The organism is Amycolatopsis echigonensis (assembly GCF_002846615.1).
Lineage (GTDB): Bacteria > Actinomycetota > Actinomycetes > Mycobacteriales > Pseudonocardiaceae > Amycolatopsis > Amycolatopsis echigonensis.
In genome coordinates, this window is sequence record NZ_PJMY01000003.1 from 4,680,432 (window position 1) to 4,735,505 (window position 55,074).

Below are 55,074 nucleotides of genomic sequence, written 5' to 3' on the forward strand. Positions count from 1 at the left end.
AGCCCATCGCCAGCAACCAGAGGCCGAGCAGGAGCAGGCCGCCGTAGAGCAGTCCGTGCCACGGCGTGAAGAACGAATCCGGCAGGCCCAGCCAGTGCGCCCGCCCGTCGAGGAACACCGCGACGACGAGCCACAGGCCCAGCAGCGCGGCTCCGATGTCCTCCCAGCGGGCGCTGAACGCGCGACCGGCAGGGGCGAGGCCGGACCGGCTCGCGGTCGTTGCTGCTTCCCGATGCGTGACCATCACGTCCTCCTATACCGGGCAGGGGTATCGAATAACCTGAAGATATACCCCGTGGGGGTATTAGGCAAGCGTGAGGTGCGCTGCCGCGGCGAGCGGGGGACATCGGTACGGCGCGGACGATCTGTCCGGGTGGCGGTCATCCTGTGTGCCAAAGAGGCTGGGCTCGGCCTGCTGTGGCAGCGCGCGGAAATTCGGCGCCGGATGGTCGGTTCGCGGGCGTCACTGGACCTGATCGAGTGCGCTTTGGGCTGCGATCACGAGGATTTCATGCGGCGCGCCCGTTTTCGTGCGGTCGCGGCAGGCGGTCCTGGGATCGAGGCGGGCACGGACGCGGGCCTCGGAGGAACGAGGCCCGCGTCCGCGTTACGCGCCGGCCGAGGGGGAGGGTCCGGCGCGGCCGCGAGACAGCATGCGGGAAGCTCGCGACATAACCGACATACTAGGAAACTTAGTAATTGATGGCAAGGCGGGATTCCGGAAGGCTCCTCGCGTACTACGATCTCGCTTAGTAGAGGTGGCTGGTGCGAGGAGTTGTGACATGCCGAAGGTGTCGACGAGAGGGCGCGACCGCCGCGCGAGGCAGCGCGCGCTCGAGGCCGGGGTCCGCCGCGCGGCGGTCAAGCCCGAGAAGGCCGGCTACACCGGCGCGTACCGGAAATGGCTCGTCGTGCGGGTCGCGGGTTTCGTGCTGATGGGGGTCGGGGTCGTGATGGCGATCGTCCACATCGGAGCGCACCTGGGGAAGTTCTCCTTGCTGCCGACGGTGGGCTTGCAGGACCTGCTGATCGGCTGGCCGATGGCGGGCGTGCTGTTCCTCATCGGCGGGGTGTTCGCGGGCCGGCGGTTTCGCGCCTGACCGTCCTGCGCCGCAGGAGCACCGCGCCGAGCAGGGCTCCGGCGAGCGCGCCCGCGACATTGGCGAGCACGTCGGCGAGGCTGCACCACCGGCCGGGGATCTGCGATTGGGCCAGTTCGATCGCGGGCGGCAGCGTGAGGGCGAGCACGACTGCGGGTACGGTGCGGCCGACGGTGAGCACTGCCGAGGCGGTCAGCGGCAGGAGAAGGAGCAGGTTGAGCACGTTGCCGGCGATCCCGCCGCCAGAGTTCAGCACCGTGCCCACGAGGTCGGGGAAGTCCTCGGGCAGGCAGGCGTGCAGGCCGTTGGTGTGCCGCTCGCTGCCGGGTGGCAGAGTGAGCGCGAGAACCGCGGACAACAGCACGACGGTGATCAGGATGCCGCGCGCGGGCCACTCGGTCCGCTTGGCCAGCGGCCGGGCCGCGGAGAGGCCGACGAGTGCGCCGAGGGCCAGTACGGCAATGGTCCAGGCGGACACGGGCACGACGGCGCCGAATACCAGCACGGCTGCTCCTCGCTGCAGTCCGGCGGGGAAGCCGGGCGGGACACGGGAGCCGACATAATACTAAGTGAAATAGTATCAACGGGGTGAGTTCATTGCGTCTACCATGCTGCGGAACGGATCCGGTGCGGTCCTGGGAACCGGCGTGACCGAGACAGCGGAGGAAGCCGCTCCGGTCCGGACGAGGTCGCGGGTGCGGCTGCACCCGGTGCTGGTGGCCGTCCCGATCGGATGCTGGTTCGCGAGCACGGTGCTGGACCTGGCGGCGCGCTCGCACGATCCACGGGAATTCACCACCGCGGCAACGTGGCTGGTCGGGATCGGGCTGCTCGGCGCAGCGGTCGCCGGGTTCGCGGGATTTGTCGACGGGTTGCCGATCCGCTCGGGCACTGCCGCCTACCGGCGCCTGCTGGTGCACCTGAGCCTGGCGATGGCGCTCATCCTGGCGTACCTGGTCGAGTACGTGCTCCGGCTGGGCGCTCCGCCCGACCGGGCGATCCCGGCGGGCGTGCTGGTTTACGCGCTCGCCAACGCGGCGGCGCTCGTGGCGACCGTGGTGTGGGGCGCGCTGGTCGCGCACCGGCTCGGGACTGCGCTGCCGGATGGTGGCGGCGAAGGCTGACACGGATCGGACCGCCAGACGGCATCGGTAGTTCGTGGGTGAGCACCCGGACGTGAAGCGCGAGGCGGCGAGGTGCGGGCGGTTGCCGAGGCGGCGATCCGTGCAGCAGCAGAGGCAGGACAACCCGGCCGACCTGATCAACGTCGCGTGGAGGAGCTGGTGCGGCCTGCTGAGGGTCGCCGGGGCACGTGACGCCGGACGCGATGGCAGCCGTGCTCCGCACGGATGTCAACCCGCGGTTCACTACGATGGTCGCGGCCCGGGCTGACGGGCCGAGTGTGCCTGCCTGGATCGCGGCCCGGTGGCGGACCCGGCCGCGCGGCGTAGCGAGTTCGATCGGACGAAGACCTGGGCGCAGGCGACCACGCTGGGCAAGTTCCAAGGCACGACTGGCGGATTTGCAGGCACCGCACGCGATCGGCCCGGCCGGGCTGTGGTTGGAGGGGCGTGCTGCCGGGGAATGTCGTGCGCTTCGCCGGTGAGGCACGGATGGCTGCGTCGACATGTGCGAGACCGGCGACTCGAAGTGGGTGACGTTGCTGATCAGCCCGCTGCACAGTAGCGGATCGAGGAGAGTCGCGGTGATTGCCATGTTCTGAAGCACATGGCTGGGACTGTGCGAGCGAGCAGCGGAACGGCTGGCGGCGCTTCAGGACGAGCGGCGGAAGCTGAGTGGCTGGGCGGCGCAGCTGTCTGCGGCGTTCGAGCGGTGTCGGCCTACCACGGCAACAACTAACTGCCCTCGCTGGAGGGGATCTGCCGCTCGCGCCGCCGGTCGCTGTTCACCCTGGTCGACGTTCGATCTTGAGGGTCGAGGTCGAGTTCACGAATTTGGTGGGCTGTGATCCGATCTTGATCTCGCGGGATCACGGTGCCGAGTCCCTCGTGGTGCCATCGGTGGCGCGGAGACTGGCCAGAACCAGCACAGCGCCGCCGACGGTGATGAAGACATCGGCGAGGTTGAATGTGGGGAACCAGCCGGTGTGCAGGTAGTCGGTCACGACCCCGTCGGCGGCCCGGTCGGCGAGGTTGGCGATCGCCCCGGCCAGCACCGCGGCCAGCCCCAGCCGTACAGCCAGGTTCGCCGTGCGTGCTTTGCGCCAGGCGAACACCGCGAGCCCGGCGACGATCAACCCGGTGACACCGAGCACCACCCAACCGGGCAGGGTGTCGCCGAGGCTGAACGCCACCCCGGAGTTGAACGTCAGCCGCAGCTGAATCACCCCGAGATCGGCCGACGTCCCGTCAGCCAAGGCCCCGCTCGCCCAGGCTTTCAGGCCGAGGTCGAGCGCGGCCAGCAGCGCGGCGGTGGCCGCCAGCGCGACCCGTGCTCGGGTCACTCTGGCCGTGCGAGTGGGTTGACCGGTCGTCACGAGGACACCCCGACCGCGGCGGACATCGACGCCGTCTGCCTGCGACCTCCTGTGATCTGCAGGGACTTGGTGCGGCCGGCGCGGACGCCGTTGGCGATGACGACGACCTCGGCCAACTCATGCACCAGTACCACCGCGGCCAAGCCGACCACGCCGAACAACGCCAGCGGGATCAACACGGTGATCAACCCGAGGGACAGGCCGACGTTCTGCAGCATGATCCGCCGGGCGCGGCGGGCGTGGGTGAACGCCTGCGGCAGGTGCCGCAGGTCCTCGCCCATGAGCGCGACGTCAGCGGTCTCGATCGCCACGTCGGTGCCCATCGCGCCCATCGCGATGCCCAGATCGGCGGTGGCCAGGGCCGGCGCGTCGTTGACGCCGTCGCCCACCATCGCGGTGGAGCGCTGGCTGCGCAGCTGTTCGATCAGGCGAGCCTTGTCCTCCGGGCGGAGTTCGGCGTGCACGTTTTCGATCCCGACGTCCTTCGCCAGTGCGGTGGCGGTGGCGTGGTTGTCGCCGGTGAGCATCGCGACGTGGTAGCCGTCCCGGCGAAGCTGCGCCACCACCTCGACGGCTTCCGGGCGAAGCTCGTCGCGGACCGCGATCGCGCCGACGACCTGGCCGTCCTGCTCGACCAGCACCGCGGTCGCGCCGGCCTGCTGCATCCGCGCCACGTCCGTCGCCAGTGAGCTGGGTTCGAGCCAGCCGGGACGCCCCAGCCGAACGGTGCGCCCGTCCAGACGGCCGGTGAGACCCGCCCCGGTGACCGCCTCCACGGCCGAGGCCGGGGTGACCTCGTCGACCGCGGCAAGGATCGCCCTCGCGAGAGGATGTTCGCTGCGGGCCTCCAATGCTGCTGCCAGGTGCAGGACCTGCTCGCGGCTCGCGCCATGGGTGGTGGCGACGTCGATGACGGCGGGCCGGTTCGCGGTGAGGGTGCCGGTCTTGTCCAACGCGACTCCGCGGACCGCACCGAGCGCTTCGAGGGCGGCACCGCCCTTGACCAGCACGCCGAGCTTGCTGGCCGCGCCGACCGCGGCCACGACCGCGACGGGCACGGAGATCGCCAGCGCGCACGGGGAGGCGGCGACGAGCACGACCAGGGCACGCTCGATCCAGGTGACCGGGTCGCCGAGCAGGCTGCCGACCGCAGCGATCAGCGCGGCGGCGATCATGATGCCCGGCACCAACGGTTTCGCGATGCGGTCCGCGAGGCGTTGGGAGGCGCCCTTACGGGCCTGTTCGGCTTCCACGATCCGCACGATCCGCGCCAGGGAGTTGTCCTCCGCGGTGGTGGTGACCTCGACTTCGAGCACGCCGGTGCCGTTGATCGATCCAGCGAACACCTCGCTGCCGGGACCTGCCTCGACCGGCACCGATTCGCCGGTGATCGCCGAGACGTCCAAGGCAGTACGGCCGTCGCGGATGATGCCGTCGGTGGCGATTCGCTCACCGGGCTTGACCAGCATGCTGTCGCCGACCCGCAGCTCGGCCGGCGACACCATGACCTCCGTGCCGTCGCGCAAGACGGTGGCCTGCTCGGGAACCAGGGACAGCAGGGCACGCAGGCCGCGACGGGTGCGGGCCAGCGAGTACTCCTCCAGGCCCTCACTGATGGAGAACAGGAAAGCCAGCATCGAGGCCTCGCCGACCTCGCCGAGAATGACCGCGCCGACCGCGGCGATCGTCATCAGCGTGCCGACCCCGATCTTGCCCTTCACCAGCCGCTTCAGCGTGGACGGGACGAAGGTGTAGGCACCGGCCAGCAACGCCGCCACCTCCAGCACCAGCTCCACCGGCCGCGCCGCGCCGGCCCAGCCGGCGATCAGCGCGGCGAGCAGGAACGCTCCAGAGCTCGCCGCGAACTGCAGTTCCTTGACTTGCCACAGCCGCTCCGGCTCGTGCTCCTCGGCCTCCACGCTCACAGGTTCTTCGTGGCCGCAGCCGCACGCGTCACTCATCGAGCACTCTCCTTGCTATCCCGAATCACGCTGTCCGGGGTTGCGTCGGCCGCGGCGTCGGTGCCGTAGTTCGGGCACAGCGCCACCGCGTTGCCGGTCGCGGCCAGCAGCGTCTCCGCCGACGCCAGCAGGTCCATCAACTCCGGCCGGGCGAGGCTGTAGAACACCTGCCGGCCCTGCGGGCGGCCCACCACCAGCGCGCAATCACGCAGGCAGGCCACGTGCGCCGAGACCGTGGACTGCGCCATCCCCAGCGCGGCCACCAGGTCTGCGACCCGCGCCTCCCCATGAGCGAGGCGTTGCACGATCGCCAGCCGGGTGGCGTCGGAGAGACTGTGGAACAGCGCCACCGCCGGGTCCAAGCCCGCGCCCACGCTCGACGCGAGGCATCCATCCCTGCTTATCATCGCCACAAGACGATGATAGCAGCAATTGGCGATTCAAACGACAACGACTGCGTCAGAGGACGTGCCCGGACTCGCTCGGACCCCAGTAATCCATTTATGCGCATATCACTATACTTGAGGCAGGATAGGCAGCGGACGTGAGCGATGACGACGCGAGAGGTGCAGCGATGAGTAGCGCGACAGGCGAGCAGCCGACAGGCGGCGGGGCGGGGTTGTTGTGCCCGAAATGTGTGTCCCAGATGCTGCCGGTGAACCGGTTCGGGGTGGAGATCGACCAGTGCACCGGTTGCGGCGGGGTATTCCTCGACCGCGGCGAGATGGAACAGCTGGCCACGGCGGAGGCCAGGTTCTACGCCGCCGCCCAGCCCACCCCGCCGTCGCAGCCTGCGCCGCCGCAGTACGCGGCACCGGCTCAGCCGTACTACCCGCCACCCGCCTACGGCGAGCGCCGCCATGGCGGCGGGTTCCTGGGTGAGCTGTTCGGGCAGCACGAGTACCGTCCGCAGCACGGAGGGCACCACGGTGGCCACCACTGAACACCAGGCCCAACGTGCCGGGCAGGCGGAGGGGACCGGCGAGACCGGACACGGACACGGGCACGGGGTGTCGGCGAACGCGGACCGGAAGTGGCTCGGTCTCGCGCTCGGGCTGATCGTGGCGTTCATGACGGCCGAGGTGGTGGTCGGGCTGATCGCCGGATCGCTGGCGCTGATCTCCGACGCCGGGCACATGCTCACCGACGCCGCGTCGATCGTGCTCGCGCTCATCGCGATCCGGCTGGCGGCCCGGCCCGCGCGCGGCAACTACACCTACGGCCTCAAACGCGCCGAGATCCTCTCCGCCCAGGCCAACGGCATCACCCTGCTGTTGCTGACCGCGTGGTTCGTCTACGAGGGCGTACGCCGGCTCATCGACCCCCCACCGGTGGAGGGGCTGCTGGTGTTCATCACCGCACTGGTGGGCATCGCGGTCAACGTGGCCGCGTCCTGGTGCATCAGCCGCGCCAACCGGTCCAGCCTGAACGTCGAGGGTGCGTTCCAGCACATCCTCAACGACCTCTACGCGTTCATCGCGACCGCGGTCGCCGGTGGCGTGATCCTCTGGACCGGCTTCGCCCGCGCGGACGCCATCGCCGCGTTGATCGTCGCGGCGCTGATGGCCAAGGCGGGCTGGGGCCTGGTCAAGGAATCCGGGCGGATCTTCCTCGAAGCCGCCCCCGCGCACCTGGACCCCGAGGCGATCGGCGGCGAGTTGGCCGCCGTGCCCGACGTAGTGCAGATTCACGACCTGCACATCTGGCAGATCACCTCCGGCGACACCGCGCTGTCCGCGCACATCCTCGTCAAACCGGGCGCCGACTGCCACGCCATCCGCCAGGGCGTCGAGGAGATCATGCGCGCACGCCACCACCTGGAACACACCACCCTGCAGGTCGACCACACCACACCCGAGGCCGACGACGAGCACTGCGACCACCCGCACGGCCGGACCTACCGACCCCAGCCATGAACCCCGGCCCAGGTCAGCTCAACGTTTCCACGCGGGCCTGGGCCGGCCGCGCCCGCACGGAGGAACCCACCATGACGACCACGCTACTGGCCGCCGGCTCAGGCACGGCCGGAGTCTGGACCCTGATCGCCATCGTCGTCGCCCTCGCCGCCGCGCTCACCGGAATCGGCATCGCCCAAGCCCGCGACCCCGAACGCCGCCGCATCGCCGCCCAGGCGGGCGAAGCCGGCGCCACCACGACCGGCATGCCCTCCGGAGTCGAGGATCCTGACGGTGCCGCGGCAGGCGACGACGCGGCCGACGACCGCCCGGATGACGGCCTTCCCGAGAGCAGAACGAGAGGCTCCGAGGACGGGGCCGCGCCGAATTCCCCGTAACCGCCCGACGGTGACAGCGGCCTGAGCGAGCATCCGCGTGGCCGTGACCCGAGACCGACAGGACCCGTGACGCAGCCATCATGCCGACCGTTTCCTTGCCACCCTTGACCTGGACCACCGCGCTCACCGCATGGTCCTGGCATCCCGCACCGATCGCGGCGATGCTGGCCTTCGGTCTCTGGTACGCCCTGCGCGTGCGGAAGCTCCGCCGAGCCGGTGGCACCTGGCCCGCAAGCCGCATCGTGTGGTGCTACAGCGGGCTCGGCAGTTACGCCCTCGTCACCGTGACCTCGATCGGGGCCTATCAGAACGTTCTCTTCAGCGTCCGCGCCATCCAAGTCGTCACGCTGCTGATGATCACACCGCAATTCCTCGCCCACGCCCTGCCCGCCCGACTCGCCCGCGACACCGCAACCCCGGCAACCAGGGCACGGTGCAGCCGCATCCTGCACTCGGCCGCCATGCGGGCCGTCACCCATCCGCTGATCGGCGTGCTAGTGCTGCTCGGCGTACCCATCGCGCTCTACGGCAGCGGCTGGTACGAAGCCGGGCTGCGCAGCCACTGGACCAGCGAACTCACCCAAGCCGCGCTACTGATCGCCGGGGCACACTACTTCTGGACCCGCCTGCAACGCGATCCCGTGCCCAAGCTGTACCCGCACGTCGTCTCGGTCGGACTGACCTTCGCCGAAGTCGCCCTCGACGTCATCGTCCCCATCGCCCTGCTCATGTCCGGCAGCCTCGTCGCCGCCGACTACTATCTCGCACTCAACGGCGCAGGAGGGCTTCCCCCCGACACCGACCAGACAACCGGTGCGGCCGTCCTGTGGGGCCTCGGCGACCTCGCCCTCGTACCCTTCCTCATCCTGTCCATGCAGCAACTGCGACGCCGCGACAAGGAACACGCCGCCGAGATCGACGCACAACTCGACCAATACCAACGAGCCGAACAACGCAGACAAAACCCCACAGCAACAGCCGCTGAAACGGCCGGCACTGCTGCGGAACTACCTGCCACGATGCGCCCCTGGTGGGAAGACGACCCGAACGTCGCGGCACACTTCCGATGGACACAGCAAAAACCGCCCCAGGACGGCTAATTCCGGTGCCTCTGCCCGCCATCGCAAGCGGCTTCGCTCACCGGCGGTGCTGGACATCAGCGACCAACCGGTTGTGCCGTCGACAAGAAGACCACGGTGCCGCCTACCGGTGCGCCGGGCTCCATCTGCCCGCAAGGGGGCCAGCCGTCCGGCACGGCGGCCCGGGTCTGGACAAGCGGTACCAGCAGAACACCCACCGCCGATGCGGCGAGCCCAGATGAATCGTGGCCGTGCACTCGATGCGCAGCCGGACGGCGCATCGTCGACGCGAGCGCTGTGACTTCTTCGGCTCGATCGCCGCTGACAGCGAGGGCGAGCTGGAGCAGTTAGGACCCACCGGATGCCGACCGGTGCGCGACGCTCCTGATCAGCGCCGGAGCCTCACCACGGCCTCATTCTGGCATGGCTGACGGAGGTCAGCGGCCCTGGCCGGGAGCGGGCTGGACGGAGCCGCCGGTGCGGGACTGCGGTTTCCGCCCGGCGACGATGTCGTCGAGGGCGGACTTCAGCAGCGGCGGGTCCACCGGGCCGGTGATCTTGGCGACGATGGTTCCGGAGCGGTCGAGGAAGAACGTTTCCGGGATGCCGTAGATCCCGAATTCCATGGCCGCGCGGGAGCCGGGGTCGGTGACGTACTGGTAGCTCTTGCCGCGGCCGAGTTCGTTGAGGAATCCGACCGCGGACTTGGGCTGGTCCTGGTAGCTGATGCCGACGAAGGTCACGCCCGCCGTGCGGTAGGCGTCCGCGGCGGCGGTCAGGGTGGGCTGTTCCTCGCGGCACGGCACGCACCATGAGGCCCAGAAGTTGACCACGACGACCTGGCCGCGCAGCGAACGCAGCGCGAGGCCGCCGTCTCGTTCGAGGTAGGGCAGGGTGAGCTCGGGTGCGGGCTTGCCGATCAGCGGGGTGTCGACCAGGTTCGGGTCGTCGCCGATCCGGGTGCTGATGAGCACGCCGACGGCGACCGCGGCGACGGCGACGGCGAGCGCGGTCCAGCGGAGCCATCGCATGGTGCCGCGGCGGGCGTCGGCGCCGGCTGTCATCGTCCCTCCTTGGCCAGTTCGCGCCGCGCGGTGGCGATCATGGCGTCGACGTCCTGGCGGGTCTGGGCGGGCAGCCCGGGTCGTTGCCGGAGCTGGTCGAGGGTGCGCAGCGCGGCGGCCGGGTTGTTTTGAGCGAAGAGCTGCAGGTTCGCCTGCATCCACAGCGCGGTGTCGGCGGCGCCGGTTCCCGAAGGAAGCGGCGCAGCGGGGGCGCTGGACTGCATGACCTCGTTCCCGGTCACGAAACCGTTCTGGGGACGCTGTTGCACGGCGGCGGGGAGGACGACGACCGCAGCGATCCCGGCCGCGACGAGCGTGCCGAGGTAGGCGATGGTCCTCGTCCGTGCCTCGCGGGTGCGGCGTCGCCGGGAGACGGGCTTGGCGGGTTCGTCGAGGCGGTTGATCGCGTCGGCGGCGGCCTGCTCGTACTCGGCGCGCAGGCGTCGTGCGGCGTCCGGCGGGATTTCCCCGGCGTCGACTTGCGCTTCGAGCGCGAGGATGTCGCGCAGGGCCTGGTCGCGTTCTTCGGCGGCGGTCACAGAGTCTCTCCGGTGCCTTGTTCGCGGGCGTGGCGCAGCGCCAGTTCGACACGCGCGCGTTCGTCGCCGGCCAGTTCCGGGACGTCGGGTCGTTTCCGCAAGAGCCCGGCCAGCAAGAGCGCTCCGGCGGCGATGCCGGCCAGCGGCAGCAGCCACACCCACAGCGTGCGGCCGCTCACTGGCGGATCAAGCAGCACCCAGTCGCCGTAGCGGGCCCGGAAGAAGCCGAGGACCTGCTGATCGCTGCGGCCGGCGGCGACCTGATCCTGCACCGCCTGCCGCATGGCAGTGGCCGTCTCGGACGGCGATTCGGCGATCGACACGCTCTTGCACACCGGGCAGCGCAGTCGCTGGTCGAGGTCGTGCGCCCGGTCCGCGGTCCCGTTCCCGCCGCTGAGGAGCAGCCCGGCGGTGAGGCCGAGCAGGACGAGGATTCCGGCGAGCGCGAGCAGGCTTTTACGCATGGCTCACCGTCTCCTCGGCGGGTTCGGCAGTCGGGGAACCGCGTCGGCGCCGTTCGCTGAGGGCCCACGCGCCGCCCGCGGCCATGAGGAACCCTCCTGTCCACAGCCAGGACATGAGCGGGTAGCGGTAGAGGTTCACCGTCACGGTGCCGGGGGCGATCTGCGCCAGCGCGACGTAGACGTCGCGGCCCGCGGTGCTCCACACGTCCGGGGTGCCGACGGCCTGGGGCTGGTTGGCGAAGGTCTCCAGTTTGGGCTGGGCCGTCCAGGCGAGCTGTCCGTTGTCGCGGAATTCCAGATGCGCGTCGCGCTGGGTGCGGTCGGGTTCGGTGTGTTGCTCGCTCTTGGTGAACATGACGGTGTAGCCGGCGAATTCGGCCGGGTGCTCGGGGGTGAGGGTGACCGTCGCACGGGTCGCGGTGGCTCCGGCCACGGAGATGGCGAGGGCGACGACCGCGACGCCGATGTGCGCGAGCTGCCCGCCCCAATAGGCGCGCTGCCCGGACACCAGCCGCCACAAGCCGGACGGGCGCCGGTTCGGCGCGGTGGCGAACAGATGCCGGATGCTCGCGGAGACGATGGTCGCCGCGAGGAAGGCGACCGCGACGACGCCGACGGAGCGGATTCCCGCCACCGCGAACGCGGCGGCGGCGATGCTGCCGATCAGCATCGGGAAGGCCAGCCGGGTCCAGAGCACGCGCGCGGTCGCCCAGCGGTAGGGGGTGAACGGCCCGGCGCCCATCGCCAGCAGCAGCGCGAACGACAGGGGCACGGCCATCCGGTCGAAGAACGGGCGGCCGACCGAGACCTGGCCTCCGGTGAACGCCTCGACGAAGATCGGGTACACGGTCCCGAGCAGCACGACGAAGGCGAAAAGGCACAGCACCAGGTTGTTGACCAGGAAGAGCCCCTCGCGGCTGGCGAGCCGCAGCGACCCGGTGCGGGAGGCGACGTGTTCGCCGCGCAGCGCGAACAGCGTGAACCCGCCGGCCAGGACGACCACGAAGAAGCCGAGCAAAGCGGGTCCGACCCCGGACTGGGTGAAGGAGTGCACCGACGCCACCACCGAGGACCGGGTGAGGAAGGTGCCCAGGATCGTCAGCGCGAAGGTCGCCAGCGCGAGCACGAAGTTCCACGCCTGCAGGGTTCCGCGCTTCACCTGCACGACGGCGGAGTGGACGAACGCGGTCGCCGCCAGCCAGGGGATCAGCGCCGCGTTCTCGACCGGGTCCCACGCCCAGTAGCCGCCCCAGCCGAGCACCTGGTAGGACCACCACGCGCCGACGATCAGGCCCGCGGTGAGGAACGTCCAGGCGACGAGGTTCGCCCGCCGGGTGCGGACCAGCCAGTCGGTGCCGCCGCGGCGGATGAGCAGCGCCGACATGGCGTAGGCGAACGACACCGTGAACCCGACGAAGCCGAGGTACAGCAGCGGGGGATGGATCGCCACCATGATGTCGTTGCGCAGCAACGGGTTCGGGCCCGGGCCGTCGGCGGGCGGGTTCGCCACGATCCGGAACGGGTTGGCGACGGTGGTCACCAGCCCGAAGAAAAAGGCCGCCACGAGGCCCATGACGCCGAGCGCGCCGGTGCCCAGCCGGTCGCCGGGGTCGGTCACCTTGCGGCGGGCGACGAAGACGTACCCGGCCAGCAGCAGCGTCCACAGGACGATGCTGCCGCCGAGAGCCGACCACGCGCTGGTGATGGTGAACAGCAGCGGCGTGGCACGCGAGTGCGTCTCGGCGACGTAGGACATGGCGAAGTCGTCGGTCAGCAACGCCGTTTCGAGCGCGGCCATCGACAGCACCGCTCCGCCGAGCATCACGAACGAGGCCAGCCGCAACTGTCCGATTCGGACGGAGCCGGGCCGGCGCTGCGCGCGGAATCCGTACCAGGCCAGCACGAGCGACGCGGCGAGGCCGAGGAATGCGCCGCCCCAGCCCGCGGCGGGAAGCACGGCGGTCACCGGGAATCACCTCCAGACGGGGCCGGGGCCGGTGTCGCGGGCGGCCGGTAGTTCTCGTCGTGTTTGACGATCATCGTGTCGGAGTCGAATTGGCCGTCCCGCCAGGAACCTTCGACGATCACCCCGATGCCGGGCTGGAACAGTTGCGCGAGCGGGCCGTTGTGCAGGACGGGGACTGCCGGGCTGCCGGGCTTCACGTCGGAGGACACGACGAACCGCAGCCCTTCCGGGGTGTGGGCGACGCTGCCCGGCCGCACGAACCCGCCGAGCTGGAACCGGCGGCCGTCGGGGTAGTCGGCGTGTTTCGCGATCGCCTCGGCCGGCGTGAGGTAGTAGACGAGGTTGCCGTTGAGGTTCCCGAACATCAGCACCCCGACCAGGACGGCGACGATCCCGATGCCGGCGACGGCGAGCAGGCGGTACCGCTTCACCGCTCCTCCCGTTCCCGCCGGATCGCCTCTGCCCGAAGGCGCAGCCGCAGCGTGTACCCGGCGAGCGTGCCGAAAGCGATGGCGAAGCCGATCGTCACCCAGGCCCATTCAGGCATCCCGCATCCGTCCTTCCAGGTGCGGCGCGGTGACGGCGCCGCCCGCGACTTCGGTGTCCTCGGCCGCTTGTGCGGCAGCGAGTTCGTCCTCCAGCGCGGTGAGCCGGAGCCGGGCGCGCAGCAGCATTCCCGCGAACACGGTGAACGCGACCACGTTGAGCAGCAGCACGGCGAGCATCCGGTGGTCGATCGTCGGATCGCCCGGCTTCAGCACTGTCGGCGGCTGGTGCAGCGCCCGCCACCACACCACCGACATGTGCACGACCGGCACCTGCACGACGGCGACCACGCCGAGCACCGCCGAGCGGCGCGCGCGGGCGACCGGATCGAGCGTCGCCCGGCGCAGGGCCAGATAGCCGAGGTAAACGAAGAACATCAGCGCGGTGGTGACCAGGCGGGGGTCCCAGGTCCACCACACGCCCCACACCGGTTTGCCCCACCAGGAGCCGAGCACGATCGTCAGGCCGGTGAACAGCACCCCGAGTTCCGCGCTCGCCGCGGCGAGCCGGTCGAAGCGGGCGCCGCGGCGCCACAGCCACAGCGCGCTGGCGAGCCCGGTGAGGCCGAAACAGAGGTAGGCGACCCACGCGGTGGGCACGTGCACGTACATCAGCCGCTGGTAGTCGCCTTGGAACCGGTCCGGCGGCGCGAGGACCGCGCCGGCGAGACCGGCCGCGAGCAGGACGAGCGCGGCGGCGGGAAGCCGCCTGCCGAACAGGTTCATGACGATTCCTCCAACGCGTTCGCGCCGAGCAGCAGAGCGAGCCAGCCGATTCCGGTGACGGTGACCAGCAGCAGCAACCACAGCCACGGGACCTGCCCGTAGCCGCCTTCCTCGACCAGTTCGGTCGCACCCAGCAGAAGCGGCAGCGCCAGCGGGCAGACCAGCAGCGGCCCGAGCGTGCTGCGGCCTGCCATGCCGTGCACCAACGCGCCGGCGAGAGTGCCGAGAGCCGCGAGCCCGGCAGCAGTCAGCGGAAGCGCTGCCGCCAGCCACGCCCACCCGGCGAGATCAGGCTGGTACAGCGCGATCATCACCGGCAGCAGCAGCGTCTCGAACGCGAGCAGGACGACCGCCGTCGCGGCGGCGCGCCCGCCGAGCCGGGCCGCGGCCGGCATTCCGGTCATCCGGAGCATGGCCAGGTGGCCGGGCGAGTCGGTCGCGGTCTGGCGCAGCGCGACCAGCACGCCGAAGAGCAGCACCACGACCCAGTACATGCCCGTGCCCAGCTGGCTGAGCAGCGGGCGGTCCGCACCGACCGCCATCGGCGTCAGCAGCAGCGCGACGGCGCCGAACGGCGTGATGATCCAGAGCGCTTCGCCCGCGCGCGCCTCGATCCGCAACTCGGCGCCGGCGATGGTCCGTGCCTGGCGGAGCGGAGCGGGGGACAGGACGGTCATCGCCACTCGCTTTCCGGGGCGGGTTCGCGGTGCAGCGCGACGAGACCGCCGTCGAGGAGTTCCCCGACCCGGTCGGCCAGCGCCCAGACCCGCGGCGCGTCGTGCGCGACCACGACCGCGGCCCCGCCGCGCGCCCGGACCCGCTGGACGACCAGGTCGACCAGTCCGAACGACGACCGGTCGAGCCCGGCGTGCGGTTCGTCGAGCAACAGCAGCGCCGGTTCGGTCAGCACCACCCTGGCGAGATCGGCACGGCGGAGCATGCCCTGCGAGCAGTGCTCGGCGCGCCGTCCGGCAGCCCGGCGCAGCCCGACGACGTCGAGCGCGTCCGGCACCGCAGCGGCGTCCCGCCCGGTCAGCGCGGCCACATGGCGGAGATTCTCCTCGAGCGTCAGCCGGGGATGCAACGAGGAATCGTGTCCTGCCAAGGCGATCGACGGCCGTGCAGCACGGACTTCGTCGGTGCCGAGCCGGGCGCCGAGCACTTTTCCGGTGCCGGCCGTGGGACGCAGCAGGGTGGCCAGCACGCGCAGGAGAGTGCTTTTCCCCGCGCCGTTCGGGCCGAGCACGCCGTAGACCTCACCCGCACCGACCGCGAGGTCGAGCGCGCGCAGCACCGGCGTGCGGCCCAACCGCACACCGAGCCCGGTCACCGCGATCACTGGCTCGCCCTGCTCTACTATCATCGATCGTAGAGTACAAGCCCTGGCCTGAGACCAGGTCCCGGCCCCCGACGGCAGGTTTTTCGCTCGTGGATCTGTATGCCTCGCTGTCCCTGGCGATCGCCGCCGGGGTCATTTCGTTCACTTCGCCGTGCGCGCTGCCGCTGCTGCCGGGCTACGTGTCCTACGTCTCCGGGCTCGGCCGCGCCCCGGAGGGGAACCCGACGGCGATGCGCGCCAAGCCGCGGGTGGGCCTGGCGTCCGCGTTGTTCATCGCAGGGTTCACGATCGTGTTCGTCGCGCTCGGCGTCACGGCGTCGGCGTTCGGGCTGCTTTTGGCGCAGCATCGGCAAATTCTGACGATTGCGGGCGGTGTGCTCGTCATCGGCATGGGGCTGGCGTCGCTCGGAGTCGTCCGGATTCCGTTGCTGCAGCGGGAAGCCCGGTTCGACCTGCACCGCGTGCGCAGCGGCCCCGCGGGCGCGGTGGTGCTCGGCGCGGCGTTCGGGCTCGGCTGGACGCCGTGTGTCGGGCCGGTGCTGGCCTCGATCCTCGCGACCGCCGCCAGCAGTGCCACCCTGGGCACCGGCGCGCTGCTGCTGGCGGCCTACTCGCTCGGGCTGGGCGTGCCGTTCGTGTTGGTCGCGATCGGCGTCGCGCGGGGGCAGCGCAGCCTGGCGTGGCTGCGCGCGCACACGCGGAAAGTCGAGATCGCCGGCGGGGTCCTGCTGATCGCGATGGGCGTCGTGATGCTCACCGGAGGCTGGACGCAGCTGATGGGCCGGATGCTGGCGGCGTTCGCCCGGCTGGGCTGGCCTCCGTTGTGATCTCCGGCGGGCACGTATCCGCGGTGCACGCCCGTCGCCGCCACCGCAGCACGACCGCGGCGGCCAATGCGGCCAGCGAGAACGCCGCGAGCAGGGGCTGAACGGGCGCCCAGATGCCGAGCGCGCCGGAGATGCCGAGCAATCCGACCACGATCTTGTTGCACACGGGGCAGCCGACGGCGAACACCGCCGCGGTGACCGAACCGGCCACGCCGGCGCGTCCGCGCGCATCCGCGCTGGGCCGGGGAATCGCGACCCACAATCCGGTGAGGACCGCGGTCAGGACGAGCACCGGGTACTCCCACCACCGCACCGGCGTCATCCGGGTGAACAGCGGGGTGTCGATCACGTCGGTCGGCACCCCGACGGCGAGTGCGCTCACCGCCGCGGCCGCGGCCGCGAGCGTCCAGCGGCGTCCGTTGTCATTCCACATAGGACACCACGGTCATCATTCCGGCCTCGCCGTGGTAGACGTTGTGGCAGTGGGTCAGCCACTGGCCCGGGTTGTCCGCGTCGAAGTCCACCTCGACGGTGCGCCGGGGCAGGACCAGGACGGTGTCCTTGCGCGGGCCGGCCGCTTTCGGCGTGCGTACCTGGAAAGTGTGGCCGTGCAGGTGCATCGGGTGGTACATGTCCGTTTCGTTCACGAACCGCAGGCGTACCCGCTGTCCCTTGCGGACCGGGAGCCCGTCGTTCGGGTTGTACGGTTTCCCGTTGATCGTCCAGTCGTACTTCGCGCCCGGCCCGGCCAGTTTGAGATCGTGGGTGACGTCGGGGGTCTTGTCCTTCAACGAGACCTGGGGTGCTGCGGAGAAATCGGCCACGGTCAGGACTTTCGCGGTCTTCAGCTGCTCGGCGGCCGCGTCGTTCACCGCGGACGCGGTGCTGCCGCCGGCGTGCACCAGCACCTGGGCGTACCCACCCTTGCCCTCGGCGAGAGCAAGGATCGGGACGCCGCTGGAGGGAACGGTGATCACCGCGTCGACCCGTTCGCCCATGCCCAGCAGCACCGTCGCCGCGTTGCCGGGCGCGCTGGCCGGGAAGCCGTCGGTGTGGGTGATCCGCATCGGAACGCCGGGCACGCCGACGCGGAACGCGGTGTCGCCGGCCGCGTTGATCAGCCGGAGCCGGATCCGCTGCCCGGGTTTGGCCTTGACACTGGTCGGCGCGACCGAGCGGGTGCCGTTGGCCAGGAAGTAGGGGTAGGTCACGTCGCCGGCGTCCCCGCCGAGGGTGGCCGACTGCGGCATGCCGCCCATGCCGGACATCGGCGGCATGCCGGAGCCGCTGCCCATTCCTGGCATGTCCGGCATCGAGGACGACTGCCCGCCGCCCATGACCATGCCGTTCTTCTTGAGGTTGGCGAGCACGGCGTCCGGGTCGGTGCCGGTGCCGTCGATCCAGTCGTCGAGGACGACGACCAGCTCCGTGTCGTAGTCGCGGCCGTCCGCCGGGTCCTCGATGACGAGCGGTCCGTACAGGCCCCGGTCGAGCTGGGTGCCGACGTGCGGGTGGAACCAGAACGTGCCGGCCTCCGGCGCGGCGAACTCGTAGGTGAAGTCCTTCCCGGCCGCGATCGCCGGCTGGGTGAGGTCGGGCACGCCGTCCATGTCGTTGCGCAGCGCCAGTCCGTGCCAGTGGATGGTGGTCGGCTGGGGTAGCCGGTTGTTCACCTTCGCGCGCAGCACCTCGCCTCGTTTGAGGCGGATTTCCTGGCCGGGCAGCTGCCCGAAGCTCCAGGTTGCGACCTTGGCCTGCCCGAGGTCGAGTTCGCCTGCCTGTGCGGTCAGCTCGACCTGGCGCACCGGCGCGTTCGCGGCGCGCCGGGCCGCCTCGGCGCGCCCGACCAGCGGCGAGGACGGGCCGATCTTGGCCGGTGCCGCGGCAGATCCGCCGGACGAGCAGGCGGCCAGCCCGAAGGCGGCGGTCGCGCCCGCGCCGAGCACGAGGAAGCCGCGCCGGTTCAGCTGGCGGTTCGGGGCGGTCGGCGAAGGGTCGGCAGGCGTCATGGGGTCCCGATTCCGTTGTCGTTGCGTGGCGAGCGCGTCCGTGAGGGGAACCCTCACGGACTCTGAGTCCCGCGGGGTTCCCTTCACGCCCGCGCCGCGTCCTCCCGGAGCGGGTCCGGGCCTACTAGATTCGATAGTACATATCGGGCGGGTCAGCCGCTTCCGGCGCAGACGACGGTGGGCTCGGGGTTGTAGCGCACGTTGCGGGTGTGCCGGCTGAGCTCCTTGCCGCCGAGGTCGCGGATGACGCGGGTGTCGGAGGCGGTGAAGCCGGGCTTGCCCTGGACCGGTTTGCACGAGGCGTCGGATTTCGTGACGGTGGGCGGGTTCACGAAGTCGTGTTTCGGGCCGGGGACCGATTCGACGTTCACGTGTTTGGTGCCCCACAGCTTGACGGTGATCGAGGAGTTCGTCCAGATCGTCTGGATCGCCACGCCGGTGGCGGAGTCGTTGGCGAACTTCAGGTCGATCACGCTGCTGCCGTCCGGGTTCTGGAACACCGTCGCCTCGCGCGCCGCGGGGTAGCGGCTGATGTAGAAGCTGTGTTCCTTGTGCCCGGCGTCGGTCATGCCGGCGAAGTACGCCGCGTTGTAGGTCGTGGTGGCGAATTGCGAGATGCCGCCGCCGACTTCGCGGGCGGGCACGCCTTCTTCGATCACGCCGGCTTCGACGTAGCCCTGCGGTGTGCCGCGCGGGCCGGTGTAGCCGTTGAGACTGAAGGTTTCGCCGGGCTTGACGATCGCGCCGTTCACCTTCTGGGCGACGACGCGGATGTTCACGCCGGAATCTTGCGCGAACCCGGTGGTCGTGAACTCTCCGATGACTTCCTTGATGCCGAGGCTCTTGACCGCGCCGCTGGTGACCTTCGCCGGTACGTCGGTGTATTTCGCTTGCACCGCCCGGTCTCCCGGGCCGGTGATCGCCTTCAGGAGGCCGGCCAGGGTCTGGTCCCAGTCGATCTGCCGCCCGTCGGTCGACGGCGTGACGACGGGAGAGCCGCTGGAGAAGTCCATCCGGGCGTCCTGGCCCTGCTTCTCGGTGGCTGCCAGTTTGTCGGCGACCGCGCCGAGTTTGTCCTTGTCGAGGCTGGGCACCAGATTTCCGTTGTCGCCGGCCCGGAACCGCAGGGCCGCCGCGATGCGCGCCGGGGTCACGGCGGCGTCGCGGCCGTCGCCTCGCACGGTCGCGGGAGCCGACACCGCGGGTTTGGCGATCTCGTCGACCGCTCGCCGGACTTCGTCGGCCGGGACCTTGGGCTGGAGCGTCCGGATCGGCAGCTTGACGTCCGCGGCGTTCGCCCACTCCGTCACGAGCGCCTGGCGGGCCGCCGTTTCGTCCAGTTCCTGCCCGGCTTCGGGCTGTACGGGCACCGGGGCGACGCCGTCGAAACGCACGTCGCCTTCCGTCATCGGGCGGTCGACGGCCGGGCGGAGGCCGGCGATGACGGCGTTGAGCGCCTGGTCGTCGCCGCTGGACATCACGCGGAATTCGCGGCCCCCGAACAGTGAGCCGAGAAGACCCCACGGGGTCGGGGACTGGGTTCCCGCCTGCGCCACCGTCGCGGCGTAGTCGACCTGGATCTTCGCGGACGCCGGCACGAACCGGGCCGTGCGGTCGCCCGCGCTGACCTGGACGGGCTGGGCAAGGCGCGGTGTCAGCGCCGCGGTCAGCTTGGCCTGGGCCTCTGCCGGGGACAGCCCGCCGACCGCCACGCCGGCGACGGTGGTGCCGCCGGGCACCTCGCCGATCGTCGCGATCGCGCCGATCACGTACGCCACGGCCAGTGCTCCCGCCGCGGCGGCGAGCGCGATGGTCAGCGGGCGCCGCCACCACGGGCGCGCGGCGCCGCTCCCGCCGCCGGGGTCCTGGTCGTCCGGATCCGTCGACGGCCAGCTCGCGTTGTCGGTCGCTGGATGCAAGAAAACCCCCGGGTAGCCGTGGTTTTGCCGCGTGCGGCGGTGCAGGGAGCCCAGGCTACTATCGTCCATAGTTGCCCGGTCGGGCGGGCCAGCGGCGGGGGATCCGGTCCTCACATCGACGCCAGGTCCCCGCGCAGGGCGGCGAGCGCGAGCCCGGCGAGGGGGCCGAGCACGAGGGATCCGGCCGCGGTGACGTACGCGGTCGCGGCCGCCCAGCCGCCGGGAACGGCCGGGTCCGGCTCGTCGCTCCGGCGGACGGCGGGGGTGATCCAGCGCAGGTAGTAGAACAGGCTCGCCACGGTGTTGACGGCTGCGACGACGACCAGCCAGGCGTAGCCGCCGTCGAGCGCCGCGGCGAAGATCGTCAGCTTGCCGGTGAAGACCGCGGTGGGCGGAGTGCCGACCAGCCCGAGCAGGCACACCACCAGGCTGACGGCGAGCCAGGGCTGGTGCCGCAGGAGCCCGCGATACTCGTCGATCGTCCGCCGCCCCGGCAGCGCGCAAACGACCGCGAAGGCGCCGAGGTTGGTGACCGCGTAAGCGCCGAGGTAGAGCAGCATGCTCGGCAGGGCCAGCTCGTTGCGTCCGGCCACGGCGACGGCCATCAGGAGGTAGCCGACCTGGCTGATGGTGGAGTAGCCGAGCAGGCGGCGGACGTCGCGCTGGAAGAACGCGGCGAGGTTGCCAAGCGTCATGGTGGCGGCGGCGACGATGGCGATCAGCAGGGCCCAGTCGAGGTGCGAGCCGGTCATCGCGGCGGCCAGGCGGTACGCCGCGACGACGCCGCCGATTTTGGGGACGGTGGTGAGGAACGCGGCGGCGGGCGGGCGGGTGCCTTCGGTGACATCGGGGATCCAGAAGTGCGCCGGGACCGCGCCCATCTTGAACAGCAGCCCGGCGAGCACGCCGACGAAGCCGACGGCGACGGCGGCCGCCGGGGCAGTGCCGAGCGCCTTCTGCAAGTCGGCGTAGGCGCTAGAGCCGCCGACTCCGAACAAGACGGTGGCTCCGGCCAGCATGATGATCCCGAGCAGCGCGCCGAGCAGGTAGAACTTGAGCGCTCCCTCGGTGCCGGCGTCGTCTTTGGCGAACCCGGCGACCGCGTACAGCGGGATGCTCGCGAGCAGGTACGCGGCGACCAGGAGCAACAGATCGTTCGCGCCGGTGAGGACGATCGTGCCCAGCGCCGCGAGCAGGATCAGGACGTACCACTCGCTCTCGCGCGGCGCGGACCGGAACTCTCGCGCGCTCACGCCGAGGGTGAGCAGCACGGCGACCAGGACGATGACGCGTCCGGCGTTGGTGCCGACGTCGATCGCGTAGCTGCCGCCGAAGACCGTGCGGACCGGATCGCCCCAAACCGCCACGGTCGCGGCCAGCCCGGCCGCGCAGGCGAGCGCGGCGAGGAGGCGGACCGGCCATTGCCGCCGGCGCGGCAGGTAGGAGCCCAGCAACAGCCCCGCGACCGAGGCGACCGCGAGGATGATCTCCGGCAGCAGCGCGAGCGGGTCTTCGTTCATCGTCTCCACGGCGCGGTCACCGGGCCAGGAGGTTCAGGACCGACCGCGACGCGGGTTCGATCAGGTCGAGCAGGAACCGCGGGAAGACCCCGATCACGACGGCGAGCACCAGCAGCGGCGCGATCGAGACGCCCTCGGCGACGGTGAGGTCCGCGGCCGGCGTGCCGGGCTTGCCGAGGAACACTTTCTGGAACGCGCGCAGGAACAGCGCGGCGGTCACCAGGATGCCGAGGAACGCCAGCACGGTCGCGACCGGGGCGGCGCCGAGGGAACCGGTGAAGATCTGGAACTCCGCGATGAAGCCGGAGAAACCCGGCAGTCCCAGGGAAGCGAAGGCGGCCGCGGCAGTCAGGCCCGCGAACCGGGGTGCGCTCGCGGCCAGCCCGCCGAACCGGTCGAGGTCGTAGGTGCCGCCGCGTTCGTAGAGGACTCCGGCGAGGAGGAACAGCGCGCCGGTGATCAGGCCGTGGCTCACCATCTGCGTGACCGCGCCGGTCACGGCCAGCTCGCGGGCTTCGCTCGCCGAGCCCGCGGCCATCCCGGCCGCGCCGATCGCCAGGATGATGTATCCCATGTGGTTGACCGAGGTGTAGGCGATCATCCGCTTGAAGTCCCGCTGGCCCAGCGCGACCAACGCTCCATAAAGGACACTCACCACCCCGGCCACGACGAACACGACCGCGTAGCGGCGCCACGTGCCGGGCAGGATCGGCATGGCGATCCGGATGAAGCCGTAGGTCCCCATCTTCAGCAGCACCCCGGCCAGGATCGCCGAACCGGCGGCAGGCGCTTCGGTGTGCGCGGGCGGAAGCCAGGTGTGGAACGGCACGGTCGGGGTCTTGATCGCGAACCCGACGCCGAGCGCCAGCAGCACCAGGCCCGCGGCCCAGCCGCCGCCGGCCAGCGGGTTCTGGCGGGTCAGTTCGACGATGTCGAAGGTGTGCGGCGCGGCCGTGACATAGAGCGCGATGAAACCGACGAGCAGCGCGAGCGACCCGAGGAAGGTGTAGAGGAAGAACTTGAGCGCGGCCCGCGCGGCGTCGCGATGGCCCCAGCCGGCGATCACGAAGTACATGCCCACAATGGACAGATCGAAGAAAACGAAGAACAGGATCAGGTCGAGCGCCACGAACAGCCCGAGGCTCACCGTCTCCAGGAACAGGAACAACGCGGCGAACGACCGTACTTGCTTCTCTTGCCGCAGCGAATAAATCGCGCAGGCGAGGAAAAGCCCGGCGGTCAAGACCACGAGCGGCAGGCTGAGGCCGTCCACCCCGAGGTGGTAGCCCGAGCTGATGCTGGGAATCCACCGCAGGTTCACTTCGTAGGCATAGCCGTCGCCGGCGGGACGAGCCGCCCACAGGACAATCGTCAGCAGGAAATCGGCCGCCGCGACGGCGAGCCACCACCAGCGCACGAACCGGTCGCCGGCGCGCGGGATCGCGAACGGGACCACCGCGGCCGCCAAGGGCAGGAACACCACGACGCTGAGCACGCGTCACCTCACGTTCGTCACAGGAAGATCACCAGAATGGCCAGGACGCCCAGAGCGATCGCGGCTTGGGCGTAGTAGTGGTGCAGCTGCCCGGTCTGCGGCCGGCGCGCGAGCCGCCCGAGCGCTTGCGCGCCGCCGGACACGCCGCGGACGACGGCCTCGATCGACACCTCGACGCGCAGATCGGCCAGCCGGGCCAGCGCCGCGCCGGTCGCCGCGGCCGCGCGCACGCCGCCGTCCACGACCCGGTCGTCGAAGCGGGCGAGACTACGCGCCAGCCAGTCGGCCGGCACGACGAAAGCCCGGTGCGCCAAGCGTTCCAGCCGCAACCAGTCGGCCAGCGCTCCGTTCTCGGGCAGCGTTCGGGCACGGGTCCAGGCCGCGGCCCCCGCGACACCGGCGACGGCGATGACGCCGGACGCGGCCAGCTGCGCCCAGCCCGGTTCGACGGGCTCCGCGGCGCCGAGGAGTTCGGCGAACCGCCGCGACAGGCCGGGCACACCGCCGATCCCGAGCAGCGCGGCGGCGGCCGCGAGGACGGGCAACGGCGCGAGCAGCAGCGCGGGCAGGCGATCGCCCGGCGCGGTGCCGGCGGGAGCCCAGAGGATGGTCAGGATCCGTCCGACGTAGGCGCCGCTGACCAGTGCGGCGGCAAGGCCGGCGACGTACAGCGCCGGGGAGTGCGCGAGCGCGGACGCGAGCACCGCGTCCTTGGTCACCCAGATCGACAGCGGCGGCACCCCGGCCAGCGTCAGCGCGCCGATGCTGAAAACCGCGCCCAGCAACGGATACCGCCGTGCCGCGCCGCGCAGCCGATGCAGATCCTTCGTCCCCAGCCCGAAGAGCCAGGCCCCGGCGCCGAGGAACAGCAGGCTCTTCGTCGCCGCGTGCGCGACCAGCTGGCCGGTCCCGGCTGCCTGGCCCCCGGCTCCGGCGGCGAGCACCATGAACCCGATCTGCGAACACGTCGAGGCCGCCAGCACCTGCTTGAGGTCCCGTTGCACCACCGCCACCACGCCGAGGACGAGCGCCGTCACCACCCCGGCCCAGGCCGCCGTGTCCGCGGCCCAGCCCGTCGCCCCCAGCAACGGCTCGACCCGGATCAGCAGGTACGCCCCGGCGGCGACCATCGTGGCCGAGTGCAGCAGTGCCGAGACCGGGCTCGGGCCGTCCATCGCGCGGGAAAGCCAGAAGCTGAACGGCAGCTGCGCGGACTTCCCCAGCGCGGCCAGCACCAGTCCGGCCGCGACGGCGTCGCGCCAGCCGCCCGCCGCGCCGGGAAGCCCGGCGAGGGCGAGCCCCGGGACCCCGCCCGCCAGCGCCGCCCCTGCCGCGAGATACAGGCCGAGATCGCCCGACCTCGTGGCGAGGAACGCGATCGCCCCGGATTCCACCCGGCGGTTCTCCTGCCACCAGAAGCCGATCAGGGCGTACGAACAGGCCCCCATGACCTCCCAGGCCATCAACAGGACGACGAGGTCGCGCGCGGTGACGGTGACCAGCATGGCCCCGGCGAACACCAGCATCAGCCCGTGAAAACGCGCCCGTGATTCCTCGGCGCCGAACTCGCCGGCCGCGAACACCAGCACCGCCGCCAGAACCGCGGCGACAGTGATCACCATGACCGCGGACAGCCCGTCCACCGCCAGCCCGATCGGCAGGTTCGCGAGCAGCGGAACGGTCACGGCGGGCCGGGCGACCGCGGCGGCGACCGCCAGCGCGAGCGTCGCCACGGCGATGCCCATGCCGACCGCGGGCGCGATCCGGTCGCCGCTGCGGCGCGAAAGCAGCAGCACCGCACCGGCGACGAGGGGAAGACCGATCAACAGCCACAGCGTCATCGGATCAGCCCTTGAGGTCGGCGGCGGAGTCGGTCAGGTCGACGTCACGACGCCGGAAGATCGCCGTGACGACGGCGAAGCCGACCGCCATGTCCACCGCCATCAGCGTCACCGCGACGAGCACGACGACCTGGCCGTCGGGCCGATCGGGGGAGACGAAGTACCAGAAGGCGGCTCCGGCGACGATCACCGCGTTCGCCATCAGCTCCAGGCCCATCATGATCATCACGATGGACTGCTGCGACAACGCGCCGTACAGGCCGACGCTGAACAACGCCGCGGCCAGCAAGAGAAAAGCCTGCAGGGTCACCGGTTCAGCCCTCCCCGCACCGGATCGTCCGGACGTTTCGCGTCCAGACGGTCGCCGTAGCGGTCGTACCGGCCGCGGTGGGTCGCCAGGACGACGGTGGCGACCATCGTGGCGAACAGGCACAGCCCGAGCACCATCATGACGAGCATCTTCGACCCCATCAGCGCCTCGCCCAGCGCCCGTGTCGGGTCGGCCGGGCGCGGCCGGGCGGATGCCGGCCACGGAACCAGGAAAATCCCGGCGGCCAGCGCGGCGAACACCGCGCCGGAGATCGCGAGCGAGCCCTTCTGGTTGTGCACCATCGTCATCGGCATCAACCCGGCCGGGTTCATCATGTACATGATCATGAAGACGACCATCACGACCATCTCCATGATCATCATCAGCACGACCAGGATCCCGAGGTAGGCCAGGTTCAGCAGCAGGAGCGTGCCCGCCGCGAAGACGAACGACGCCAGCAGAGCGAAGGTCGCCCGCGCCATCGAGTCGACCCGGAACACCGCGACTCCCGTCGCGACCGCCGCGACGGCGCAGGCCCAGAACGCGACTTGTGTCCACATGCGACTGCTCCCTTCCTCAGCGAACGAGCACAACGACAGCGACGACCAGCGCCTGCACCAGCGTCACCGGGATCAGCACGACCCAGGCGATCTCCTGGTAGCGCTCCATCCGCACGGTCGGCAGCCGGCGTTTCAGCCACACCAGCACGGCCAGCACCGCGAGGGTCTTGACCACCGACCACAACCACGGCGGCAGCAGCGGCCCGGCGCCGCCGCCGAGGAACAGCGGCACCGCGAACGCCGCCCCGGACACCAGCAGCAGCCAGCGTCCGCCGAGGAACACCAGACGGTCCACTCCGGACAGTTCGGCCGCCGCTCCGCCGGACGCGTCGGAGCCGACCGGGTGATCGAACGGGCCCCAGAACGCCATCGCCGGAACCGACAGCAGGTACCCGGCGAATGCGGCGGGCATCCACACCGCGAACCACAGTGAACTCTGCGCGGCCACCACATCCGGCACCCGCAGCGAACCCGCGCCCAGCGCCGCGGTGATCAACGCGAACATGTGCGGCAGCTCGTAGGCCAGCCCCTGCGCGATGAACCGGTAGCTCCCGACCAGGCCGTACGCCGAGTTGGCGCCCCAGCCGACCAGCCAGACGGCCGCCCAGGCCACCACCTCCATGGCGTTGAACCAGACGATGCCGATCGAGAAGTCCGCGACCGGCCGCTGGCCGAATGGGGTGACCAGCGACGCGAGCACGGCGGCGGCCAGGAGCGCGACCGCTCCGCTCTGTCCTAAGAGGACATCTGCGGCCAGTGTGCGCCGCCGCTGCTGCACCAGGAATCCGGCGAGGTCGCGCAGCGGGAGGGTCAGCGCCTGTCGTGCCGGTGCTCCCGCGGTCCGGGCGGTGAGCACGGCGTCCGTCGACGCGGTCGCCGCGGCGAGGGCCGCCAGCACGAGCGGCAGGAGCAATCCTGCCCACCAGGGCAGTTCGTCACGCATGGGTCACCCGCGTCCGCTCGAGATCGGGATCGAGCCCGGCGACGATCAACCGCGCCGCCGCGAGTTCGGCACCGGCGAGCAGATCGGGCAGCAGAGCGAGAATTTCGTCCGGGTCCTCGACGGTGGCCGGTGCGGTGCCGGTCGCCTCGTCGAGCCAGCGGTACAGGCGATCGGCGGTGTCGCCGGCCAGCGCTCCGCGGTCGAGCCGCCCCAGCCCGGACAACGACCAGCGCAGCGTCCTCGACCGCCGGACGCGGCGGGCCCACCGGGCCAGCTGGCCGCCGACGTCGCGTCCGGCGAGCAGATCGTCGCGCAACCGGCAGGCGGCGACGGCGGCGTCCTCCCAGCCCGCGACGGACAGCAGCCGCGCGCAGCTGTCGAGCCGTCGCGCGGCGATCCGGGTGCTTTCGAGCGGGAGCGTGTCCCAGAACGGCTCCATGCCGTGCGGGTGGCCGCGCACCGCTTCGACTTCGGCCTCTTGGATCACGTCGCCTTGCAGCGTTGTCCGCACCAGCAGCCCGGCCGGCCACGCGGGCAGCACCGGGCCGAGCGGCACGGTGAGCCGGTCGAGTTTCAGGCCGTCGCGGTCGTCGGCGCGGTCCGCCATCGGGATGCCGCCGGGCATGGACATCCCGCCCATGTCGTGTCCGTGGTGCCCGCTGTGCCCCATGTCGTGGGACTGGTGCTCGCTGTGGCCCATGTCGTGGCCTTGGTGCCCGCCATCGTCCGAGTCGTGGGCTTGGTGGCCGTGCTTGCTCATGTCGTGCCCGCCGTGCCCCATGCCGGGCTCAGCGTCGCCGCCGTGGTGCATCTCGTGGCCGTGCATTCCGTGGTTGTCGGCCGGAGGATGCTGACTGCGGGCTGCTTCGTGGCGGTCCAGGTCGGCATCCGGCGGCAGCACCCCGGAGCGGAGCTGCTGTTCCGCCTCGGTCAGCTTGGCGTCCGCCTCGGCGGGATCGGCGATGTCGGCTCGGGACCGGGGTTCCGGGACGACGCGCCACACGGCTTCGAGGAACGGCTCCATCGCCGGATCCTGCGGTCCGGCGACGATCAGCAGGTTCGCTTCGGCCGGGTTCAGCGCGGGACGCCAGCCGCGCCGGCGGACCCGCTGTTCCGCGGCGAGCCGGGCGGCAGTTCCCCCGACCGTGCTGACGAGCAGCGGCCGCACCGAAATCCGTTGGAGCAGCCAGGCGGTCAGGTCCATCGGAACACGCCTTCCCGCCGCGCGTACCAGACTCCGGCGAAGAGCACGGCGAGGAACGCGAACATCTCCACGACCGCCGTGGTCCCGACTTCCTTGACGACCAGCGTCCACGGGTACATGAAGACCATCTCCATGTCGAAGGCGAGGAACACCATGGTGATCGGGTACCAGCGGACGTGGAAACGGGACACCGCGTGCTCGGCCGGGGAACCGCCGGAGAGGAACGGCAGGACGTCCCGTGCGGTCGGCGCGAGCCGGACCAGCCGCGCGAAGGCGTAGCCGCCGGCGGCCAGCAGGACAACCGCGGCAAGGGCCGCGAGCGCACCCAGCACTCCGCCTCCTCGGTCTGCATCGGTCTACTACGGAGCTTAGAGGGCCGGACCGGGACCGGCAGTTCGACGCTCCTATACGGGTACGGGGTAATGCTATAGGGGCGCTCGCGGGCTGTCGATCTGGGATCGGCTTCGGTGCAGAGGGCGGGTTGGAGCGGTGTTTCGTACGGGTGGGCCGTGGCATGGAAACGCCAGGCGGCCGGTGAGCGGGCGACCTCGGCAGGTTTCCTGTGTTCCGGTTCCGGGGCGCGTGATCTGGCGGGGTGGCTCGGACAGACGAGCAGGTGGGGCCGCTCGACTGTCCTCTTCGGACGCTGCGGCCGGCGGGATGTCGTTGGCCTGGAACTGTGGCGATTCGTCGACCTCGCGCGGCGGGCCCGGACGGCTGGTGCCCCGGCCATCTCCGGGAGAACACACCGCGGCGGCCGAAATCCGCTGCTGGCAAGAAAGTCGCGACGATCGGCAGCGTCAGGTTCCGGACGTCGCGGCTTCCCGATCTCCGCCGGCGGCCGGTGCGGACTCGCGGACGGCGCGGCGCCAGGCCGCCGCGCGCAGGAGGCGGAGGCCGTTGAGGCCGACGATGACCGTGGAGCCTTCGTGTCCGGCGACGCCGAGCGGGAGCGGGAGGGTGCCGATCAGGTCCCAGAGGACCAGGGCGGTGATGAAGGTCGCGGCGATGACGAGGTTGGCGGTGACGACGCGGCGGGCTCGGCGCGACAGCGCGATGACGGCGGGGACCGTGGCGAGGTCGTCGCGGATGATCACGGCGTCGGCGGTCTGCAGGGTCAGGTCGGATCCCGCTCCGCCCATCGCGATTCCGGTGTGGGCGGCGGCGAGCGCGGGGGCGTCGTTGATGCCGTCGCCGATCACGGTGACGCGCTGGCCGTCGGCTGCCAGTTCGCGCACGGCGATGACCTTGTCGTCGGGCAGCAGCCCGGCGCGCACGTCGGCGATCCCGACCTGGCCGGCCAGTTTCCGGGCTGTGGCATGGTTGTCTCCGGTCAACAGGACCGGGGCGGCGCCGGTGAGCCGGGTGACTGCCGCGACGGTGCCGGCGGCTTCGGGGCGCAGCTGGTCGGTGATCGCCAGTACCGCGATCGGCTGGTGCTCGCACCGCACGACCACGGCGGTGCTGCCGCGCTGCTGCAGGGCGTCGACCGCGGAGGCGGCGGTGGCGAGGCCGGCCGTGCCGTCTCCCTCCGGCAGGAGGGCGCCAGGCGAGCCGACTTGGATGAACCGGTCCTCTACCCGCGCGGAGACGCCGCGCCCGGGCTGGGCGCTGAATTCGTCGACGGCGGGCAGTTCGAGGCCGCGGGCTCGGGCTGCCCGCACGACAGCGGCGGCGAGCGGGTGCTCGCTGGGGTGCTCGGCCGCTGCGGCCAGCCGCAGGACGTCGTCTTCGGTGAAGCGCGTACCGGGCAGGACGCGGATCTCGGCCAGCTCCGGGACGCCGCGGGTGAGAGTGCCGGTCTTGTCGAAGGCGACGCGGGTGGTCGCGCCGAGCTGCTCCATCACGACGGCGGACTTGGCGAGCACGCCGTGGCGCCCGGCGTTGGCGATCGCGGCCAGCAGCGGCGGCATCGTCGCGAGGACCACCGCGCAGGGCGAGGCGACGATCATGAACGTCATCGCGCGCAACAGCGAGTCCTGCAGCGGGTCGCCCCACAGCAGCGGGAGCACGAACAGGGCGATGGTCGCGGCGACCATGCCGAGCGAGTAGCGCTGCTCGACTTTTTCGATGAACAGCTGGGTTTTCGCCTTGGTCCGGCTGGCCTGCTCGACCAGGGAAGCGATGCGGGCGACGACGGAGTCTTCGGCGCGGCGGTCCACGCGCACCCGCAGCGACCCGGTGCCGTTGAGGGTGCCGGCGAACACCTCGTCGCCGGTCGTCTTGTCCACCGGCAGCGGTTCGCCGGTGATGGTCGCCTGGTCGACTTCGCTGGCCCCGCCCACGACCGCGCCGTCGGCGGCGATGCGCTCGCCGGGCCGCACCAGCACGACGTCGCCGACCTCCAGATCGGCCGCCCGCACCGTGTGCTCGGCGCCGTCGGGGCCGAGGCGGGTCGCGGTTTCGGGCGCGAGGTCGAGCAGGCCGCGGACCGCGTCCTCGGTGCGGGCGGTGGCCAGTGCCTCCAGCGCGCCGGAGGTGGCGAAGATGACGATCAGCAGGCCGCCGTCCATCACCTGCCCGATCGCCGCGGCCCCGATCGCGGCGGCGACCATCAGCAGGTCGACGTCCAGGGTCTTCTCGCGCAGCGCCTGCAGCCCGGCCCATCCGGGTTCCCATCCGCCGGTGATGTAGCAGGCCAGGTACAGCGCCCACCACGCCCACGCCGGACCGCCGGCCAGCTGCACGGCCAGCCCGGCCAGGAACAGCGCCAGCGCGGCCGCGGCCCAGCGCATCTCCGCCAGCGCGAACAGCCGGGTCCGCCGTGCGGGGACAGCCTCGGCAGACGCCGCGACAGCTGAAGCGCCGGCTGCGACGGTGGGCGACGAGACCACGAGGAACCTCCAAGACGAGCGGGCTGACCGGATCACGATAACAGAACACATGAAGATGTCTTCATGCGTTATGGGGTGAGTTATGCTGCACCGCATGGGACACGGGGTGCAGGGGCGCGACCGCCCGGCAGCGCGGCTCGACGCCGAGTCGGCCGCGCACGTCGCCACCACCCTGCAGGCGCTGGCCACCCCGAGCCGGTTGCTGATCCTGACCGAACTGCGGCACGAACCCCGGCCGGTCACCGCGCTCGCGGAGGCGATCGGCATGGAACAGTCCGCGGTGTCGCATCAGTTGCGGCTGCTGCGCAATCTCGGCCTGGTCACCGGCACCCGGACCGGCCGCAGCATTGTCTACAGCCTCTACGACAACCACGTCGCCCAGCTGCTGGACGAAGCCGTCTACCACAGCGAGCACTTGCGTCTCGGGTTGAGCGACGCTCCCCGCACCGCGGGCTGACCGTCCTCGGAACCCGGGGTGGTGCACCGAGTCCGCGGAAGCGCCCTGCCGGAACTCGACGCCGGTCCGCCGGGGCGGAGCCGCTGTGCCCCCGCCGATCGGTTCCGGCCGGCCGCGCGGGGAGGGACTCTGATTCCCCATGCCAGGAACTTGAGGTGAAGCTGTGGGTGCGGTTGAGGCGTGTCTGTCCTAGGTCGCAGAGCTGGCTGGACTCGGTGGCTCGGCAGAGGGAGGGCCAGCGCCCCAATGTGGCATTGGGTGCATGCGACGCACCCAATGTGGCATTGGGTGCGCGGCGGGAACGGTCAGAAGGGCATCAATCGGTCATTCCGGCGGCGTCGGCTTCTCTTGTGGACGGTCAGCAGGCCGTGTCGACGCGGCTTAAGTTCCTGGCATTGACTCTGAGTCCCTCAGGGTTCCCCTCGCGGACCTGCGAAAACAGTCATGCGGGCATCGATAGAGCATTTCGGCGATCCCGACGTCCTTTATGGACGGTCAGCGGGCCGAGGCCACGAAGGTTAAGTCCCTGGCATTGCGTGCCGGCCTGCCGGGAGACCGGCGAGGTCGGCAACGAGGCCGCTGAGCATGACGCCGCACCCGCCTCGCGCCGGGTCACCGCCGCGCTCGCACAGGCGACCCTCGAAACGGCTGCTGCGGCGCCTTGGCCCCGCCGCACTGCCGTCCACATCTCAGGAAGATCGAAAGGACCGGATCCCGCCTCGGGCAAGTTCGTACATCGGCAACCTGCTGCGGCGCTTGCGTCGCCGCGAGCCGAGGCGAAAGGCACATCGCGATGTTCGGTCGCTCGCCCGAGCTGCCGAAGAGTGCGGTCGGTCAGCGGGTACGTTGCCGCGGAAGAGTTTTGCCCCGTCCGGCGGGGTCGGCGATGGGCCGCACCTGATCCTCAGGCGTGCTTTCGGCCGAGATCATCCGGCAATGCGGAGCGCGGCAGAAGGCATCGATCTCGACCGGCGAGCCTGCCGGGCTGTCGACCCGGGATCAACCTTGGGGTGGAGGCGAGCGAGCGTGCTCGTTCGTACGGTTGCGCCATGGCACCGACGCAAGACAGCTTCCCGGCGCGAACCGTGGAGCTGGAAGACGGCAGGCGGCTCGCGTTCGAGGAGCGGGGCAACCGCGACGGATTCCCGGTGTTCCGGTTCCACGGCACGCCCGGGTCGAGGCGGGAACAGTTTCCCGGCGAAGAGGCGACTGCCGGACTCGGCGTCCGGCTGATCACCTTCGACCGGCCTGGCTATGGCCGCTCCGACCCGCGCCCGGGCCGGACGCTGCTCGACGTCGCGTGCGATGCCGCGCGGCTGGCCGATGCTCTCGGCGTAGACGCGTTCGCCGTGACCGGGATGTCCGGCGGTGCACCCTTCGCGCTCGCGACGGCATGGTCCTGTCCGGACCGAGTGACTGCGGTGGCGCTCACGTGCGGGATCGGACCGCTCGACCGGCCGGGCGCGTTCGAGGGGATGCACGCGCCGAACGCGCGCGAATTCTCGTGCGCGGCACAGGAACCGGAGCGATTGGAGAGCCTTCTCTCCGGCGGGAGCCTTGCGGCGGACTTGCCGGCGGACGAGGTGCGGGCATTCGGCGGGATCGACGGGCTCGGCGAAGCCCTGGCACCGGGCTTGGCCGAGGCTGCCCGGCAGGGCTGGGCCGGAGTGATTGCGGACGACCTGGCATTCGTGCGGCCGTGGGGATTCGACCTGGCCGCGATCGCCGTCCCGGTGTCGTTGTGGCACGGCGACCGCGATTCGCTGGTCCCGTTCCACCACGCCGAACATCTCGCGGCTCGGATCCCTGGCGCGGCGCTGCACCGCTGCCGCGGCGAAGGGCACCTCGCGATGTTCGGCCGCCAGGAGGAAGCCCTGGCGAGCCTGCTCCCGCAGCGGATTCGGTGAGGTGGAGGCGCTTCCGCCGCATCGGAGCGACTCCGCGAGGCCGGCCGAGTTCATCCGGCAGCGTGGAGCACGCGGCAGAAGGCGTCGATCTCCTCGACGGTGTTGTAGTAGTGCAGCGAGGCGCGCACGACCTCGGCCAGGCCGCGATGCTCCATGTCCCAGCGAGTCGACGGTGCGCGGGACACGCTCACGTTGATCGAGTGTTGTGCCAGCGCCGTTTTCACCGCGTCGCCGGTCATGGCGTCGACGGTGAAGGAGACGATTCCGCACTGCTCGGCGCCGACGTCGCGCACGCGGACACCCGGCAGTTCGTCCAGTCGGGGGCGAAGGTCGGCGGCAAGCCGGCTGACGCGCTCCCAGATGGCGTCGAGATCCCAGCCGAGCGCGTAGTCGACCGCAGCGCCGAAGCCGATTTTCGCCGCGACGTTGAATTCCCAGGATTCGAACCGGCGTGCGTCCTCGCGCATCTCGTAGCGGTCGCGCGCTACCCACTTGGCGGCGTGCAGGTCCAGCATGGGCGGTGTCAGCTCGGCCAGCCGTTCGCGGCGGACGTAGAGGATCCCGGTCCCGCGCGGCCCGCGCAGGTACTTGCGCCCGGTCAGCGACAGCAGGTCGCAGCCGATCGCGTCGACGTCGAGCGGGATCTGGCCGGCCGACTGGCAGGCGTCGAGCAGGAACAGCACGCCGGCCTCGCGGGCCGCGCGGCCGACTTCCGCCGCCGGGTTGACCAGGCCGCCGTTGGTGGGCACGTGGGTCAGCGAGACCAGCCGGACCCGGTCGTCGAGCATCTCGCGCAGCCGCGGCACCGAAATCTGGCCGGATTCGTCGTTGGGCACTACCGCCACCTCGATGCCGTGGCGCTCGGCGGCCTGCAGGTAGGCGATGAAGTTGCTCGCGTACTCGGCTTCGCTGGTGAGGACGCGGTCGCCGGGCCGGAACGGAATCGCGAAGAACGCCAAGTCCCAGGCCCGGGTGGCGCTGTCGAGGAACGCGATCTCGTCCGGTGCGCAGCCGAGCAGGCGCGCCGCCGACGGGTAGACGCCTTCCAGGGCGTCGTTCGCGGCGGCAGCGGCCTCGTATCCGCCGATGCTCGCTTCGAGATTGAGATGCCCGATGACGCTGTCCAGCACCGGACGCGGCATCAAGGCGGCTCCGGCGTTGTTGAAGTGCACGACCGTCTCGCAGCCGGGCGTTTCCTTGCGTGCGGTGTCGACGTCGAACGGGGTCATACCGCCTCCTCGCCGCGTCGGGGGAGGGGCGCGGCTGCCGTCGCGCCCGTGTGATCCACCAGTCGCAGGAACGAGCGTGCCCGTTCCTGGGTCGGCCGGGTGAAGAAGGCTTCCGGCGCCGCTTCTTCGACGATGACGCCGCCGTCCATGAACACGATGCGGTCGGCGATTTCGCGGGCGAAGTGGGTCTCGTGCGTGACGATCACCATGGTCATGCCTTCTCCGGCCAGCTCCCTGATGACTTCCAGCACCTCGGCGTGCAGTTCGGGGTCCAGTGCCGAGGTGGGTTCGTCGAAGAGCACTGCCCGCGGTTCCATCGCCAGCGCCCGGGCGATGGCGACTCGCTGCTTCTGACCGCCCGAGAGGCGGGATGGGTATTCGTCGCGTTTTCCGGACAGCCCGACCCTGTCCAGCAGCCGCTCGCCGAGGGCGATCGCCTCGGACATCGGCAGCTGACGGACCTGGCGCGGCCCCTCGATGACGTTGCCCAGGGCGGTCATGTGCGGGAACAGGTTGAACTGCTGGAAGACCATGCCGGTTCGCCGGCGGGCTTGCCGCGCCAGCCGCCGTCCGGCGCGGTCGCGCGGCGAACCGCAGTCGAAAGCGCAGTCGCAGACGCGCAGATGCCCGGAATCGGGCTCCTCCAACAGGTTCATGCACCGCACCAGGGTCGTCTTGCCCGATCCGGACGGTCCCATGAGGACCACGACCTCGCCGGCCCGGACGGTCAGGTCCACGCCGCGGAGCACCTCGAGGTCGGCGAAGCGCTTGTGGATGCCGCGAAGTTCGATCATCGGCTGGGTCATCTTCAGTACGCCCTTCCCATCCGCTTTTCGAGCACGCTCTGCCCGAGCGACAGCAACGTGTTGATCAGCCAGTACATCAGCCCGGCGAGCAGGAATGCCTCCATGTAACGGAAACTGGCGTTTCCCACGCTTTCCGCGACCCGGGTCAGCTCGACCACGGTCACCACCGACGCCAGCGAGGTGTCCTTCATGAGTGCGATGAAGCGGCTGCCGACCGCCGGCGTCGCGATCCGGATCGCCTGCGGGAACACGATCCTGCGGAAAGTGCGCCAGTACGGCATGCCGATCGAGGAGGCGGCTTCCCACTGTCCTTTGTCGACACCGAGGATTCCGCCGCGGAAGTTCTCGCTGAGGTAGGCGGCGGAGAACAGCGTCAGAGCCAGGATCGCTGACGGGATCGGCTCCAGCTGGACGCCCAGCTGCGGCAGTCCGAAGTAGAGCACCATGATCTGGATCAGCAGCGGGGTGCCGCGGAACACCGAGACGTAGCCGATCGCGACGGCCCGCAGCACCCGGATCGACGAGATCCGCGCCAGTGCGATCAGCGCACCGAGCGCCGAGCCGAGGGCGAACGACACCACGCCGAGCAGCACGGTGACGCCGAGTCCTTTGGCCAGCATGGGAAACGCGTTGGCGAGCAGGTCCATGACGTCCTCCCTAGTTCGCCGGCGCGGTCTTGAGTTCGGCCGCCATGTCCAGGCCGCCGAGCCACTGCTTCGAGATGCGGGTCAGGGTGCCGTCGGCGATCATCGCGGCGATCGCCTTGTCGGCTTCCTGTTTGAGCGCGGGCGAATCCTTGCGGAAGGACATGCCGTTGACCTCGCTCTCCAGCAGCGGTCCCACCGGCTTCACGGCGAGGCCGTTCTTGCTGGCCAGGTAACTGCCCTGGAAGCGTGAAACCAGCATCGCGTCGGCGTTCCCGCGGGAAAGATCGGTCAGGCCGAGTGTCGCGTTCTCGTACGTTTTCACCTGCACGTCCGGGATCTTGTCCTGTGCGAAGCTTTGCTGCGTCGTGCCTGCCGACACCGCGACCGTCTTGCCCTTGAGGTCGGTCAGCGAGGCGATCTTCGGATTCGACGCCTGAACGAAGACCGAGATTCCGTTCACCTCGTAGGGCCGGGAGAAGTCGACCTGTTGCTTGCGGGCCGCGGTGATGGTCTGGCCGGAGATCACCATGTCGTACCGGCCCGCCTTGATGCCTTCGATGAACGTCTGGAAACTCGCCTGGACGAATTCGACCTTCCCGACGCCCATCCGGCGCGCCAGTTCGTTGGCGACATCCACGTCGTAGCCGATCGGAGTGCCCGACGGGCCAACGAAATTCCACGGTGGATTCGCTTGTGTCAGCGCGACGCGCAAGGTGCCGCTGTCGCGCACCTTCTGCAGCACGTCTCCGGAGGCTGCGCTCGAACAACCGAGCACCGTCCCGGCCGAGACGATCAGAACCGAGGACAGGACGACCCTTCGCGACAGCTGCATCCGTACCTTGCGCATGGCGGCTCCCTTGGGGACAGAGGAATCTGGCGGCCATCGGACACCCGTCGCGGCAGCCGCTTCGGTCGTGATGCGCATCACTCGAACGAGTGGACTGTATGCCCCCCTAGGGTATGGGTCAACGGGGGTTCACCCGGCTGTCGGACTGGAAACCGAACCGTAACGACCTGAGCGTAAGGTCGCGGCGGGCGAGCCGAGGGCCGTCAACCTACTGCCGGCTGCCTGCGCGAACAAGGCGACGACGCGTGCGCGCGCTTCCTCGCTCCTAACTCAAGTAGTAGATTGACGGTCTGTCCGGAGTGGAAGGTGGACGCTCATGCCGGAGCAGCAAGCGGTGCGGCCGACGCTGATGACCCGGCTCGCGGCTGTGCTGCGGGGAGAGGTCTCGGCCGAGACGGTGGAGGCGTACCGGCGAGCCGGTGCGGGCGCGTACGAGGACTTGCTGACGGCGGAGAAACTCCGGGACCGCCTTGCCGGCCGCGGGGCCACGCTGTGGCAAGCGCGCCCAGGCGAGCTGAGCCAGCTGCTGTGCACCTGGAACGCATTCGCCTTGCAGACCCTCGGCGACCAGTTCGTCGAGGCGGACTACACGGCGGTTCCCCGGACCGTCGGATACCTTCCGCCGGTGACGGCGGAGCAGGCGGCCGCGTTCCTCGGCGAGGTCGAGCAGTGGTCGTCGCGCGCACGACGGGCCGCGCGCGACCCCGGTTTCGACGTCGCCGCCGAGGTGAGCCTGCCCGCCTCGCTTCCCGCCTGGGTCGAGGCCGAACCGTGTCCGCGTGCGCATCTGGCCGCCATGCTCGCCGCGGTGCGGACGATGCGCGACCATGTTCAGGCAGCGCAGGCCGACTTCGCCCGCACCGGAATCCCCGCGGGCAAGAACGCCCTCGCGGCCACCGTCGACGGGATGGTGGCGGAAGCCGAGGGCACTGCGTCCTACGCGGAGTCGCTGTGGTCCCCGAACGCTGACGCGGCCGTTCATCAGCGGGTCGAGAACTCGGTCAAGTGCGCGATCGAGCGCTACTACCTCATCGGGCAGCTGCTCGCGATGCCGGCTCTGCTGGATCGCCCCGACGTCCAGGTCGCGATGGTGTCGGGACCGGCCTTGCCGGTTCCCGGACAGGCGGGCTTCGACCCGTGGTGCCTCACCGACCCGGCAAGCCGGGCGAGCTGGAAGCGCGACCCGGCCGCGCGCCGGGCAATCGATCACCTGTGGCGCTGCGACCCGGACCCCGCGGCGACGCTGACGATCCAGGCGCAGATCGATGCGGCGCTGCGGGCGGAGGCGATCGCGGCCGGGACCACGGCCAGCGGCGCGGCGATCGGCAACTACTACTGCTGCCCCTGGTCGGCGATCTACCTCGTGCGCGCCCCGGTCGTGATCGCCGGCCGCCGGCTGCGTCCGGGGGACCAGTTCACGCTGGACGTTTCGGCGGAGGAGATCGCCGAGGGCGGCCCGTTCAAGCGGGCGCTGCTCGTGGGGCCGTTCCATCCCACGAACGACATCGACTACTGCGATCCGGCGTCGGGCGGCCGCCATGGCTAGGCGCGGCGCGACGTGTCGGCGGGGCGGTCTCCGGGCAGCCGCGGCTGGCGGAATCCTGGCGCTCGGCGCGGCCGGATGCGGCGGGAGCGGTGCCGGATCGCCCGGCAGCCCAGCTTCGCCGGCTCGGTCGTCGAGCGCTGCGCCGCCGGGGACGCGGGTCGCGGTGGAGCTGACCGAGTTCGCGATCCGGCTGCCGCAGCGAACGTGGGCACCCGGCACCTACACCTTCGTCGCGAGCAACAGCGGAACGACAGTCCACGCGCTGGAACTCGCCGGACCCGGCGGTGCCGATCAGAAGACCGGCACCTTGCGCGGCGGCGAGTCGGGGAGCTTCACCGTCACGCTCCAGCCAGGGCGCTATGAGCTTTCCTGCCCGGTCGGCAACCACAAGGAACTCGGCATGGACACGACGATCGAGGTGGGCTCCGCCGCACCCGGTACGTCGCCCGCTCAGCCCAGCGGCGGCGGCGACTGAACAGCGGGGGCAGGCCTGCCCGCAGGACTGTGGTGGGAGAATGATCCCCAGCTGGCCGAACGGTTCAGGCGGCAGTGATTTTCGGCAGCGCTGCTCTCCTTCGCGCGCCGGACAGCCGATCACAGCAGGAGATCGCGTTCGTGTTTTCAGTCCGCCGGTCTGTGCTCCGGACGGTCCGGGCGCAAGCCCCGGAGGAGGTCGACGACGGGCCCCAGCTCGTCGGTCTCGCGGCGGCACGCGATGCAGACTCGCAAGTGCCGCCGGAATCGCTCGTGCTCCGCGGGTCTCAGATTCTTCAGGAGATATGCGGCTGCTTCGTCGGTCATCGGGCAGGAGAGCGGCATCGCGCCTCCTCTCCGGCTCGGGAACTCAATTAGTACTAACCTATATAGTAATATGACTCCATGCGACGTCATCAGCGCGGTCCAGGCGCCGTTTCGCGGTGGGGCCGGCGCGGCGGAGACTGGGGGTGCGGCCGGATCGGCCGGGTTCCGGTCCGGATGAGCCCGTGGATGGCGCTGCTGGCCGCGTTGATGGTCTACGTGTTCGCACCGTGGGTAGGGAGGTGGGCGCCCGGCCTCGGGATCGCGCGGTACGCGGTGGCGTTGGTGTTTCCAGCGGTGCTGGTGTTGTCCGTGCTGGTGCACGAGTTCGGCCATGTGGCGGCGGGGCGGGCGCTCGGGATGCCGGCGAAGCGAATCACGATCGACCTGCTGGGCGGTGCGACCGAATTCGACCGGGACCCGCGCACGCCCGGAGGCGAGGCGCTGCTGGCGGCCGGCGGGCCCGCGGCGTCGGTTCTGGTGGCGGGTCTGGCCGCCCTGGCTGAAGATCTGGTGCCGCTGACGGGTCTGGCGGAGGTGCTCACCCATGTCTTCGCTGTTCTCAACGTGGCGTTGGCCCTGTTCAACCTGCTGCCGGGGCTGCCGCTGGACGGCGGGCACCTCCTGCGAGCCGGTGCGTGGCGGGTCTTCGGAGACCGCCGGCGCGCGACGAGGATCGCCGGCTGGTTCGGGCGTCTGCTCGCGGTGCTGATCGTCGTGGTTCCGCTCGTGCGGCTCCTGGGCGGTGCCTCGACGGGGATCATGTTCGCCGCCGTCTTCGTCTTCGCCGGGGTGATGATCTGGGCAGGCGCGTCGGAGGCGCTGAGCGAAGCCGTCCTCCCGGTGCCGGATGCCGGCAGCCTGTGCCGGCCGGTCCTTCCGGTCGCCGAGCATCTGTCCGTTGCCGAGTCGCTGATGGTGGCCGAGCAGTACGGCGTGCGGGAGCTGGTGGTCCTCGACGTCGAGGACCGGGCCTGGGGAGTCGTGAGCCGGTCGGCGCTGCTTGCGGTGCCGCCGGCGCAGCGCCCGGCCGTGCCTGTCGTGGCTGTTGCCCGGACGGTCGGAGAGGACGCGATCGTCCCGGCTGGTCTCCGCGGACGGGAACTCGCCGAACGCGTGCGCAGCGGTGCCGAGCTTGTGGTCGTCGATCGGGCCGGTGTACCGAAGGGCCTGCTCGCGGAGGGTGATCTGGATCCGCGGGCGGCTCGCTCCTGAGGCCGGACGGGTCGTTCGTTGAGCAGTCTGCGTCTCGTCAGCCGGCTATGCGGGGAACTCGCCCGTGGCGGCGAAGTCCAGTCGCTTGGCGACGGAGACGGCCTGGTCGGCGAAGCGTTCGTGGAAGCGGGCCAGCAGTGCCAGGCTGGTGGCCGTGCGCACCCCGTACGGCCAGCCGGGGCCGGTGATCGTGGTGAGCACCCGGGAATGCAGGGCATCGACAGCGTGGTCGGTCTCGTCGAGTTCGGCGAAGCCGTCGACGCCCGGCTGGCCGATCAGTTCGCCCAGCCGGTCGGCCATGCCGGCGGCGATCTCGCCCAGCCGGGCGAACGTGTCCTCAAGGTCGGCGGGCACGGCGTGGTCGGGATGGCTGAAGCGTGCGGTGTCGGCGATGTGGGCAGCCAGGTCGCCCATGCGCTCGATCTTCTCCGCCGAGTAGACCGCGGCGAGGATGCTTCGCAGGTCGCTGGCGACCGGAGCCTGCAACGCCAGCAGACTCTGCGCGTGATCCTCGCAGCCGCCGCGAGCCTGATCCAGCGCGGCGTCTCCGGCGATCACCCGCTCGGCCAGGTCGAGGTCGGCCATCAGCAACGCCCGGCTCGCCTGCCGCATCGCCTGAGCGGCCATCGCGCACATCGCGACCAGCTGCTCGCGCAGCTGGACCAGCTCGCCGTGGAAGGTCACCCGCATGAACAACGAGCCTAACGCTGTACCTGGACCTCGGCATCCGCACACTGGCACCCTTCCGGATCCGGCGAGCACGTCCGGCGACATCGCCGCCCGGCGAGCACGCCCAGCCCTTCGCCCGGTGCCGAGCATTCCGGCCACGGCAGGCGCTGGGCGGGTAGCGCTTTCGCGCTGTACGCCTGGACGTCACGGCAGAACTGCGGCACCAAACGCGGGCAGGATCCGCCCCCTCCGCGGAAGTGACGTTTCCGCGGGCATGTTCGGCCGCCGAGTTCCTGGTGCGGCTGGGCGGCGTTCGATCAGTTCGGCGGAGGCTGCGCGTTCATCGTGGTCTCGCTCGCTGGGTTGCTGGTCCGCGTGCGGGATTTCGGCGTCAGGAGCGCAGGACGTCCATGAGGACGTCTTCGGCATGGAGATAGCGCAGCGAGTCGACCCACAGCCGGTAATAGCCGGGGCGACCGCGGACGGCCGCGGTGTAGGCGGCGATGTCGGCTTCGGTGAGGGCGAGCAGTGCTTCGGGGAGTTCCTCGGCGGTGAGGTCGGCGATCTCCGCCCAGGCCTGCGCGGAGATTCCGTTGCCGAAGCCGTGTGGCGGCAGCCAGAACATCGGACCCCGGCCGGCGTAGCCGGGGTCGGGGGTGTGCGGGGCGCTCATGGCGTGTCCTGGTCGTCGAATTCGGCGGGGGCGAGGCCGAGGCAGGCATCGCCGCGGAGGAAGGGGATCGCGCGGGGCCAGGACGTTTCGGCTGGGGTCGCTGGTTCGTGGCGGGTGTGCCAGGCGTGTTTGCGCTGGGTTTCCTCAAGCTCCCAGCCCAGCAGCGTCAGGCGGCTGCGCAGGACGTCTTTGGCGAGGTCCGATGCGGCGAGTGCGGCATGGTCACGGCACAGTCCGTGGCCGCGGGTCCAGCGTTCGCGGACGGTGTGGTGCAGGGAGGCCGCGTCGAGCAGTGCGAGTTCGCGACGTTCGGCGAGGTCGCCCGCGGCGCAGGCAGTACACGAGGGTTGGTTGTCACGGAAGTTCCGGAGGGCCTCGGCGACGAATCGTTCCGGACGTCGAAATGCGGCAGCGGCCCTGTCCCGGCGACGTTCGAGCAGGTGCGGCCAGGCTGCGCGAAGGCGGGCGAAAAACCCGGGGAGCGGCGAAGCGTCGAGGCGGTCGGCGAGCTGGGCAAGGCGGGCGTGTTCGGCCTGGTGCATCGTCGCCCAGATCGTGCAGGCGCTGTCGTGGTCGAGAAGGGTGGCGTCTGCGAGGTGCGTCGGGCAAAGCCAGGGCTCGCCGGGGTCGAGGCGGGCGACGTCTTGGCCGAGAAGCCAGGTGGCGTAACGCAGTTCGCCGCGGCTGCGGGCGCGGCATACGGGGCAGCAGGGAAGGTCGAGGGCGTGGGTTGCTCTGTCTGTTGTGGACTGTTCGGTGAGTCGTTTGTCGTCCTCGGCGAAGAGTTCGGCCGCGGCGGTGAGGTGCGGAGCCCGGATGAGGAGGTCGGGATCGGAGGGAGGCGTGTATGGCTGGTCCCGGGCGATGGCGGCGAGTGTGGTCGCGAACGGCCACGGAGCTGTGTTCAGGACGTCGAGCAGGTGGTGGGTGCACAGCCGGCGGATTCCGTTGATGACCTCGGGGTCGTCGAGCCATCGGACGAGGGCGCCGAGACGGCGGTCGACGGCGGCGGTCATTTTGTCGCAGGGATCGCAGTGGCAGCCGGTCACGCCGCCGAGAGCGGAGGCGATCAGATCTCCCAGGAGCGAGGGAAGGACCCGGATGCCTTCGGAGGTGGTGGTCAACAGACGCAGGTGGCGTGCGCAGAAGCCGCCAGCGGCCGCGATCCGGCGGCGGTAGCCGGGATCTCGGTGGGTTTCCATGACGTACCAGGTGTGCCAGTGGTGTTCGGCGGCGTCTTTGTCGCGGCACAGGAGGCAGCCGTCGTCGGCCAGGGCGCGAATGAGGCGGTGGCGTTCATCATCGTCTCGTGGGGTGTTCACGGCTCGCTCCGGAGACGTTCTGCCACTTGGTCGCGGAGAGCCTGCAGTCGCGCGGCGGGTGGGCCGACGCCGTCGAGTCGGCGGCGCATGGCTTCGCGGCGCGGGTCTTGGTTGAGGGAGAAGGCCAGCTGCACGGCGGTGCGCATGAGCCATTGGTGGTACTGCAGCAGCCGGCCGATTTCGTCTGCCAGCGGGGCGCGTTCGCGGTCCACGGGGATGCTGTTCAGTTCTTCGCGGAGCCGGTGGTAGGTGCTGACGAGTTCGCTGCCGGCGTGGCCGATGGCGCCGGGCACGTCACCAGCGGCGCCGCAGGCTCGTACGGCGGTCTCGGTCTCCGGTGCTACTGCCGCGGCGCGGTCGAGCACCGACGACAACCGCGCCAGCTGCTCTCTGGCGGAGAGCGCGGGGCGGCGGAAGCGGTGCAGGAAGCCGGGCACGGTTCATCCCAGGCGGACGGTGAACGCGGTTTCCGGGATGCCGTAAGGGAGTTCGGGCGCGTCGGCGGCGATCTCCAGCAGGCGGTTGTATTTCGCGACGCGTTCGCCGCGGGCCGGGGCACCGGCCTTGAGCTGTCCGCAGCCGGTGCCGACGGCGAGGTCGGCGATGAAGTCGTCGGTCGTTTCCCCGGATCGGTGCGAGATCATCTGGCCGTAGCGGTGTTCGCGGCAGATCTCGATCGCTTCGAGGGTTTCGGTGACGGTGCCGACCTGGTTGAGCTTGATCAAGGCGGCGTTGGCGACGCCGAGGCCGGCGCCGCGGGCGATGCGGGCCGGGTTGGTGACGAAGTTGTCGTCGCCGACCAGCTGGATGCGGTCGCCGAGTTCCGCGGTGAGTTCGCGCCACCCGGCGAGGTCGTCCTCGGCCATGCCGTCTTCGATGCTCCAGATCGGGAAGTCGCGCACCATTTCGACGTAGCGCTGCACGAGATCCGACGAGCTGTGCCGGCGGCCGTTGACCAGGTACGTGCCGTCGGCTTGGCGGAACTGCGACGCGGCCGGGTCCAGCGCGATGGCGATGCCGTCTTGGCCGGCCGGGTAGCCGGCGTCCTCGATCGCGCGGAGCAGCAGCTGCAGCGCGTCTTCGGGCCGGGTGACGTCCGGAGCGAAGCCGCCCTCGTCGCCGAGACCGACGGTGTATCCGCGTTCGGTCAGCAGCGCCTGGAGCGCGGCGTAGACCTCCGCGCCGGTGCGGATCGCCTCGGGCAGGCTGGCCGCGGCGAGCGGGGCGATCATGAATTCCTGGAAGTCGAGGCCGGTGCGGGCGTGCGCGCCGCCGTTGAGGACGTTGAAGTGCGGCACCGGCAGCCGCGGCCGCCCGCCCGGGACGTGCAGCCAGGACCACAGCGGAACCTTCTCGGCGTCCGCGAGCAGACGGGCGACCGCCATGGACACGCCGACGATCGCGTTCGCGCCGAGGCGGCTGCGGTCGGCAGTGCCGTCCAGCTCGACCATTGCCAGGTCGATCTCGGCGAGACCGGTCCAGTGGCGGGCGATCAGGAGGTGCCGCACCTCGGTGTTGACCGACTCGACGGCGCCGAGGACTCCCGCGCCGCCGTAGCGGGCCGGGTCGCCGTCGCGACGTTCGCAGGCTTCGTTCCGGCCGGTCGAGGCACCGGAAGGCACAGTCGCGGTGGCGTGCCGCGACCCGCTGGAGACGGCGACGGCCAGAGTGGGACGGCCGCGGGAGTCCAGGATTTCGCGGGCGCGGAGGTCGGTGATCTGCATGGTGGTCATGACGTTCTCCGTAAGGGTCGGGACGCGTGGTTTATTGCGGTGGGGCAAGGGGGCGCACGGCGAGCAGGTACGCCCCGCCGAGTGCGAGAACGCCTGCTGCGGCAAGCCAGGGCGAGCCGGTGGTCCACATGTCGCCGACGAGGGCTGCGGCGATGCCGGCGAGCCCGCCGAGCAGCAGGCGGCTGCGGTGGCGCAGCCAGCCTGGCAGGTCGGCATGGCCTGCGAGGGTGCGGCGGGCTTCGCCGGCGAGCAGGAACGTGAGGGCCAGGAACCCGGTTGCGCAGGCTGCGGGCGGCGACGGCGTCCCCACGGCAACGGCGAAGGCAGCGGTCACGACCGCGAGCGGGGCGGCCCATGAGCCCGGCCAGCGGGCGGTGACGAGGACGAACAGCAGCGTGACGGCTGCGCTGGCCACGACGACGGGCGAGACCTGGAGAGTGGAGGCGGCCATGGGGACGCCGGTGCCGAGCATAGGAATCGGTCCGCGGGCGAGTGTGTTCATCGGGTCCTCCCGATCAGCGGGCGAAGGCTGAGCGGTCCGAGGACGTCGTCGAGCTGCTGGCGCTCGTTCCACTGGACGACGGGGATCCCGAGGCCGGTCAGGCGGGTTTCGACCCGGCGTCGGTCGAGGCGCCACAGCCGTACTGCGAGGCGGTCGGTCTCGGCGTCTCGGCCGATGGGCGGTTCGGTGCGCAGCGTGTCGACCACGACGATCGCGCACCCCCTGCGGTGCAGGTCCTGCACGGCGTTGAGCGCGCGGTGGTCGAGCAGCGGCGAGAACACGATCACGGCGGCGCGTGGCGGCAGCGCGGGCCGCGGGATCCGGGAGAGGTCCGGCTCGACGACGGCATCGTCGAGACGGGCCTCGACCACAGTGTCGGCGACGCGGTAGAACTGCCGCGCGCTGGCATCCGGGCCGATCCAGCGCAGGATCCCGCCGAGCGCGACGACGCCGGCCCGGTCGCCCCGGTGCAGGGCCGTCCGCACGACGGCGGTCGCGCCGTGCACGCCGAGGTCCAATGTGGACCCGCCGGACTGCGGGACGGCGGAGAAGGTGTCGATCACAGCGATGATCTCGGCGGCCTGCTCGGCGAGCCGATCGGTGATGTACAGCTGTCCTCGCCGTGCGGTGGCGGTCCAGTTGACGTGGCGCAGCAGATCTCCCGGCTGGTAGGGCCGGACGGCGGCGAATTCGATGCCGCTGCCCCTGCGTCGTCCGATGTGGACTCCGGCGCGGTCGGGAAGATCAGCGGGGCGCGGCAGGCTGTCGAGCGTCGTGGTACGGGGGTAGGCGCGTATTTCGCCGGCGTCCGCGATCACCACGGCTTCGAGCAATCCTGAATGGGCGTAGGCGGCCACTCGCGGTTGTACGGACCAGCGCCCCCAACGGAGCAGTCGCAGCGCGAACGTGCGTCCGTCCTCAGTGGACGCAGCGATGCGAGGCGTGGGCAGCGACACGGAGATCTCGTCGGCCGCGCCGCGTGCGTGGACGTCGACGGTCAGCGGAACTGTGTCGTGTTCAAGGCAGCGGGGCTCCGGCAGCGCGGTATCGACGGTGAGCGACTCGGCGGGCGTCCGGCGTCGGCGGCCGACGGCGAGAGCGCCCAGCAGAGGTGCGGCGAACCCGATCAGGTCCGCCCGGCCGAGCAGCATCCCGGTCAGCATCGCGAGTCCGGCACAGGTCGCGAGTGTCACTGCGAGCGGGGTCGGATGCCAGTGCACCGGATACGCGCTCATGTCGGCCGCCCGGCGCGCGGGACGGGGACGTCGTCGAGAATCCGGGCGAGCACGTCTTCGCCGCGCACCTGACGGACCCACAGTTCGGGCCGCAGGCTGAGCCGGTGCGCCCAGCACGCGGGCACGAGATCCTTGACGTCTTCGGGCACGACATAGTCCCGGCCGGCCAGCAGCGCCTTCGCGCGGGCCAGCTGCACAAGCTCCAGGCAGGCCCGGGGGCTGGCGCCGACCACCACCTGGGTGTGCTCGCGGGTCGCCGCCGCGAGCCGCACGACGTAGGCCAGGACGTCCGGGTCGACCTCGGCCTGTTCCACCGATTCGCGCAGGGCGGTCAGCTCGCCGGAAGCCAGGATCTGGTGCAGCGCGGCCGGAGCGGAGCCGCGGTCGAGGCGGCGGCGGAGCATGTCCTGTTCGCGTTCGGCGGGCAGGTAGCCGATGCGGACGCGCAGGGCGAACCGGTCGAGCTGCGCTTCGGGCAAGGGATAGGTGCCCTCGTATTCGATCGGGTTGTCGGTGGCGAGCACGACGAACGGGTCCGGCAGCGGGTGCGTGCGCCCGTCGACGGTGACCTGCCCTTCGGCCATCGCTTCCAGCAGCGCGGCCTGGGTTTTCGGCGGGGTGCGGTTGATTTCGTCGGCAAGCAGCAGGTTGGCGAACACCGGCCCGGGCCGGAACACCAGCCGCCGGTCGGCCTGGTCGTAGACGACGGCGCCGGTGACGTCGGAGGGCAACAGGTCCGGGGTGAACTGGATGCGGGCGAAGCCGAGGCCGAGCACGGTCGCGAACGATCGGGCGATCAGTGTCTTGCCGAGGCCGGGCAGGTCTTCGATGAGCACGTGCCCGCGCGCGAGCGCGCCGAGCAGGATCAGCTCCAGGACGGCGCGTTTGCCGACGACGGCGCGTTCGACCTCGTCCAGGACGGCGGTCGAGCGGGCTCCGGTCATGGCGGCGTCGGTGAGCGTCATCGGAGGGCCTCCAAGCGGTCGAGGATCGCGGCGAGGGTCTGGTGCGACGGTCCTGGGGCGTCGCGGTCGCCGGACCGCGCGCGGCTCGGGTCGACCAGCGGCCAGAGGTCTTCGCCGAGGAGGCGCCTTCCGTCCGGGTCCGGTCCCAGCAGGCGCACGAGGACCGGGCGCAGGTCGCAGTCCCAGGCGTGCCGGGAGGTGCCGGACCAGGCCACGGCGGCGGCGAGCTTGGCATAGCCGGGGAAGTCCGGCCGCCGAGCCTCGCGGGCCGGTGCGGCCGCGGTCTGCGAGGGGCGCAGAGCTGCCCGGACGTTGACTATCGCCAGCACGGTGATCAGCACTGCGGTGACGAAGAGGCCTGCGACCGAGGCGATCGCATAGCCGACGGCGAGCAGGACCGCCGCGGCGACGCTGAACAGGACGGTGATCATGGTCGCCTGCCGAGGTCGTGGAGGAGTTCGTCCAGGGCCTGGCGCGCGGTGTCCTGGTGCGCGCCGGTGATCGGGTGGCTGCTGAAGCGTGCTTCGGCGAACACGTCGACCAGCCGCTGTGCCGGTCCTGCGCGCACGAGTCCGCCGTCTGCGGCGCGGGCGAGCACCGCCGACGGGGTGTCGGAGAGCCGGGGTGCCGCCGCGGACTGTGCGAGTGCGCGCTCCATCGCCGCGAACGACCGCAGGATCGCCCCTCGCGGCCCGCCGGTGACCGCCGCGACGATTTCGCCGCGGCCCGCTGCCGCAGCCTCCGCCAGACCACCTGACGCCTCGATCGGACGCGGCGCCCGGCGGTGCCATCGGAGAAGCAGCAGGAGCAGGGCTGCCAGCAGCACGACCGGCAACAGCCAGGACGGCCCGCCGCCGGGGGAAGCCACCGAGGGCGCGGCTGCTGGCGGAGGGGGCACGAACCGGACTGGAGGCTGCGTCGGCGGGGTGGCTCGCGACGCCACGACAGCCAGGACCACGAGCGGTGCGGCGACGACGGCCAGGGTGATCAGCACTGCCCACCGCCGGCCCCATTTCGTGCCCAGCGGCTCGTGGACGGCCTCGAAGTCGTCGTCCTCAGGCCTCCGGCGACGGCGCAGCGCCGCGAAGAACGCGAGCACCGGAAGAACCGCGGCGAGGACGAGGATCGAGGTGAGGACAGCCAGCGTCGTGCCCCCGACGTGCGCGAACGGCCCCGCGAACGACCAGCGGGCGTTTCCGCGGGCACGCACTCCGGCCACGCCGAGCGCCAGCAGGACGCCGACGGTGATCAGCGCGGTGGCTTCACCCCGGTGTCGCATTCGCACACCTCTCCCTGACGTGTTCGTCAGGGACCGTTAGCGGCGTGCCGCGGTTGTGGTGAGCCCCATCACCTGCCTGCGATTGTGCCACGGCCGGACGCCGGACGCGATCAGCCGGAGGGCTGGCTCGGGTATGCTCGGGTGAGGCGATGAAGCTCGCCGCAACCGCCGCCCCCGGCTGATGGCTTCTACCAGTGCCGAGCTGGTGTGGAAGCGGGTGGTGCGGCATGGCGCGTTCTCCGAGCGTCCTGTTCCCGGGTGGCGAAACCGTCGGCAGACCGGCCGAGCCCGCGTTCTTCGGCGATCTGAATCTCGGCCAGGCGGTGTCCGCGGTGACTGCCGGGCGGGCCGAGTACGACCTGGGCCTGTTCTTCTCCGCGCCGCTGCACGAGGCGCCTGCCGTCGAGTATCGGCACGAAGTGTTCCGCGACCTCCAGCGCGACGACGTGCGCGAGGTGGTCGAGGAGTTCGCCGAGCGGATGCGGCGCATGCGCGAGCGCCTGGCGCTGGCCGGAAAGATCCACTATCCCCGGCAGAAGCAGCGGTGGTTCCTCGACGCGGTGGATGTCTACTGTGGAGCGGTCGCGGCGCTGCGGGAAGGGCTGGACCGCGTCGAGATCCGGTCCCGCGGCCTGCGGTCGATCCACGAGCACGTCGCCGGATACCTTGCGGCGCAACCTTTTCACGCATTGCTTGCCGACACGCGTGATCTCCAGGAGCAGCTCGCGCGGATCAAGTACCGCGTGCACGTCCAGGGCGCGCGAGTCAAGGTCAGCCGGTTCGACGACGACGCGGACTACAGCAGCGAGGTCGAGAAGACGTTCGCGAAGTTCAAACAGGGCGCGGTGAAGGACTACTTCGTCCGGTTTTCCGAGCCGCCGGAGATGAACCACATCGAGGCGCAGGTTCTCGACTGCGCGGCCCGGCTGTACCCGGGCGCGTTCCGCGCTCTCGCGGACTACTGCGAACGGCATCGTGACTACCTGGCGGCCGCGATCGGCCGGTTCGATCGCGAGGTGCAGTTCTACCTCGCCTACCTGGCGCACATCCGGCGGCTGTCGGCGACCGGTCTGCGGTTCTGCTATCCGGAGATTTCGGCGACCTCGCACGACATTTACGCCGAGGACGCCTTCGACCTCGCTCTCGCCACCAAGCTCGTCCCGGACAGCCCGTTGGTGTGCAACGACTTCCGACTGTCGGGTGCCGAACGGGTGCTGGTGGTGACCGGGCCGAACCAGGGCGGCAAGACGACGTTCGCGCGCATGTTCGGCCAGCTCGCGCACCTGGCCGCGCTCGGATGCCCGGTGCCCGCAGCGCGAGCCAGGCTGTTCCTCCCGGACCGGGTGTTCACGCATTTCGAACGCGAGGAGAATCCGATCACCCTGCGCGGCAAGCTCGACGACGAGCTGGTGCGGATCCGGGACATCCTGCGCGACGCGACGAGCGACAGCGTGCTCGTGCTGAACGAGAGCTTCGCGTCCACCACCCTGCACGACGCCCGGTTCATCGGCACCGACGTGCTGCGCCGCATCATCGACTTGGGCGCGCTGACGGTGTATGTGACCTTTGTGGACGATCTCGCGTCGCTGGGCGAGGCGACGGTCAGCATGGTCGGCGGGGTCGTTCCGGACGATCCGGCCGAACGCACTTACCGGCTTGAACGGCGGGCGGCCGACGGGCTCGCTTACGCCGCGGCGATCGCCGAGAAATACGGACTAGCCTACGACACCCTGCGAAGGCGGATCGGGCGATGAAAGTCTTCCTGCTGCACCGAGACCAGGACGCCGATCTCGACGCCCCGCCGCCGCCGGACGACCTCGTCCAGGATCTGGAACTGGAGACCCTGTTCGACGCCATGGCCGCCGGCGACGACTTCCTGCGCGACCTCGTGCCCCGAATCATGTTCGCGAGCCTGACCGACCCGGACGCGATCCGGTATCGCCAGCAGGTTCTCGCCGACTGCGTCGCCCATCCCGGGGTCGTGCGCGACCTCTACGCCATCGCGGTCGACGCGCGCCAGGTCGAGCGGAAGGTGTGGTTCGGGATCCTTTCCCGCGACTCGCCCGAGCACATCCTGAACCGGTCGGTGAAAACGCTCGAATTCCTCGTGGACAACCTCAAACAGCTGCGGCAGCAAGCGATTGAGCGCGGCGGCGAATTTCGCTCGCCGGGATTCGCCCGGTTCTTCGCGATGCTGCGGGAGGAACTCGACGACGACTACTTCGCCGTGGCCGAGAACCACTTGGAGGAACTCGAATTCCCCCGCGGCGTGCTGATGAGCGCGGAGCTGGGACAGGGGAACCGCGGCGTGCGGTTCGGCCTGCACCGGATGCCGAAACGAAGCTGGATCGAGCGGATCACCACGAGCGCCCCGCCCAGCTACGGGTTCGTCGTGCCGGCGCGGGACGAGGCCGGTGCCCGGGCCCTCGGCGACCTGCAAGGGCGCGGGGTGAACGTCGTGGCCAACGCGCTGGCCCAATCGGCTGATCACGTGAAGAGCTTCTTCCGCGTGCTGCGCGCCGAACTCGCCTTCTGCCTCGGCTGCCTGAACCTGCACGAACGCCTGCGCGCGAAAGGGAAACCGGTCTGCTTTCCCGCTCCGGAACCGAGCGGAGAGCCGGTGCTGACCGCGCGCGGACTGTACGACGTGTGCCTCGCCCTGCGGTCCGATGAACAGGTGGTGGGCAACGACGTCGACGCCGACGGCAAGACGCTGGTCCTCGTCACCGGCGCGAACCAGGGCGGCAAATCCACGTTCCTGCGCAGCTGCGGCACCGCGCAGCTGATGCTGCAGGCCGGGATGTTCACGGCGGCGGAAGCCTTGCGGGCGAACACGTGCACGGGCCTGTTCACCCATTTCAAACGCGAGGAGGACGACACGATGACCCGGGGCAAGCTGGACGAGGAGCTGGCCCGGATGAGCGAGATCGCCGACCGGATCCGGCCCGGCGGCCTGCTGCTGTGCAACGAATCGTTCGCCTCCACCAACGAGGCCGAAGGATCCGAACTCGCTCGCCAGGTGGTCCGCGCGCTCACCGAAACAGGCGTCAAAGTCCTGTTCGTGACCCACCTCTACGACCTCGGCCACAGCCTGTGCGAGCAGCACCGCGACGACATGCTGTTCCTGCGCGCGGAGCGCGAGCGGACGTTCACCCTGACCGAAGGCGAACCGCTGCCGACCAGCTACGGCGCGGACTCCTATCGCCGCGTCTTCGCCGGTCACCGCTAGGCACCGCGCGTGCTCGGCTGCTACCGTGGATCAGTCCGTGGTGCTCGGCACCGCGACCGGCGATGGGGCTCGCCGTGATTCGCGCCGTCCGGCGCTGATGGCTTCTACCCGCGACCGCGTCCGCGCAGCATTCTGCCGGGCGACCGGACGAGGAGGAAGCCATGGGGCTGGACGCCAAACCCGTCAACCTGCGCTGCACCGGCCTGATCCTGCGCGACGCCCACGTCCTGCTGTGCCAGCGGATCACCGACTGGGTGCTGCCCGGCGGCACGCAACAGGACGGGGAGTCCGTCGGCGCGTGCGTGCGCCGCGAAGTGCGCGAGGAGACCGGTCTCGCGGTCACGCCGACGGGCGTCGCGTTCGTGCTGGAGGCAACGAATTCGCGTTACGGCCAGCACCTGGTCGAGATCGTGCTGCACGCCGAGACCGACGACCCGGACGCCGAGCCGCACGGGGTCGAGGACGGCCTGGTGCCGCGGTTCGTGCGGCTGGAACACGTGCTGTCGCTGGAGCTGCGGCCTCCGATCGGCGGGTATCTGCGCGGCTTCCATGCGGGTGGCGCGCAGCGGACTGCCGCCTACCTGGGCAACGTGTGGCGCCCGGCGCCGGCCGAGGCGAGGCGATCGTCGTGACTGCCGCGCTGGCGAACCTGGCCGACCTGGTCCGGCGGTATCTCCCGGTCGAACGGGCGCGAGTGGTGGACGACGCGGTGTCCCGTGCCTTGTCCGGGCAGGTCCGGGTGCTCGTGCTCGGCGAGGCCAAGCGCGGCAAGAGCACCTTGGTGAACACGCTGTTCGCCCGCGACTTGCTGCCGACCGGCGCACTGCCGGTGACGTCGGTCGCGACCACCGTCACCGTCGCGTCCACTGTGGATGCCGAGGTCCGCTACCGCGACGGCCGCAGCCGTCCGATCGGGCTGGACGAGGTCGCCGAGCTGGTCAGCGAACGCGGCAACCCCGGCAACGTCCGGCAGGTGGACACCGTGCGGATCTCAGCGCCGTCGGCCTGTCTCCCAGCAGGCACCGAAGTGGTCGACTCGCCCGGCACCGGATCTGTACATCAGGCCAACACCGAGGAAGCCGCGCGGGCGCGCGACAGCGTGGACCTCGCCGTGCTCGTGGTGGCCGCCGATCCGCCTGTCTCGCAGGCTGAGCTGACGCTGGCCGCAGAGGTGATGACGACCGCGGCGGCCGCGGCGGTGCTGGTCAACAAAACCGACCTGGTGCGGCCCGGCGATTTGGCCGAGATCGTCGCGTTCACCCGGGCCGCGGTCGCCGGACCGCTCGGCTCGGACGTCCCGGTGCTGCCGGTCTCGTTGCGCACCGGCGCGCCGACGGAATTGGTCGCGTGGCTCGGGGAACGGATCGCACGCTGCGGCGAAGCGGACGTCGTGTCCTCGACCGCGCGTGCGCTGCGCCGGGAAACGACCGCGGTACTGGACGGCCTGCGGATCGAGTACGAGCTGATCCGACGGTCCACTGAGGACAGTGCGGGTGCGGTGCGCGCCCTGCGGGCGATACTCGACAACGCCCGGGTCGCGGAAACGGCCGCCGTGGACCATCTGCACGGTGCGGCGCGGCGGGCGCGGGCAGACTTGGATGCCGCACACGAGCGTGCGGTCGGCGCGGCGCGTGCGGCCACGCGGGAAGTGCTGGGGGCCGCGTTGCCGGAACAGCCCGCGCGCCCCGAGACCGCAGCAGATCTCGTCCGGCACCGGATCGGCGACCTGGCGGCCGGGCGCTGCGCGGAGTGGTTCAACCGCTTGGGCGCGGAGTTGGAGACGGCCATGCACGCCGGCGCCCGGCAGGCGTTGTCCGGTCTGACTGCGGATCTCGCGCGGTCACGGCAGGCCGCGGCCGAGGTGCTCGGAATCCGGCTGGACGAGGTGCCGATGCCGGAAACCGCTGCCGCGCCACGGTTGCCGGTACTCGAACTCGGCCCGGAGGTCGTTTGGCGGGAACTGGTCACCACGGCACTCGCACACCGCCTGCCGGCAGCGATCCGCCGCAAGCGGTTGCACCGTCACCTGGTCGACTGGGCGGCGAATGCCGTGCCCCGGCCGTTCGGGCGCGCCCGCTCTGCGCTGCAGGACTGGTTGCAGGACAACGCATGCGGGACCGAACGCGCGCTCGCGGAGATCTGGCGGGCCCAGCTCGCCGCACTCGAACGCGGACTCGCCGAAGCCGCGCGCCGGGAGAGTGCCGGTCCGGACGTCCAGCTCGACGAACTCGGCGAGCAGATCAGCGTGCTCGACCAGGCCGTACGCGAGCTTGACACCACCGTCCTCAGCGCCGCGGCACGGTGAGCCGCCATGATCGGATGTGCGCGCTGGCGGCAGACGGAACTCCAGGTCCTGGAATGGGTCCACGGGCAGACACCGCGGTCCGCGGTGCGGTGCGCTCAGATGGTGACCACGCTCGGGGAGACTCCGGTCGCCTGGGCCGCGGTCGGCGCCTCGTGCCTCCTGACGCGATCCGGCGGGCGGGCCGCGCCGATCGTCACGCTCGCGGTCGCGGCTGCACTGCGACGCGGCCTGGCCGATCTGATCGACCGGCCGCGTCCGCCGGAACGGTTGTGGCGCACGGAATGGTCCGGCCCGAGTTTTCCTTCCAGGCACACGACTCTCGGCACGCTGGGTGCGGGTCTGGTCGCCGTGAACCTGTTGCGCCGGCCGGGAATCGTCGCGGTGCCGGTCGCGGCGGCCGTCGGGATCAGCCGGATCGTGCTCGGCGTGCACTGGCCCACCGACGTGCTGGCCGGCTGGGCATTCGCGGCGGCGGCACTGGCGCTCTCGGGCGGGAGGCGCCGGAATGGCCGGCGTTGAGCTGTGCCACGCCTTCGTGGAGTTCCCGATCTTCGACGCGAAGTCCCGCTCGCTGAAGAAACGCGTGCTCACCTCCGCCGGCGGGACGATCCGGACCGGGGCGAAAGTGCCGATCGTGACGGCGTTGCGGGACATCACCGTCTCGCTGGCCGAGGG

General features: G+C 70.9%; 57 protein-coding genes and 2 riboswitches (2 of these 59 running past the window's edge). Of the genes, 18 read left to right on the top strand and 39 right to left on the bottom strand.

The features are described from left to right. Positions 1-244 carry the 5' end (the start) of a hypothetical protein gene (locus ATK30_RS27325; protein WP_037359801.1) on the bottom strand. Its footprint begins 428 nt before the window's first position, so only the first 244 of its 672 coding nucleotides appear in the window; its start codon is at positions 242-244; the stop codon falls past the left edge of the window. Positions 245-782: 538 nt separating this feature from the next. Between ATK30_RS27325 and ATK30_RS45685 the strand changes: the two genes are divergently transcribed. Next, positions 783-1,100: a hypothetical protein gene (locus tag ATK30_RS45685; protein ID WP_200862801.1), complete on the top strand. Its 318-nt coding sequence runs from the start codon at positions 783-785 to the stop codon at positions 1,098-1,100. Here ATK30_RS45685 and ATK30_RS27335 read toward each other — a convergent pair. Beyond that, a complete protein-coding gene (locus ATK30_RS27335; RefSeq protein WP_037359803.1) occupies positions 1,060-1,605 on the bottom strand; it encodes a VanZ family protein in 546 nt (181 codons plus the stop codon). The two genes, ATK30_RS45685 and ATK30_RS27335, sit on opposite strands and share 41 nt — an antisense overlap. A gap of 142 nt (positions 1,606-1,747) precedes the next feature. Between ATK30_RS27335 and ATK30_RS27340 the strand changes: the two genes are divergently transcribed. Further along, positions 1,748-2,224, top strand: a complete 477-nt coding sequence (locus ATK30_RS27340; protein WP_158242502.1) for a DUF2231 domain-containing protein — start codon at positions 1,748-1,750, stop codon at positions 2,222-2,224. Positions 2,225-3,090: 866 nt separating this feature from the next. Here ATK30_RS27340 and lspA read toward each other — a convergent pair. The 3 genes from lspA to ATK30_RS27355 are packed head-to-tail and all read right to left on the bottom strand — an operon-like array spanning position 3,091 to position 5,971. Continuing rightward, complete coding sequence (gene lspA, locus ATK30_RS27345; protein WP_101437990.1) at positions 3,091-3,564, bottom strand: signal peptidase II; 474 nt, start codon at positions 3,562-3,564, stop codon at positions 3,091-3,093. A gap of 29 nt (positions 3,565-3,593) precedes the next feature. Continuing rightward, positions 3,594-5,558: a heavy metal translocating P-type ATPase gene (locus tag ATK30_RS27350; RefSeq protein WP_037359806.1), complete on the bottom strand. Its 1,965-nt coding sequence runs from the start codon at positions 5,556-5,558 to the stop codon at positions 3,594-3,596. Beyond that, complete coding sequence (locus tag ATK30_RS27355) at positions 5,555-5,971, bottom strand: ArsR/SmtB family transcription factor (protein ID WP_037359808.1); 417 nt, start codon at positions 5,969-5,971, stop codon at positions 5,555-5,557. Before ATK30_RS27355 ends, ATK30_RS27350 begins: the two co-directional genes overlap by 4 nt. Positions 5,972-6,132: 161 nt before the next feature. Between ATK30_RS27355 and ATK30_RS27360 the strand changes: the two genes are divergently transcribed. The 4 genes from ATK30_RS27360 (at position 6,133) to ATK30_RS27375 (ending at position 8,951) form a co-directional block, all read left to right on the top strand. After that, positions 6,133-6,501, top strand: coding sequence for a TFIIB-type zinc ribbon-containing protein (locus tag ATK30_RS27360; RefSeq protein WP_081655065.1), 369 nt, complete (start codon positions 6,133-6,135; stop codon positions 6,499-6,501). Further along, positions 6,488-7,474 carry a cation diffusion facilitator family transporter gene (locus ATK30_RS27365; protein WP_235079083.1) on the top strand — a complete coding sequence of 329 codons (987 nt, stop codon included), beginning with the start codon at positions 6,488-6,490 and terminating at the stop codon, positions 7,472-7,474. Before ATK30_RS27360 ends, ATK30_RS27365 begins: the two co-directional genes overlap by 14 nt. A gap of 71 nt (positions 7,475-7,545) precedes the next feature. Beyond that, on the top strand, positions 7,546-7,851 hold the full coding sequence (locus tag ATK30_RS27370) for a hypothetical protein (protein WP_037359811.1): 306 nt from the start codon (positions 7,546-7,548) through the stop codon (positions 7,849-7,851). Positions 7,852-7,931: 80 nt separating this feature from the next. Next, positions 7,932-8,951, top strand: coding sequence for a cytochrome c oxidase assembly protein (locus tag ATK30_RS27375; protein WP_051165925.1), 1,020 nt, complete (start codon positions 7,932-7,934; stop codon positions 8,949-8,951). A gap of 416 nt (positions 8,952-9,367) precedes the next feature. Here the strand turns inward: ATK30_RS27375 and ATK30_RS27380 are convergent, their stop codons facing one another. The 8 genes from ATK30_RS27380 to ATK30_RS27415 all read right to left on the bottom strand — a co-directional run bounded on the left by ATK30_RS27380 (position 9,368) and on the right by ATK30_RS27415 (position 15,597). Beyond that, complete coding sequence (locus ATK30_RS27380; protein ID WP_037359813.1) at positions 9,368-9,994, bottom strand: TlpA family protein disulfide reductase; 627 nt, start codon at positions 9,992-9,994, stop codon at positions 9,368-9,370. Beyond that, positions 9,991-10,533, bottom strand: a complete 543-nt coding sequence (locus tag ATK30_RS27385) for a hypothetical protein (protein WP_051165926.1) — start codon at positions 10,531-10,533, stop codon at positions 9,991-9,993. Before ATK30_RS27385 ends, ATK30_RS27380 begins: the two co-directional genes overlap by 4 nt. Continuing rightward, positions 10,530-10,997, bottom strand: a complete 468-nt coding sequence (locus tag ATK30_RS27390; RefSeq protein ID WP_037359815.1) for a cytochrome c-type biogenesis protein — start codon at positions 10,995-10,997, stop codon at positions 10,530-10,532. Before ATK30_RS27390 ends, ATK30_RS27385 begins: the two co-directional genes overlap by 4 nt. Further along, positions 10,990-12,963, bottom strand: coding sequence for a heme lyase CcmF/NrfE family subunit (locus tag ATK30_RS27395; protein ID WP_037359816.1), 1,974 nt, complete (start codon positions 12,961-12,963; stop codon positions 10,990-10,992). The genes ATK30_RS27390 and ATK30_RS27395 overlap by 8 nt, the downstream gene beginning before the upstream one ends. Beyond that, a complete protein-coding gene (locus ATK30_RS27400; RefSeq protein ID WP_037359818.1) occupies positions 12,960-13,394 on the bottom strand; it encodes a cytochrome c maturation protein CcmE in 435 nt (144 codons plus the stop codon). The genes ATK30_RS27395 and ATK30_RS27400 overlap by 4 nt, the downstream gene beginning before the upstream one ends. 108 nt (positions 13,395-13,502) lie before the next feature. Next, positions 13,503-14,234 (bottom strand): cytochrome c biogenesis protein CcsA, encoded by a 732-nt coding sequence (gene ccsA / locus ATK30_RS27405; RefSeq protein ID WP_037359819.1) that lies wholly within the window; start codon positions 14,232-14,234, stop codon positions 13,503-13,505. Continuing rightward, positions 14,231-14,911, bottom strand: coding sequence for a heme exporter protein CcmB (locus ATK30_RS27410; protein WP_037359982.1), 681 nt, complete (start codon positions 14,909-14,911; stop codon positions 14,231-14,233). Before ATK30_RS27410 ends, ccsA begins: the two co-directional genes overlap by 4 nt. Further along, complete coding sequence (locus ATK30_RS27415) at positions 14,908-15,597, bottom strand: ATP-binding cassette domain-containing protein (protein ID WP_051165927.1); 690 nt, start codon at positions 15,595-15,597, stop codon at positions 14,908-14,910. The genes ATK30_RS27410 and ATK30_RS27415 overlap by 4 nt, the downstream gene beginning before the upstream one ends. Before the next feature lie 65 nt (positions 15,598-15,662). Between ATK30_RS27415 and ATK30_RS27420 the strand changes: the two genes are divergently transcribed. Further along, the gene (locus ATK30_RS27420) at positions 15,663-16,400 is read left to right on the top strand and encodes a cytochrome c biogenesis CcdA family protein (protein WP_037359821.1); all 738 of its coding nucleotides are present in this window, start codon (positions 15,663-15,665) and stop codon (positions 16,398-16,400) included. Here the strand turns inward: ATK30_RS27420 and ATK30_RS27425 are convergent. The 12 genes from ATK30_RS27425 to ATK30_RS27480 form a co-directional block, all read right to left on the bottom strand. After that, positions 16,327-16,833: a hypothetical protein gene (locus tag ATK30_RS27425; RefSeq protein ID WP_051165928.1), complete on the bottom strand. Its 507-nt coding sequence runs from the start codon at positions 16,831-16,833 to the stop codon at positions 16,327-16,329. The two genes, ATK30_RS27420 and ATK30_RS27425, sit on opposite strands and share 74 nt — an antisense overlap. Then, positions 16,823-18,409 carry a multicopper oxidase family protein gene (locus tag ATK30_RS27430; protein WP_051165929.1) on the bottom strand — a complete coding sequence of 529 codons (1,587 nt, stop codon included), beginning with the start codon at positions 18,407-18,409 and terminating at the stop codon, positions 16,823-16,825. Before ATK30_RS27430 ends, ATK30_RS27425 begins: the two co-directional genes overlap by 11 nt. 152 nt (positions 18,410-18,561) lie before the next feature. Next, positions 18,562-20,397 (bottom strand): VanW family protein, encoded by a 1,836-nt coding sequence (locus ATK30_RS27435; RefSeq protein WP_081655053.1) that lies wholly within the window; start codon positions 20,395-20,397, stop codon positions 18,562-18,564. Positions 20,398-20,438: 41 nt separating this feature from the next. Beyond that, entirely contained in the window at positions 20,439-21,848 is a 1,410-nt protein-coding gene (locus ATK30_RS27440; protein WP_037359823.1) for an NADH-quinone oxidoreductase subunit N, read from the bottom strand. A 16-nt stretch (positions 21,849-21,864) separates the two neighbouring features. Then, positions 21,865-23,343, bottom strand: coding sequence for a complex I subunit 4 family protein (locus ATK30_RS27445; protein ID WP_101437991.1), 1,479 nt, complete (start codon positions 23,341-23,343; stop codon positions 21,865-21,867). Between the two features lie 17 nt (positions 23,344-23,360). Continuing rightward, a complete protein-coding gene (locus tag ATK30_RS27450) occupies positions 23,361-25,184 on the bottom strand; it encodes an NADH-quinone oxidoreductase subunit 5 family protein (RefSeq protein ID WP_101437992.1) in 1,824 nt (607 codons plus the stop codon). 4 nt (positions 25,185-25,188) lie between these two features. Next, positions 25,189-25,494: an NADH-quinone oxidoreductase subunit NuoK gene (gene nuoK, locus ATK30_RS27455; protein WP_101437993.1), complete on the bottom strand. Its 306-nt coding sequence runs from the start codon at positions 25,492-25,494 to the stop codon at positions 25,189-25,191. Beyond that, on the bottom strand, positions 25,491-26,054 hold the full coding sequence (locus tag ATK30_RS27460) for an NADH-quinone oxidoreductase subunit J (RefSeq protein ID WP_101437994.1): 564 nt from the start codon (positions 26,052-26,054) through the stop codon (positions 25,491-25,493). Before ATK30_RS27460 ends, nuoK begins: the two co-directional genes overlap by 4 nt. A 16-nt stretch (positions 26,055-26,070) precedes the next feature. Next, a complete protein-coding gene (locus tag ATK30_RS27465; protein WP_101437995.1) occupies positions 26,071-26,997 on the bottom strand; it encodes a complex I subunit 1 family protein in 927 nt (308 codons plus the stop codon). Then, positions 26,990-28,201 (bottom strand): hypothetical protein, encoded by a 1,212-nt coding sequence (locus ATK30_RS27470; protein WP_101437996.1) that lies wholly within the window; start codon positions 28,199-28,201, stop codon positions 26,990-26,992. The genes ATK30_RS27465 and ATK30_RS27470 overlap by 8 nt, the downstream gene beginning before the upstream one ends. Continuing rightward, entirely contained in the window at positions 28,192-28,533 is a 342-nt protein-coding gene (locus ATK30_RS27475; protein ID WP_037359835.1) for an NADH-quinone oxidoreductase subunit A, read from the bottom strand. Before ATK30_RS27475 ends, ATK30_RS27470 begins: the two co-directional genes overlap by 10 nt. A 468-nt stretch (positions 28,534-29,001) precedes the next feature. Next, complete coding sequence (locus ATK30_RS27480; protein ID WP_101441100.1) at positions 29,002-30,936, bottom strand: heavy metal translocating P-type ATPase; 1,935 nt, start codon at positions 30,934-30,936, stop codon at positions 29,002-29,004. Between the two features lie 193 nt (positions 30,937-31,129). On the opposite strand from ATK30_RS27480, the gene ATK30_RS27485 reads away from it, so the two are divergent. Continuing rightward, on the top strand, positions 31,130-31,492 hold the full coding sequence (locus tag ATK30_RS27485) for an ArsR/SmtB family transcription factor (protein WP_101441101.1): 363 nt from the start codon (positions 31,130-31,132) through the stop codon (positions 31,490-31,492). Between the two features lie 1,049 nt (positions 31,493-32,541). Then, the gene (locus ATK30_RS27490) at positions 32,542-33,399 is read left to right on the top strand and encodes an alpha/beta fold hydrolase (RefSeq protein WP_101437997.1); all 858 of its coding nucleotides are present in this window, start codon (positions 32,542-32,544) and stop codon (positions 33,397-33,399) included. Positions 33,400-33,449: 50 nt separating this feature from the next. On the opposite strand, the gene ATK30_RS27495 is transcribed toward ATK30_RS27490, so the two are convergent. From ATK30_RS27495 to ATK30_RS27510, 4 genes are read right to left on the bottom strand one after another with little or no spacing between them, the layout of a single operon-like run. Continuing rightward, positions 33,450-34,628, bottom strand: a complete 1,179-nt coding sequence (locus ATK30_RS27495; protein ID WP_101437998.1) for an aminotransferase class V-fold PLP-dependent enzyme — start codon at positions 34,626-34,628, stop codon at positions 33,450-33,452. Continuing rightward, positions 34,625-35,434 carry an amino acid ABC transporter ATP-binding protein gene (locus ATK30_RS27500; protein WP_051165932.1) on the bottom strand — a complete coding sequence of 270 codons (810 nt, stop codon included), beginning with the start codon at positions 35,432-35,434 and terminating at the stop codon, positions 34,625-34,627. Before ATK30_RS27500 ends, ATK30_RS27495 begins: the two co-directional genes overlap by 4 nt. A 2-nt stretch (positions 35,435-35,436) precedes the next feature. Beyond that, positions 35,437-36,081, bottom strand: coding sequence for an amino acid ABC transporter permease (locus ATK30_RS27505; RefSeq protein WP_037359837.1), 645 nt, complete (start codon positions 36,079-36,081; stop codon positions 35,437-35,439). 10 nt (positions 36,082-36,091) lie between these two features. Next, positions 36,092-36,928: a transporter substrate-binding domain-containing protein gene (locus ATK30_RS27510; RefSeq protein ID WP_235079085.1), complete on the bottom strand. Its 837-nt coding sequence runs from the start codon at positions 36,926-36,928 to the stop codon at positions 36,092-36,094. A 316-nt stretch (positions 36,929-37,244) separates the two neighbouring features. Here ATK30_RS27510 and ATK30_RS27515 point away from each other — a divergent pair, with 316 nt between their 5' ends. The 3 genes from ATK30_RS27515 (at position 37,245) to ATK30_RS27530 (ending at position 40,487) form a co-directional block, all read left to right on the top strand. Then, a complete protein-coding gene (locus ATK30_RS27515) occupies positions 37,245-38,474 on the top strand; it encodes a hypothetical protein (RefSeq protein WP_051165933.1) in 1,230 nt (409 codons plus the stop codon). A gap of 163 nt (positions 38,475-38,637) precedes the next feature. Beyond that, the gene (locus tag ATK30_RS27520) at positions 38,638-38,949 is read left to right on the top strand and encodes a cupredoxin domain-containing protein (protein WP_051165934.1); all 312 of its coding nucleotides are present in this window, start codon (positions 38,638-38,640) and stop codon (positions 38,947-38,949) included. A gap of 404 nt (positions 38,950-39,353) precedes the next feature. Then, complete coding sequence (locus ATK30_RS27530) at positions 39,354-40,487, top strand: site-2 protease family protein (RefSeq protein WP_081655054.1); 1,134 nt, start codon at positions 39,354-39,356, stop codon at positions 40,485-40,487. A gap of 45 nt (positions 40,488-40,532) precedes the next feature. Here ATK30_RS27530 and ATK30_RS27535 read toward each other — a convergent pair whose 3' ends face one another. From ATK30_RS27535 to ATK30_RS27580, 10 genes are all read right to left on the bottom strand, one after another. Continuing rightward, the gene (locus ATK30_RS27535; RefSeq protein ID WP_037359841.1) at positions 40,533-41,177 is read right to left on the bottom strand and encodes a phosphate signaling complex PhoU family protein; all 645 of its coding nucleotides are present in this window, start codon (positions 41,175-41,177) and stop codon (positions 40,533-40,535) included. Positions 41,178-41,547: 370 nt separating this feature from the next. Then, on the bottom strand, positions 41,548-41,829 hold the full coding sequence (locus ATK30_RS27540) for a hypothetical protein (protein WP_037359843.1): 282 nt from the start codon (positions 41,827-41,829) through the stop codon (positions 41,548-41,550). Continuing rightward, positions 41,826-43,151 carry a hypothetical protein gene (locus ATK30_RS27545; protein WP_037359845.1) on the bottom strand — a complete coding sequence of 442 codons (1,326 nt, stop codon included), beginning with the start codon at positions 43,149-43,151 and terminating at the stop codon, positions 41,826-41,828. Before ATK30_RS27545 ends, ATK30_RS27540 begins: the two co-directional genes overlap by 4 nt. Then, positions 43,148-43,588 carry a hypothetical protein gene (locus tag ATK30_RS27550; RefSeq protein ID WP_037359848.1) on the bottom strand — a complete coding sequence of 147 codons (441 nt, stop codon included), beginning with the start codon at positions 43,586-43,588 and terminating at the stop codon, positions 43,148-43,150. Before ATK30_RS27550 ends, ATK30_RS27545 begins: the two co-directional genes overlap by 4 nt. 3 nt (positions 43,589-43,591) lie before the next feature. Further along, the gene (gene eno, locus ATK30_RS27555; RefSeq protein ID WP_200862802.1) at positions 43,592-44,884 is read right to left on the bottom strand and encodes a phosphopyruvate hydratase; all 1,293 of its coding nucleotides are present in this window, start codon (positions 44,882-44,884) and stop codon (positions 43,592-43,594) included. A 31-nt stretch (positions 44,885-44,915) separates the two neighbouring features. Next, on the bottom strand, positions 44,916-45,386 hold the full coding sequence (locus tag ATK30_RS27560; RefSeq protein WP_143271430.1) for a hypothetical protein: 471 nt from the start codon (positions 45,384-45,386) through the stop codon (positions 44,916-44,918). Beyond that, positions 45,383-46,621 carry a DUF58 domain-containing protein gene (locus tag ATK30_RS27565; protein WP_051165935.1) on the bottom strand — a complete coding sequence of 413 codons (1,239 nt, stop codon included), beginning with the start codon at positions 46,619-46,621 and terminating at the stop codon, positions 45,383-45,385. Before ATK30_RS27565 ends, ATK30_RS27560 begins: the two co-directional genes overlap by 4 nt. Next, entirely contained in the window at positions 46,618-47,586 is a 969-nt protein-coding gene (locus ATK30_RS27570) for an AAA family ATPase (protein ID WP_037359852.1), read from the bottom strand. The genes ATK30_RS27565 and ATK30_RS27570 overlap by 4 nt, the downstream gene beginning before the upstream one ends. Next, on the bottom strand, positions 47,583-48,017 hold the full coding sequence (locus ATK30_RS27575; protein WP_037359854.1) for a hypothetical protein: 435 nt from the start codon (positions 48,015-48,017) through the stop codon (positions 47,583-47,585). The genes ATK30_RS27570 and ATK30_RS27575 overlap by 4 nt, the downstream gene beginning before the upstream one ends. Then, the gene (locus ATK30_RS27580) at positions 48,014-48,865 is read right to left on the bottom strand and encodes a DUF4129 domain-containing protein (RefSeq protein WP_037359856.1); all 852 of its coding nucleotides are present in this window, start codon (positions 48,863-48,865) and stop codon (positions 48,014-48,016) included. Before ATK30_RS27580 ends, ATK30_RS27575 begins: the two co-directional genes overlap by 4 nt. Before the next feature lie 136 nt (positions 48,866-49,001). Further along, positions 49,002-49,063: riboswitch (Fluoride riboswitch) on the top strand. A gap of 29 nt (positions 49,064-49,092) precedes the next feature. On the opposite strand from ATK30_RS27580, the gene ATK30_RS27585 reads away from it, so the two are divergent. The 6 genes from ATK30_RS27585 to wzt form a co-directional block, all read left to right on the top strand. Then, positions 49,093-50,619, top strand: coding sequence for a MutS-related protein (locus tag ATK30_RS27585; RefSeq protein WP_037359858.1), 1,527 nt, complete (start codon positions 49,093-49,095; stop codon positions 50,617-50,619). After that, positions 50,616-52,094, top strand: coding sequence for a MutS-related protein (locus ATK30_RS27590; RefSeq protein ID WP_037359860.1), 1,479 nt, complete (start codon positions 50,616-50,618; stop codon positions 52,092-52,094). The genes ATK30_RS27585 and ATK30_RS27590 overlap by 4 nt, the downstream gene beginning before the upstream one ends. Before the next feature lie 49 nt (positions 52,095-52,143). Beyond that, positions 52,144-52,208: riboswitch (Fluoride riboswitch) on the top strand. A gap of 47 nt (positions 52,209-52,255) precedes the next feature. Continuing rightward, entirely contained in the window at positions 52,256-52,726 is a 471-nt protein-coding gene (locus ATK30_RS27595; RefSeq protein ID WP_037359862.1) for an NUDIX hydrolase, read from the top strand. Beyond that, entirely contained in the window at positions 52,723-54,399 is a 1,677-nt protein-coding gene (locus ATK30_RS27600) for a dynamin family protein (RefSeq protein ID WP_158242504.1), read from the top strand. Before ATK30_RS27595 ends, ATK30_RS27600 begins: the two co-directional genes overlap by 4 nt. Positions 54,400-54,498: 99 nt before the next feature. Further along, complete coding sequence (locus tag ATK30_RS27605; protein WP_158242505.1) at positions 54,499-54,918, top strand: phosphatase PAP2 family protein; 420 nt, start codon at positions 54,499-54,501, stop codon at positions 54,916-54,918. Next, positions 54,905-55,074: the start of a galactan export ABC transporter ATP-binding subunit Wzt/RfbE gene (wzt, locus tag ATK30_RS27610; protein WP_101438000.1), read on the top strand. The gene runs 709 nt beyond the window's last position; 170 of the gene's 879 nt are visible here — the first part of the coding sequence; it begins with the start codon at positions 54,905-54,907; its stop codon lies beyond the right edge, outside the window. The genes ATK30_RS27605 and wzt overlap by 14 nt, the downstream gene beginning before the upstream one ends.

Coding starts and splice junctions, on each gene's coding strand:
- ATK30_RS45685 (WP_200862801.1), top strand. CDS start 783: ATGCCGAAGGTGTCGACGAGAGGGCGCGACCGCCGCGCGAGGCAGCGC.
- ATK30_RS27350 (WP_037359806.1), bottom strand. CDS start 5,558: ATGAGTGACGCGTGCGGCTGCGGCCACGAAGAACCTGTGAGCGTGGAG.
- ATK30_RS27360 (WP_081655065.1), top strand. CDS start 6,133: ATGAGTAGCGCGACAGGCGAGCAGCCGACAGGCGGCGGGGCGGGGTTG.
- ATK30_RS27370 (WP_037359811.1), top strand. CDS start 7,546: ATGACGACCACGCTACTGGCCGCCGGCTCAGGCACGGCCGGAGTCTGG.
- ATK30_RS27375 (WP_051165925.1), top strand. CDS start 7,932: ATGCCGACCGTTTCCTTGCCACCCTTGACCTGGACCACCGCGCTCACC.
- ATK30_RS27380 (WP_037359813.1), bottom strand. CDS start 9,994: ATGACAGCCGGCGCCGACGCCCGCCGCGGCACCATGCGATGGCTCCGC.
- ATK30_RS27390 (WP_037359815.1), bottom strand. CDS start 10,997: ATGCGTAAAAGCCTGCTCGCGCTCGCCGGAATCCTCGTCCTGCTCGGC.
- ccsA (WP_037359819.1), bottom strand. CDS start 14,234: ATGAACCTGTTCGGCAGGCGGCTTCCCGCCGCCGCGCTCGTCCTGCTC.
- ATK30_RS27410 (WP_037359982.1), bottom strand. CDS start 14,911: ATGACCGTCCTGTCCCCCGCTCCGCTCCGCCAGGCACGGACCATCGCC.
- ATK30_RS27415 (WP_051165927.1), bottom strand. CDS start 15,597: ATGATAGTAGAGCAGGGCGAGCCAGTGATCGCGGTGACCGGGCTCGGT.
- ATK30_RS27425 (WP_051165928.1), bottom strand. CDS start 16,833: ATGTGGAATGACAACGGACGCCGCTGGACGCTCGCGGCCGCGGCCGCG.
- ATK30_RS27430 (WP_051165929.1), bottom strand. CDS start 18,409: ATGACGCCTGCCGACCCTTCGCCGACCGCCCCGAACCGCCAGCTGAAC.
- ATK30_RS27435 (WP_081655053.1), bottom strand. CDS start 20,397: ATGGACGATAGTAGCCTGGGCTCCCTGCACCGCCGCACGCGGCAAAAC.
- ATK30_RS27440 (WP_037359823.1), bottom strand. CDS start 21,848: ATGAACGAAGACCCGCTCGCGCTGCTGCCGGAGATCATCCTCGCGGTC.
- ATK30_RS27450 (WP_101437992.1), bottom strand. CDS start 25,184: ATGACGCTGTGGCTGTTGATCGGTCTTCCCCTCGTCGCCGGTGCGGTG.
- ATK30_RS27460 (WP_101437994.1), bottom strand. CDS start 26,054: ATGTGGACACAAGTCGCGTTCTGGGCCTGCGCCGTCGCGGCGGTCGCG.
- ATK30_RS27465 (WP_101437995.1), bottom strand. CDS start 26,997: ATGCGTGACGAACTGCCCTGGTGGGCAGGATTGCTCCTGCCGCTCGTG.
- ATK30_RS27470 (WP_101437996.1), bottom strand. CDS start 28,201: ATGGACCTGACCGCCTGGCTGCTCCAACGGATTTCGGTGCGGCCGCTG.
- ATK30_RS27480 (WP_101441100.1), bottom strand. CDS start 30,936: ATGCGCTGGGCCGCGGCCGCGCTGGCGCTGTTCCTGGCCGGGCTGGCC.
- ATK30_RS27485 (WP_101441101.1), top strand. CDS start 31,130: ATGGGACACGGGGTGCAGGGGCGCGACCGCCCGGCAGCGCGGCTCGAC.
- ATK30_RS27490 (WP_101437997.1), top strand. CDS start 32,542: ATGGCACCGACGCAAGACAGCTTCCCGGCGCGAACCGTGGAGCTGGAA.
- ATK30_RS27495 (WP_101437998.1), bottom strand. CDS start 34,628: ATGACCCCGTTCGACGTCGACACCGCACGCAAGGAAACGCCCGGCTGC.
- ATK30_RS27500 (WP_051165932.1), bottom strand. CDS start 35,434: ATGACCCAGCCGATGATCGAACTTCGCGGCATCCACAAGCGCTTCGCC.
- ATK30_RS27505 (WP_037359837.1), bottom strand. CDS start 36,081: ATGGACCTGCTCGCCAACGCGTTTCCCATGCTGGCCAAAGGACTCGGC.
- ATK30_RS27510 (WP_235079085.1), bottom strand. CDS start 36,928: ATGCGCAAGGTACGGATGCAGCTGTCGCGAAGGGTCGTCCTGTCCTCG.
- ATK30_RS27515 (WP_051165933.1), top strand. CDS start 37,245: ATGCCGGAGCAGCAAGCGGTGCGGCCGACGCTGATGACCCGGCTCGCG.
- ATK30_RS27530 (WP_081655054.1), top strand. CDS start 39,354: ATGCGACGTCATCAGCGCGGTCCAGGCGCCGTTTCGCGGTGGGGCCGG.
- ATK30_RS27535 (WP_037359841.1), bottom strand. CDS start 41,177: ATGCGGGTGACCTTCCACGGCGAGCTGGTCCAGCTGCGCGAGCAGCTG.
- ATK30_RS27540 (WP_037359843.1), bottom strand. CDS start 41,829: ATGAGCGCCCCGCACACCCCCGACCCCGGCTACGCCGGCCGGGGTCCG.
- eno (WP_200862802.1), bottom strand. CDS start 44,884: ATGACCACCATGCAGATCACCGACCTCCGCGCCCGCGAAATCCTGGAC.
- ATK30_RS27560 (WP_143271430.1), bottom strand. CDS start 45,386: ATGAACACACTCGCCCGCGGACCGATTCCTATGCTCGGCACCGGCGTC.
- ATK30_RS27565 (WP_051165935.1), bottom strand. CDS start 46,621: ATGAGCGCGTATCCGGTGCACTGGCATCCGACCCCGCTCGCAGTGACA.
- ATK30_RS27570 (WP_037359852.1), bottom strand. CDS start 47,586: ATGACGCTCACCGACGCCGCCATGACCGGAGCCCGCTCGACCGCCGTC.
- ATK30_RS27575 (WP_037359854.1), bottom strand. CDS start 48,017: ATGATCACCGTCCTGTTCAGCGTCGCCGCGGCGGTCCTGCTCGCCGTC.
- ATK30_RS27580 (WP_037359856.1), bottom strand. CDS start 48,865: ATGCGACACCGGGGTGAAGCCACCGCGCTGATCACCGTCGGCGTCCTG.
- ATK30_RS27585 (WP_037359858.1), top strand. CDS start 49,093: ATGGCGCGTTCTCCGAGCGTCCTGTTCCCGGGTGGCGAAACCGTCGGC.
- ATK30_RS27590 (WP_037359860.1), top strand. CDS start 50,616: ATGAAAGTCTTCCTGCTGCACCGAGACCAGGACGCCGATCTCGACGCC.
- ATK30_RS27595 (WP_037359862.1), top strand. CDS start 52,256: ATGGGGCTGGACGCCAAACCCGTCAACCTGCGCTGCACCGGCCTGATC.
- ATK30_RS27605 (WP_158242505.1), top strand. CDS start 54,499: ATGGTGACCACGCTCGGGGAGACTCCGGTCGCCTGGGCCGCGGTCGGC.